This is a genomic window from Bradyrhizobium sp. Leo114, from assembly GCF_055229415.2.
Genome location: NZ_JBUYEN020000010.1, coordinates 1 through 51965 on the forward strand (window position 1 = coordinate 1; position 51965 = coordinate 51965).

67 protein-coding genes and 1 tRNA gene are annotated in these 51965 nt (G+C 63.1%); 27 read left to right on the forward strand and 41 right to left on the reverse strand.

Annotated features, from left to right (window positions below):
• Window positions 1-223 precede the first annotated feature (223 nt).
• The 3 genes from ACZIRK_RS13825 to ACZIRK_RS13835 all read right to left on the reverse strand — a co-directional run bounded on the left by ACZIRK_RS13825 (window position 224) and on the right by ACZIRK_RS13835 (window position 3194).
• Window positions 224-526, reverse strand: coding sequence for a histone (locus ACZIRK_RS13825; protein ID WP_165435455.1), 303 nt, complete (start codon window positions 524-526; stop codon window positions 224-226).
• A 172-nt stretch (window positions 527-698) separates the two neighbouring features.
• Window positions 699-2267 carry an adenylate/guanylate cyclase domain-containing protein gene (locus ACZIRK_RS13830; protein ID WP_463327462.1) on the reverse strand — a complete coding sequence of 523 codons (1569 nt, stop codon included), beginning with the start codon at window positions 2265-2267 and terminating at the stop codon, window positions 699-701.
• Between the two features lie 267 nt (window positions 2268-2534).
• A complete protein-coding gene (locus tag ACZIRK_RS13835) occupies window positions 2535-3194 on the reverse strand; it encodes a peroxiredoxin (RefSeq protein WP_130228757.1) in 660 nt (219 codons plus the stop codon).
• 390 nt (window positions 3195-3584) lie between these two features.
• On the opposite strand from ACZIRK_RS13835, the gene ACZIRK_RS13840 reads away from it, so the two are divergent.
• Window positions 3585-4157, forward strand: coding sequence for a hypothetical protein (locus ACZIRK_RS13840; RefSeq protein ID WP_130228756.1), 573 nt, complete (start codon window positions 3585-3587; stop codon window positions 4155-4157).
• Between the two features lie 35 nt (window positions 4158-4192).
• Here the strand turns inward: ACZIRK_RS13840 and ACZIRK_RS13845 are convergent, their stop codons facing one another.
• The 4 genes from ACZIRK_RS13845 to ACZIRK_RS13860 form a co-directional block, all read right to left on the reverse strand.
• Window positions 4193-6031, reverse strand: a complete 1839-nt coding sequence (locus ACZIRK_RS13845) for an alkaline phosphatase family protein (RefSeq protein WP_130228755.1) — start codon at window positions 6029-6031, stop codon at window positions 4193-4195.
• A 62-nt stretch (window positions 6032-6093) separates the two neighbouring features.
• On the reverse strand, window positions 6094-9330 hold the full coding sequence (locus ACZIRK_RS13850) for an efflux RND transporter permease subunit (RefSeq protein WP_463327463.1): 3237 nt from the start codon (window positions 9328-9330) through the stop codon (window positions 6094-6096).
• Complete coding sequence (locus ACZIRK_RS13855; RefSeq protein ID WP_130228753.1) at window positions 9323-10540, reverse strand: efflux RND transporter periplasmic adaptor subunit; 1218 nt, start codon at window positions 10538-10540, stop codon at window positions 9323-9325. Before ACZIRK_RS13855 ends, ACZIRK_RS13850 begins: the two co-directional genes overlap by 8 nt.
• Before the next feature lie 113 nt (window positions 10541-10653).
• Complete coding sequence (locus ACZIRK_RS13860; protein ID WP_130228752.1) at window positions 10654-11019, reverse strand: hypothetical protein; 366 nt, start codon at window positions 11017-11019, stop codon at window positions 10654-10656.
• A 249-nt stretch (window positions 11020-11268) separates the two neighbouring features.
• On the opposite strand from ACZIRK_RS13860, the gene ACZIRK_RS13865 reads away from it, so the two are divergent.
• Window positions 11269-12075 (forward strand): ABC transporter substrate-binding protein, encoded by an 807-nt coding sequence (locus tag ACZIRK_RS13865; RefSeq protein ID WP_463327464.1) that lies wholly within the window; start codon window positions 11269-11271, stop codon window positions 12073-12075.
• Here the strand turns inward: ACZIRK_RS13865 and ACZIRK_RS13870 are convergent.
• Window positions 12049-12747, reverse strand: coding sequence for an ABC transporter permease (locus tag ACZIRK_RS13870; RefSeq protein ID WP_028164016.1), 699 nt, complete (start codon window positions 12745-12747; stop codon window positions 12049-12051). The two genes, ACZIRK_RS13865 and ACZIRK_RS13870, sit on opposite strands and share 27 nt — an antisense overlap.
• Before the next feature lie 242 nt (window positions 12748-12989).
• On the opposite strand from ACZIRK_RS13870, the gene ACZIRK_RS13875 reads away from it, so the two are divergent.
• The gene (locus tag ACZIRK_RS13875; RefSeq protein ID WP_463327465.1) at window positions 12990-15704 is read left to right on the forward strand and encodes a bifunctional diguanylate cyclase/phosphodiesterase; all 2715 of its coding nucleotides are present in this window, start codon (window positions 12990-12992) and stop codon (window positions 15702-15704) included.
• Window positions 15705-15715: 11 nt separating this feature from the next.
• On the opposite strand, the gene ACZIRK_RS13880 is transcribed toward ACZIRK_RS13875, so the two are convergent.
• Window positions 15716-16282, reverse strand: coding sequence for a phosphatase PAP2 family protein (locus ACZIRK_RS13880; RefSeq protein WP_130228749.1), 567 nt, complete (start codon window positions 16280-16282; stop codon window positions 15716-15718).
• A gap of 125 nt (window positions 16283-16407) precedes the next feature.
• Here ACZIRK_RS13880 and ACZIRK_RS13885 point away from each other — a divergent pair, with 125 nt between their 5' ends.
• Window positions 16408-16947 (forward strand): DUF4142 domain-containing protein, encoded by a 540-nt coding sequence (locus tag ACZIRK_RS13885; RefSeq protein WP_130228748.1) that lies wholly within the window; start codon window positions 16408-16410, stop codon window positions 16945-16947.
• Between the two features lie 10 nt (window positions 16948-16957).
• Here ACZIRK_RS13885 and ACZIRK_RS13890 read toward each other — a convergent pair whose 3' ends face one another.
• Window positions 16958-17863 (reverse strand): DUF6328 family protein, encoded by a 906-nt coding sequence (locus tag ACZIRK_RS13890; RefSeq protein WP_130228747.1) that lies wholly within the window; start codon window positions 17861-17863, stop codon window positions 16958-16960.
• A 97-nt stretch (window positions 17864-17960) separates the two neighbouring features.
• Between ACZIRK_RS13890 and ACZIRK_RS13895 the strand changes: the two genes are divergently transcribed.
• From ACZIRK_RS13895 to ACZIRK_RS13905, 3 genes are all read left to right on the forward strand, one after another.
• Window positions 17961-19037, forward strand: coding sequence for a flavodoxin family protein (locus tag ACZIRK_RS13895; RefSeq protein ID WP_130228746.1), 1077 nt, complete (start codon window positions 17961-17963; stop codon window positions 19035-19037).
• Window positions 19038-19146: 109 nt separating this feature from the next.
• Entirely contained in the window at window positions 19147-19707 is a 561-nt protein-coding gene (locus ACZIRK_RS13900) for a type 1 glutamine amidotransferase domain-containing protein (RefSeq protein ID WP_028164012.1), read from the forward strand.
• A 16-nt stretch (window positions 19708-19723) separates the two neighbouring features.
• Window positions 19724-20170 (forward strand): PPC domain-containing DNA-binding protein, encoded by a 447-nt coding sequence (locus ACZIRK_RS13905; protein WP_028164011.1) that lies wholly within the window; start codon window positions 19724-19726, stop codon window positions 20168-20170.
• Between the two features lie 24 nt (window positions 20171-20194).
• Here the strand turns inward: ACZIRK_RS13905 and ACZIRK_RS13910 are convergent, their stop codons facing one another.
• The 3 genes from ACZIRK_RS13910 to ACZIRK_RS13920 form a co-directional block, all read right to left on the reverse strand.
• Window positions 20195-20665, reverse strand: a complete 471-nt coding sequence (locus ACZIRK_RS13910; RefSeq protein ID WP_130228745.1) for a DUF6496 domain-containing protein — start codon at window positions 20663-20665, stop codon at window positions 20195-20197.
• An 89-nt stretch (window positions 20666-20754) separates the two neighbouring features.
• Entirely contained in the window at window positions 20755-23205 is a 2451-nt protein-coding gene (locus ACZIRK_RS13915; protein WP_245474963.1) for a PAS domain-containing hybrid sensor histidine kinase/response regulator, read from the reverse strand.
• A 70-nt stretch (window positions 23206-23275) separates the two neighbouring features.
• Window positions 23276-24037 (reverse strand): thermonuclease family protein, encoded by a 762-nt coding sequence (locus ACZIRK_RS13920; protein ID WP_028164008.1) that lies wholly within the window; start codon window positions 24035-24037, stop codon window positions 23276-23278.
• Window positions 24038-24335: 298 nt separating this feature from the next.
• Here ACZIRK_RS13920 and ACZIRK_RS13925 point away from each other — a divergent pair, with 298 nt between their 5' ends.
• The 4 genes from ACZIRK_RS13925 (at window position 24336) to ACZIRK_RS13940 (ending at window position 27940) form a co-directional block, all read left to right on the forward strand.
• On the forward strand, window positions 24336-24545 hold the full coding sequence (locus ACZIRK_RS13925) for a hypothetical protein (RefSeq protein WP_028164007.1): 210 nt from the start codon (window positions 24336-24338) through the stop codon (window positions 24543-24545).
• A gap of 146 nt (window positions 24546-24691) precedes the next feature.
• A complete protein-coding gene (locus ACZIRK_RS13930) occupies window positions 24692-26707 on the forward strand; it encodes an acetyl-CoA carboxylase biotin carboxylase subunit (RefSeq protein ID WP_463327466.1) in 2016 nt (671 codons plus the stop codon).
• A gap of 70 nt (window positions 26708-26777) precedes the next feature.
• Window positions 26778-27644 carry an isocitrate lyase/PEP mutase family protein gene (locus tag ACZIRK_RS13935; protein WP_130226942.1) on the forward strand — a complete coding sequence of 289 codons (867 nt, stop codon included), beginning with the start codon at window positions 26778-26780 and terminating at the stop codon, window positions 27642-27644.
• Window positions 27641-27940, forward strand: coding sequence for an acylphosphatase (locus tag ACZIRK_RS13940; protein ID WP_130226943.1), 300 nt, complete (start codon window positions 27641-27643; stop codon window positions 27938-27940). The genes ACZIRK_RS13935 and ACZIRK_RS13940 overlap by 4 nt, the downstream gene beginning before the upstream one ends.
• A gap of 6 nt (window positions 27941-27946) precedes the next feature.
• Here ACZIRK_RS13940 and lipB read toward each other — a convergent pair whose 3' ends face one another.
• Complete coding sequence (lipB, locus tag ACZIRK_RS13945; protein ID WP_130226944.1) at window positions 27947-28699, reverse strand: lipoyl(octanoyl) transferase LipB; 753 nt, start codon at window positions 28697-28699, stop codon at window positions 27947-27949.
• 60 nt (window positions 28700-28759) lie between these two features.
• Between lipB and ACZIRK_RS13950 the strand changes: the two genes are divergently transcribed.
• Together ACZIRK_RS13950 and ACZIRK_RS13955 are read left to right on the forward strand one after the other, a co-directional pair.
• Window positions 28760-29002, forward strand: a complete 243-nt coding sequence (locus ACZIRK_RS13950; RefSeq protein WP_028164002.1) for a FliM/FliN family flagellar motor switch protein — start codon at window positions 28760-28762, stop codon at window positions 29000-29002.
• A 100-nt stretch (window positions 29003-29102) separates the two neighbouring features.
• A tRNA-Leu gene (locus ACZIRK_RS13955) sits at window positions 29103-29187 on the forward strand.
• Window positions 29188-29208: 21 nt separating this feature from the next.
• Here ACZIRK_RS13955 and ACZIRK_RS13960 read toward each other — a convergent pair.
• The 20 genes from ACZIRK_RS13960 to ACZIRK_RS14055 all read right to left on the reverse strand — a co-directional run bounded on the left by ACZIRK_RS13960 (window position 29209) and on the right by ACZIRK_RS14055 (window position 39459).
• The gene (locus tag ACZIRK_RS13960) at window positions 29209-30720 is read right to left on the reverse strand and encodes a hypothetical protein (protein WP_463327467.1); all 1512 of its coding nucleotides are present in this window, start codon (window positions 30718-30720) and stop codon (window positions 29209-29211) included.
• Between the two features lie 51 nt (window positions 30721-30771).
• Complete coding sequence (locus ACZIRK_RS13965; protein WP_463327468.1) at window positions 30772-31011, reverse strand: hypothetical protein; 240 nt, start codon at window positions 31009-31011, stop codon at window positions 30772-30774.
• A 24-nt stretch (window positions 31012-31035) separates the two neighbouring features.
• Window positions 31036-31518, reverse strand: coding sequence for a single-stranded DNA-binding protein (gene ssb, locus ACZIRK_RS13970; protein ID WP_463327469.1), 483 nt, complete (start codon window positions 31516-31518; stop codon window positions 31036-31038).
• A gap of 5 nt (window positions 31519-31523) precedes the next feature.
• Window positions 31524-32009, reverse strand: coding sequence for a hypothetical protein (locus tag ACZIRK_RS13975; protein ID WP_463327470.1), 486 nt, complete (start codon window positions 32007-32009; stop codon window positions 31524-31526).
• Window positions 32006-32209: a hypothetical protein gene (locus ACZIRK_RS13980; protein WP_463327471.1), complete on the reverse strand. Its 204-nt coding sequence runs from the start codon at window positions 32207-32209 to the stop codon at window positions 32006-32008. The genes ACZIRK_RS13975 and ACZIRK_RS13980 overlap by 4 nt, the downstream gene beginning before the upstream one ends.
• The gene (locus ACZIRK_RS13985; RefSeq protein WP_463327472.1) at window positions 32206-32454 is read right to left on the reverse strand and encodes a hypothetical protein; all 249 of its coding nucleotides are present in this window, start codon (window positions 32452-32454) and stop codon (window positions 32206-32208) included. The genes ACZIRK_RS13980 and ACZIRK_RS13985 overlap by 4 nt, the downstream gene beginning before the upstream one ends.
• A complete protein-coding gene (locus tag ACZIRK_RS13990; protein ID WP_463327473.1) occupies window positions 32451-32954 on the reverse strand; it encodes a metallophosphoesterase family protein in 504 nt (167 codons plus the stop codon). Before ACZIRK_RS13990 ends, ACZIRK_RS13985 begins: the two co-directional genes overlap by 4 nt.
• A complete protein-coding gene (locus ACZIRK_RS13995; protein WP_463327474.1) occupies window positions 32951-33073 on the reverse strand; it encodes a hypothetical protein in 123 nt (40 codons plus the stop codon). The genes ACZIRK_RS13990 and ACZIRK_RS13995 overlap by 4 nt, the downstream gene beginning before the upstream one ends.
• Window positions 33070-33534: a J domain-containing protein gene (locus tag ACZIRK_RS14000; RefSeq protein ID WP_463327475.1), complete on the reverse strand. Its 465-nt coding sequence runs from the start codon at window positions 33532-33534 to the stop codon at window positions 33070-33072. The genes ACZIRK_RS13995 and ACZIRK_RS14000 overlap by 4 nt, the downstream gene beginning before the upstream one ends.
• Window positions 33527-33949: a helix-turn-helix domain-containing protein gene (locus ACZIRK_RS14005; protein ID WP_463327476.1), complete on the reverse strand. Its 423-nt coding sequence runs from the start codon at window positions 33947-33949 to the stop codon at window positions 33527-33529. The genes ACZIRK_RS14000 and ACZIRK_RS14005 overlap by 8 nt, the downstream gene beginning before the upstream one ends.
• A complete protein-coding gene (locus ACZIRK_RS14010) occupies window positions 33949-34137 on the reverse strand; it encodes a hypothetical protein (RefSeq protein WP_463327477.1) in 189 nt (62 codons plus the stop codon). The genes ACZIRK_RS14005 and ACZIRK_RS14010 overlap by 1 nt, the downstream gene beginning before the upstream one ends.
• Window positions 34137-34274, reverse strand: coding sequence for a hypothetical protein (locus ACZIRK_RS14015; RefSeq protein WP_463327478.1), 138 nt, complete (start codon window positions 34272-34274; stop codon window positions 34137-34139). Before ACZIRK_RS14015 ends, ACZIRK_RS14010 begins: the two co-directional genes overlap by 1 nt.
• Before the next feature lie 319 nt (window positions 34275-34593).
• On the reverse strand, window positions 34594-34776 hold the full coding sequence (locus tag ACZIRK_RS14020; RefSeq protein ID WP_463327479.1) for a hypothetical protein: 183 nt from the start codon (window positions 34774-34776) through the stop codon (window positions 34594-34596).
• Between the two features lie 4 nt (window positions 34777-34780).
• Window positions 34781-35881, reverse strand: a complete 1101-nt coding sequence (locus tag ACZIRK_RS14025) for an ATP-dependent DNA helicase (protein WP_463327480.1) — start codon at window positions 35879-35881, stop codon at window positions 34781-34783.
• A complete protein-coding gene (locus tag ACZIRK_RS14030; RefSeq protein ID WP_463327481.1) occupies window positions 35878-36099 on the reverse strand; it encodes a hypothetical protein in 222 nt (73 codons plus the stop codon). The genes ACZIRK_RS14025 and ACZIRK_RS14030 overlap by 4 nt, the downstream gene beginning before the upstream one ends.
• A 1-nt stretch (window position 36100) precedes the next feature.
• A complete protein-coding gene (locus tag ACZIRK_RS14035) occupies window positions 36101-37021 on the reverse strand; it encodes a recombinase RecT (RefSeq protein ID WP_463327482.1) in 921 nt (306 codons plus the stop codon).
• On the reverse strand, window positions 37021-37770 hold the full coding sequence (locus ACZIRK_RS14040) for an exonuclease domain-containing protein (protein ID WP_463327483.1): 750 nt from the start codon (window positions 37768-37770) through the stop codon (window positions 37021-37023). Before ACZIRK_RS14040 ends, ACZIRK_RS14035 begins: the two co-directional genes overlap by 1 nt.
• Window positions 37770-37964 (reverse strand): hypothetical protein, encoded by a 195-nt coding sequence (locus tag ACZIRK_RS14045; protein WP_463327484.1) that lies wholly within the window; start codon window positions 37962-37964, stop codon window positions 37770-37772. The genes ACZIRK_RS14040 and ACZIRK_RS14045 overlap by 1 nt, the downstream gene beginning before the upstream one ends.
• The gene (locus ACZIRK_RS14050) at window positions 37961-38305 is read right to left on the reverse strand and encodes a hypothetical protein (protein WP_463327485.1); all 345 of its coding nucleotides are present in this window, start codon (window positions 38303-38305) and stop codon (window positions 37961-37963) included. Before ACZIRK_RS14050 ends, ACZIRK_RS14045 begins: the two co-directional genes overlap by 4 nt.
• On the reverse strand, window positions 38302-39459 hold the full coding sequence (locus ACZIRK_RS14055; protein WP_463327486.1) for a PD-(D/E)XK nuclease-like domain-containing protein: 1158 nt from the start codon (window positions 39457-39459) through the stop codon (window positions 38302-38304). The genes ACZIRK_RS14050 and ACZIRK_RS14055 overlap by 4 nt, the downstream gene beginning before the upstream one ends.
• Window positions 39460-39629: 170 nt before the next feature.
• On the opposite strand from ACZIRK_RS14055, the gene ACZIRK_RS14060 reads away from it, so the two are divergent.
• Window positions 39630-40292: a hypothetical protein gene (locus ACZIRK_RS14060; protein ID WP_463327487.1), complete on the forward strand. Its 663-nt coding sequence runs from the start codon at window positions 39630-39632 to the stop codon at window positions 40290-40292.
• A gap of 28 nt (window positions 40293-40320) precedes the next feature.
• Here the strand turns inward: ACZIRK_RS14060 and ACZIRK_RS14065 are convergent, their stop codons facing one another.
• Complete coding sequence (locus ACZIRK_RS14065; RefSeq protein ID WP_130226963.1) at window positions 40321-40977, reverse strand: LexA family transcriptional regulator; 657 nt, start codon at window positions 40975-40977, stop codon at window positions 40321-40323.
• Between the two features lie 129 nt (window positions 40978-41106).
• Here ACZIRK_RS14065 and ACZIRK_RS14070 point away from each other — a divergent pair, with 129 nt between their 5' ends.
• The 13 genes from ACZIRK_RS14070 (at window position 41107) to ACZIRK_RS14130 (ending at window position 48727) form a co-directional block, all read left to right on the forward strand.
• Entirely contained in the window at window positions 41107-41430 is a 324-nt protein-coding gene (locus tag ACZIRK_RS14070) for a hypothetical protein (RefSeq protein WP_130226964.1), read from the forward strand.
• An 80-nt stretch (window positions 41431-41510) separates the two neighbouring features.
• Window positions 41511-41954: a hypothetical protein gene (locus tag ACZIRK_RS14075; RefSeq protein ID WP_463327488.1), complete on the forward strand. Its 444-nt coding sequence runs from the start codon at window positions 41511-41513 to the stop codon at window positions 41952-41954.
• A 40-nt stretch (window positions 41955-41994) separates the two neighbouring features.
• The gene (locus ACZIRK_RS14080; RefSeq protein WP_463327489.1) at window positions 41995-42387 is read left to right on the forward strand and encodes a hypothetical protein; all 393 of its coding nucleotides are present in this window, start codon (window positions 41995-41997) and stop codon (window positions 42385-42387) included.
• Window positions 42387-42929 (forward strand): hypothetical protein, encoded by a 543-nt coding sequence (locus ACZIRK_RS14085; protein ID WP_463327490.1) that lies wholly within the window; start codon window positions 42387-42389, stop codon window positions 42927-42929. The genes ACZIRK_RS14080 and ACZIRK_RS14085 overlap by 1 nt, the downstream gene beginning before the upstream one ends.
• Window positions 42926-43255 (forward strand): hypothetical protein, encoded by a 330-nt coding sequence (locus tag ACZIRK_RS14090; protein ID WP_130226968.1) that lies wholly within the window; start codon window positions 42926-42928, stop codon window positions 43253-43255. Before ACZIRK_RS14085 ends, ACZIRK_RS14090 begins: the two co-directional genes overlap by 4 nt.
• The gene (locus ACZIRK_RS14095; protein ID WP_463327491.1) at window positions 43255-43929 is read left to right on the forward strand and encodes a DNA methyltransferase family protein; all 675 of its coding nucleotides are present in this window, start codon (window positions 43255-43257) and stop codon (window positions 43927-43929) included. The genes ACZIRK_RS14090 and ACZIRK_RS14095 overlap by 1 nt, the downstream gene beginning before the upstream one ends.
• A gap of 2 nt (window positions 43930-43931) precedes the next feature.
• Complete coding sequence (locus ACZIRK_RS14100) at window positions 43932-44372, forward strand: hypothetical protein (protein ID WP_130226970.1); 441 nt, start codon at window positions 43932-43934, stop codon at window positions 44370-44372.
• 1 nt (window position 44373) lies between these two features.
• Window positions 44374-44604 carry a hypothetical protein gene (locus tag ACZIRK_RS14105; RefSeq protein ID WP_130226971.1) on the forward strand — a complete coding sequence of 77 codons (231 nt, stop codon included), beginning with the start codon at window positions 44374-44376 and terminating at the stop codon, window positions 44602-44604.
• Window positions 44601-45713 carry a DUF7146 domain-containing protein gene (locus ACZIRK_RS14110; RefSeq protein ID WP_463327492.1) on the forward strand — a complete coding sequence of 371 codons (1113 nt, stop codon included), beginning with the start codon at window positions 44601-44603 and terminating at the stop codon, window positions 45711-45713. The genes ACZIRK_RS14105 and ACZIRK_RS14110 overlap by 4 nt, the downstream gene beginning before the upstream one ends.
• Window positions 45710-46039 (forward strand): TSCPD domain-containing protein, encoded by a 330-nt coding sequence (locus tag ACZIRK_RS14115; RefSeq protein ID WP_130226973.1) that lies wholly within the window; start codon window positions 45710-45712, stop codon window positions 46037-46039. The genes ACZIRK_RS14110 and ACZIRK_RS14115 overlap by 4 nt, the downstream gene beginning before the upstream one ends.
• Complete coding sequence (locus ACZIRK_RS14120; protein WP_463327493.1) at window positions 46023-47159, forward strand: AAA family ATPase; 1137 nt, start codon at window positions 46023-46025, stop codon at window positions 47157-47159. Before ACZIRK_RS14115 ends, ACZIRK_RS14120 begins: the two co-directional genes overlap by 17 nt.
• 1 nt (window position 47160) lies before the next feature.
• Complete coding sequence (locus ACZIRK_RS14125) at window positions 47161-47811, forward strand: hypothetical protein (RefSeq protein WP_474418029.1); 651 nt, start codon at window positions 47161-47163, stop codon at window positions 47809-47811.
• 112 nt (window positions 47812-47923) lie between these two features.
• Window positions 47924-48727 carry a CPBP family intramembrane glutamic endopeptidase gene (locus ACZIRK_RS14130; protein WP_463327495.1) on the forward strand — a complete coding sequence of 268 codons (804 nt, stop codon included), beginning with the start codon at window positions 47924-47926 and terminating at the stop codon, window positions 48725-48727.
• Between the two features lie 118 nt (window positions 48728-48845).
• Here ACZIRK_RS14130 and ACZIRK_RS14135 read toward each other — a convergent pair whose 3' ends face one another.
• The 6 genes from ACZIRK_RS14135 to ACZIRK_RS14160 all read right to left on the reverse strand — a co-directional run bounded on the left by ACZIRK_RS14135 (window position 48846) and on the right by ACZIRK_RS14160 (window position 51912).
• Window positions 48846-50003, reverse strand: a complete 1158-nt coding sequence (locus tag ACZIRK_RS14135; protein ID WP_463327496.1) for a DUF932 domain-containing protein — start codon at window positions 50001-50003, stop codon at window positions 48846-48848.
• A 282-nt stretch (window positions 50004-50285) separates the two neighbouring features.
• The gene (locus tag ACZIRK_RS14140; protein ID WP_130226979.1) at window positions 50286-50729 is read right to left on the reverse strand and encodes a hypothetical protein; all 444 of its coding nucleotides are present in this window, start codon (window positions 50727-50729) and stop codon (window positions 50286-50288) included.
• Between the two features lie 93 nt (window positions 50730-50822).
• Window positions 50823-51062, reverse strand: coding sequence for a hypothetical protein (locus ACZIRK_RS14145; RefSeq protein WP_463327497.1), 240 nt, complete (start codon window positions 51060-51062; stop codon window positions 50823-50825).
• An 89-nt stretch (window positions 51063-51151) separates the two neighbouring features.
• Entirely contained in the window at window positions 51152-51367 is a 216-nt protein-coding gene (locus tag ACZIRK_RS14150; protein WP_463327498.1) for a hypothetical protein, read from the reverse strand.
• 80 nt (window positions 51368-51447) lie between these two features.
• Window positions 51448-51654, reverse strand: a complete 207-nt coding sequence (locus ACZIRK_RS14155) for a hypothetical protein (protein WP_463327499.1) — start codon at window positions 51652-51654, stop codon at window positions 51448-51450.
• A 27-nt stretch (window positions 51655-51681) separates the two neighbouring features.
• Window positions 51682-51912 carry a DUF5983 family protein gene (locus ACZIRK_RS14160; RefSeq protein ID WP_463327500.1) on the reverse strand — a complete coding sequence of 77 codons (231 nt, stop codon included), beginning with the start codon at window positions 51910-51912 and terminating at the stop codon, window positions 51682-51684.
• Window positions 51913-51965 lie beyond the last annotated feature (53 nt).

The following is a 51965-nucleotide window of genomic DNA, read 5'->3' on the forward strand; positions in this document are numbered from 1 at the left end:
CCCGCTTGCTTGTTGCGCCCGGCCCCCCCGGCGGCCACCACCCCCCGGTTTCCCCGGCCCCCCTATATTGACCTGGGGGCCACCGACACCCAACACACCGTGATAGAGCCCCACCCAAACCCCAACGCCCAACACAACGGATTAACATATTTCCACCACCACCGCCCCGCGGGCCCGACCGGGGGGACGCCGGGACGACGAGGGGCGAGGGCCGCGGATTTGCTCAGCGCTTCGACTTCTTGGCCTTCTTTTTCTTGGAGGTTTTCTTGGTGGCTTTCTTGGTGGCTTTCTTGGACGTTTTCTTCGGCGCCTTTTTGGCTTTCTTTGCCGACTTCTTGGCGGCCTTCTTGCCGGCCTTCCCGGTCTTCGTCGGTCTCTTCTTCCTGGCCGCCGCTACCTTCTTCGCCACTTTCTTGGCGGTCCTTCGCACCTTCTTCGCGGCTGTCGTGGCGGCTTCGATGGTGGCCGTTGCGGCGGCGCCGAGCGTGTTGGTGACCTCTTCGATTACGGGCTTGTCGTCGTCCATGTCATCCCCCAACAGTTGAACGAGAGCGCAACGATAGCCGGATTCTTGAAAGCGTCAAATCGATGCCGTCATTTGCGCACTGCGCACTGCGCACTTCGGCGTAGTCGGCAAGCGCGATCGCTCTCAGGGACTGATGCCAGGGACCGGCGCTTCGATTGTCGTCCTGTTTTCGCTACTGCGCGGGCGTGGCGCGCCTGCGGTCGAGCGCTGCGAGTGCATCGCTCAGGATCGCCTTGATCCGGTCGATGCCCTGCGGATCGAGCACGGATGGATCAAGGTAGAAATCCAGCCCGGCCGTCCGCTCGACGATGACGTCGCCTTTCGCGGCGTCGTCCAGCACGTTGTCGATGGAATAGGGGATCACCTCGCGGCTGATGCCCTTCATGGTGATCGCGGGCAGCGGGTGGGCCTGGATGATGTCCCTCACCAACGCAAAGGTCTCATAGCTGACCACGATGCCTCCGGGCTCGGCGATCGATTGCAGCCGCGCCGCCAGATTGGCTTCGGCGCCGATGATCGTATAGTCCATCCGGTCCACGCTGCCGAAATTGCCGACATTGCAGTAGCCGGAATTGATGCCCATGCGCGACTTGAAGGGCTGTTCGATGCCGGCGGCGCGCCACTTGGCGTTCAGCTCGAGCAGGCGGCGCTGCATCTTCCAGGCCATCTGGACGCAGGCCTCGGCGTCCGCCCGATCGCCCCTGGTTTCGGGGTCGCCAAAGAAGATCAGCATGGCGTCGCCGATGAACTTGTCGATCGTCCCGCGATGCTGGTGGGCGATCTCGGACATCTCGGTGAAATACTCGTTGAGCAGTTGGGTGATCTGCTCCGGCTGCAGCCGCTCGGTGGTGGCGGTGAAGTTCTGGATGTCCGAGAAGAAGATCGTCAGTTTCTTCCGTTCGGTGTGGATGGTGACGTCCTTCTGGCCGCTGAAGATGCTCTTGTAGATCTGCGGCGGGATGTAGCGGGATATTTTCAGCGACAGCGTCGCGAGGAAATCGTTGTTGGATTCGAGCTCGCGGTTCATGGCCCGGATCTGCCGGGCCTGGCGGCGCTGCATCATCAGGAAGGAGAGGCCGCTGATGCTGGCGAGCGCCAGGTAGGCGAGCAGATATTTGAAGGAGAACAGGTTCGCCGCGATCGGCTGCGTGATCGCGACCTCCTGGATGCCTCGGACATCGCCCACCTTCCAGTCGGTCTTGGGGCTTTCGGGATGCGAGTTGTGGCAACTGACGCAGGCCGGCCCCATGATGACCGGGGCGACGAGCCGGACGCGGTCGCTGAACAGCGATGTCGTCGTGTCGACGATCTTCTGGTCCGGGTTGGTGCGCAGGCTCTGCAGCGAAGCTCTCTCGAACTCATCGAGCTGGTGCGGTGCCCGGTTCTTGAATGGGAAGTCCGAGACGAAGCGGTAGGTGATGTTCTGCTGCTGCTCGCTGATGACTTTCCCGAGTTCGAGCGACAGCGTCGCCGGGATCGGGATCGCGCCCGGGATGGTCTCGTAGTTGTGGACCACCTGGGTCTGGCCGGGATGGGACAATATCCGCCCGACGACGTTCGAGGCGTAATAGGAGCGGACGCTAGAGACGAGCGAATTGAGATCATTGGCCTGCCGCCGGAGCGCGACTTCCGCCAGATTGGTCAGATCGAGCCACACTGCGACCGGAAGGGCAGCGAGCAGCAGTGCAATCAGGAAACCTGTCAGTGCCGCAGAGCGTATCTGTCTGGGATTGCCGTCCATCGCGATGATCCGATTCCCGCCCGTTCGCAGGCTAAACTTCCATCGCAACCATCGCCTGTAAAGCGCGGCGACGAAGCAGCTTTCTTCAAATTGATGCGTAACTGGAGCAACTTGCCGCGGCGGATGAGGGGCGGGGTGCCGGCAGTTGGTGGCGGCCCTGGCTTAGGGGGAGAGGGCAGTCCGGAGGGACAAAATGCAGTTCGGAACGGCTCCATCATGCCCGGCACAAGGCCGGGCATGATGGTCGGATATCGATGGCGCGAGGCGTTACTTCGGCTGCTCGACGATGCGGATATAGGGCTTCGGCGCCTTCCAGCCCTTCGGATAGATCGTCTTGGCTTCGTCGTCGCTGACGGAGCCGGCGATGATGACGTCCTCGCCCTGCTTCCAGTCGGCCGGCGTCGCGACGCGATGCTTGGCGGTGAGCTGCAAGGAGTCGATGACGCGCAGGATCTCCTGGAAGTTCCGGCCGGTGGTCATCGGATAGACCAGCACCAGCTTGATCTTCTTGTCCGGGCCGATGATGAAGACGTTGCGGACGGTCTGATTGTCCGCCGGCGTCCGGACGAGGGGATCGCCCGAGGTGGAGGCGGGCAGCATCTCGTAGAGCTTGGAGACGTTGAAGTCGGTGTCGGCGATCATCGGGTAGTTCGGCGCGGCACCCTGGGTCTCCTTGATGTCTTCGGACCATTTGGCATGGCGGTCGACCGGGTCAACGGAAAGGCCCATCAGCTTGACGCCGCGCTTGTCGAATTCCGGTTTCAGCCTGGCGAGCGCGCCGAGCTCGGTGGTGCAGACCGGGGTGAAGTCCTTGGGATGCGAGAACAAAAGCGCCCAGCTATTGCCGATCCAGTCATGGAATTTAATTTTGCCCTCGGTGGTTTCGGCTTCGAAATCGGGAGCGGTCGCGCCAATGGGAAGTGTCATGGTGTTGCCTCATGCTATTGAAGTGGCTAAAGAATTTTCTGTGCCGGTGTGCGCGCGAGTATAGGCGCTGCAAGGGCTTAAGTGAACCACTGTAGCTAAAAGGTGAAATCATTCTCTTTTGTGACGGAACTTCGAGCAACTTCTTTTGATCGGCCCGCCTGCGGCGAAAAAACCCATAATGCCCGCAAGAGCACGGATTGCCGTGGAATTGCCTTTTATGGTCCCCATCTGCGGGGTCCGATCTGCTAATGGGCTCGAACCGTGACAGCGGTCACAGCGACCAATTGGCAACTATGTACAAATGTCGAAACCCCGGTTTCGAATCGGTAACCACTCGTTTACGCCGGCATGGAAATGCTGGACTGAAATAAGGAACTGAGAAGTCTCGCTATGTCTGCCCCTAGTATCGAGGCGACCGATGTGGTCGCCCTGCAACCGTCCTGCCGTAAGACCGCCGCGCATGCGCTGACCATTGTACGCGATGGCGTGATCACCGGCGAAGGCCCCACCACCAAGGGCCGTATCCATTTTTCCCGAGCGCTCGATGCCGATGACGCCGCCTGGTGCGCGCGCATCCTCACCGCCTCCGCCGTCGCCCACCAGCCGGTGAGCCGGGAGGAGGTCGCGGCGCTGTTCGAGATCAACGAAGCCGCGGCCGACCGCAGCGATGATGGTCGTTTCGACGACCTCTTGGCCAAGGCGGTCGCCCATCACGCCGCTTCGATGTCCGGCCTGCCGGTGCCGCCGCGCACGGTCGCGCTGTCGCCGGACACCGACATCGAGAGCTGGGCGCCCACGCACGCCGGCAATATCGACATCAAGGTGCTGGAGTGGATCGCGAGCCAGATGCGTGGCAAGCGCCGCACCAGCCACGCGCTCGCCGCGATGGTCGCCACGCTGGTCGGCGCCGCGGCGCTGCCGCTGGTGCAGCTCCCGAATGTGCTCGATATTGGGTTGATGTAAATCGCCCGACAGCGAGAAGAGGATCAACGGCGGGGCTATTTCCCCGCCGTTTTCTGTTTGCCGCTCTCGACCTCGAGGCCCAGCGTCCGCCCCGGAAAACCGGCGACGTCGAAATAGCGGGTCGACAGCACGCGCTGGAACTTGATGACGGTGCGCAGCCCGTTGGTGTCCGGCTTCGAGGTGACGGTGCCGTCGGCCATCTTCGGGACGATGCCGTTCGGGATCGCTTCCGACATCACCCGGCCCAGCAGCCCGCCATTGGCGCTGGCGTGGAGGTCCAGGAGCTTGGCGATGGTCATGCCGACGTCGGCGTTGCTGACGGGAAGGGGATCGACATAGCCGGATTTGAAGTCGGGTCCGATCGCTGCCATGAAGTTCAGCGTGTCGCCCCGGCTGAAGCTGCCGTGCATGCCCTGGCCCTGGCGCAGGACCGTGTCGGCGACCTGGACCGAGCAATTGGTCGGCTCTTCGCAGCCCGACGACCAGGAACGAAAATTGACTACGATCGACGGCGTCGGCGTCGCCGCCTTGCCACGAAGGTTGAGCTGGGAGATCGGCAACGTGCCGGGGAAGCGCCCGAGCCGGTCATCGACGAACAGGCCGCTGACATAGTCCTGCTCCAGCAGCGCCTTGATGACGCGCCCAGTGAGCTTCTTGTCCCGGTTCGGCAGATAGATCAGGTCCGACCCCCCATTGGTGGCCACGACGACGTCGGGCTTGGCGGGGTCCTGGCCGAGCACGCCGTTGCCGGCCTTGGGATGGGCGTTGTCTGCGACGCGGGCGTTCTTGTCGTTAGGATCGAACAGCGGCAGGTCCAGCGCCTTGGCCAGATCGATCGCCAGGAAGCCCATCGGCAGGAAATTCTCCGGTGTGTCGTCGTAGGAGATTTTGGCCGCGGGGCTGGTCTTGCTCTCCTTCGAGATCGTTGAGAAGCCATGGTCGGCGGAGACGATGATGTTGGTCGAGGCGGCGAGCCCGAGCTCGTCGAGCGCCTTGCGCAACCGCGCGAGGTTGTCGTCGGCGTTCCTGATCGCGGCCATCGAGGTCGGCCCGTTGATCCCGGGCGTGATCGTGTTGAGGCTGTCGCCGGTGTTGTGCTGGCTGCCATCCGGGTCGCGCGACCAGAACACCAGGACAAACGGCTTGTTGCGCGCCTTGAACATCGGCAGCACGACCTTGGTGGCGACGTCCGCGAAATAGGCCTGCTGGGCGACATTGGCGACCGTGGTGCCGGGTGTCTTGGCGTCGCCGGCCTTGCCATTGTCGCCGCGGCTTGGCGTCGTCAGGGGCAGGTTGGCCTTAGTGAGCGCATCCTTCACCTCCTCGGATACGGGAACGCCATTCTTGCCGCCGGTGGAATCGTCGAAGATGATGGTGTGCTTGCCGCGATCGGTGTGGTCGAACAGCAGCGTCGGGCCGACCTTGCCGATGGCGGCGGTGCTGAAACCCTTCTCGCGCGCCATCTTCAGGATGGTCTCTTCGTTCAGATAGTCGCCGTTGAAGTGATCGTCGATGTCGGCCAGCACCGCGTCATTCTCGATGAAGGGCACAACGGTGTCGCCTGCGGGGGCCGAAGAATAGCCAGTGTAGATGGTGTTGCTGAAGGTACCGGTGTCGCCGAGATAGTGGCCGGTCGACATCGCCGAGCTGTTGGCCATGGTGAAGGTCGGAAACAGCGAATGCGAGTTCTTGAAGTTGACGCCCTTGTCGCGGATACCCGCCATCGCCGGCGCCGTCTGCGGAGTGACGATGCGCGAGCGCAGGCCATCGGGGATGAACAGGATCACGTTACCTGGCGTGCTGTTCTGGGCCGATGCGGCCCCGGCCGCAAGCGTGATCAAGCCTGCCGATAGCAATGTTATTGTGCGGCGCATCTTCATTTCCCCCTGTCAGAAGCGACGATCCTGCGATCGATCGTCGCACCCGTTTAGTTTTGCTATATGACAGAATTGTTACAGGTGGGCTCCTGTGCGTGCTCTGCGACAGGTTTGTCAACGCGCCGTCCGAACCGTGCGTAGAGCGCCGGGAGGACGGCCAGCGTCAGCAGTGTTGCGCTCATCAGGCCGCCGATGACGACGGTCGCCAGCGGCTTTTGTACCTCCGCGCCCGTGCCGGTGGCGAAGGCCATCGGCACGAAGCCGAGCGCCGCCACGAGTGCGGTCATCACGACCGGGCGAAGCCGGGTGAGGGCGCCATTCTCGATGGCCTGCCGCAGCGGCATGCCGTCCTCATGGAGCTTGCGGACCAGGCTCAGCATCACAAGGCCGTTCAGCACGGCGACGCCGGACAGCGCGATGAAGCCGACCGCCGCTGAGATCGAGAACGGCATGCCGCGAAGCCAGAGCGCGGCGATGCCGCCGGTGAGTGCGAGCGGCACGGCGCTGAACACCACCAGCGCATCGCGCGCCGATCCCGTGGCCGCCAGCAGCAAGAGGAAGATCAATGCAAAGCACGCCGGCACGACGATGCCGAGCCTCTGCCGGGCCGCGGCCAGATTCTCGAACTGTCCGCCCCAGCTCGTCCAGTAGCCCGGCGGCAGCTTGACCTGCTGGCCGACCTTGGCCTGGGCTTCCGCGACCACCGAGCCGAGGTCACGGCCGCGCACGTTGGCGGTGATGACGATGCGGCGCTTGCCGTTCTCGCGGCTGATCTGGTTCGGCCCCTCGGTGAAGGAGAAGCGCGCCAATCGATTGAGTGGCAGGCTCTGGACCGGGGCGTTGGGCGTTGCCTTCGGCAGCGCCACGGGAAGGTTGCCGAGCGCCTCGAGGTCGGATCGCAACGCTTCCGGCAGCCTTACGACGATGTCGAAGCGGCGGTCGCCCTCGAACACGACGCCTGCGTCCTGGCCGCCCACCGCGGCGCCGATCACATCCTGCACCGCCGCCGCGCTCAGACCGCGACGGGCGATCGCGGCGCGGTCGACCTTGATATCGAGGACAGGAAGGCCGCCGGCCTGCTCCACCTTCACGTCCGTCGCTCCATGCACCGAGCGCAGGACCGAGGCCACTTCGTTGGCCGCTTTCAGCATCGGCTCGAACTCGTCGCCGAACACCTTGACGGCGATGTCGCCGCGAACGCCGGCCAGAAGCTCGTTGAAGCGCATCTGGATAGGCTGGGTGAATTCATAGACGTTTCCGGGCACGCGATTGACGGAGCTTGCGATCTGCTCGACCAGTTCCTCCTTCGTCATCGACGGATCCGGCCATTGATCGCGCGGCTTGAGCATGATGAAGGTGTCGGACGCGTTCGGCGGCATCGGGTCGCTCGCGACCTCGGCCGTTCCGGTCTTGGAGAAGACGAAGGCGACCTGCGGCAAACGGCTGACGGCGTTCTCGACCGCAAGCTGCATCGCCTGCGATTGCGACAGCGCGGTGCTGGGAATCCGCAGCGCATGCATGGCGATGTTCTTCTCGTCCAGCGACGGGATGAACTCCTGCCCGAGGCGCGCGAAGCCAGCGAGTGCGACCGCAAACAGCACTGCAGCCGTTGCGATGACGGGCAGCGGGGCGGCAATCGCATAGCGCAACAGCGCCCGGTACAGGTGCTTCAAGGCGCTGACGAGCCTGCCTTCATGCTCCTGTACGCGTCCCGTGACGGCAATGGCAATCGCTGCGGGAACGAGCGTCAGCGACAGAACGAATGCCGATGCCAATGCCAGGATCACGGTCACGGCCATCGGCGTGAACATCTTGCCTTCGATGCCGGTGAAGGTGAGGAGCGGCACGTAAACCAGGAGGATGATGGCCTGCCCGTAGAGGCTCGGGCGGATCATCTCGACCGCGGAGGCGCGCACGGTGGCCAGCCGCTCGTCGCGGGAGAGGGGACGCCCAAGGTCGCGCTGCCGCTCCGCCAGATGGCGCAGGCCGTTCTCGGTGATGATGACGGCGCCATCGACGATCAGGCCGAAATCGAGTGCGCCCAAGCTCATCAGATTGGCGCTGATGCGGCCCTGCCACATGCCGATGGCAGTCATCAGCATCGCCACGGGGATCACCAGCGCGGTGATCAGCGCTGCGCGAAAATTGCCCAGTAGGACAAACAGCACAGCAACGACCAGCAGTGCGCCCTCGCTCAGGTTGGTCGCAACCGTTCTGACGGTGGCATCGACCAGCTGGGTGCGGTCGAGCACGGTCTTGACCTCGACACCCGGCGGCAGTGTCGGCGCGATCTCGCGCAGTCGCGCATCGACCGCCGACGACACGGTGCGGCTGTTGGCGCCGATCAGCATCAGCGCCGTGCCGACCACCACCTCGTGGCCGTTCTCGCTGGCACTGCCGGTCCGGCTTTCGCCGCCGATCGTGACGGTGGCGATATCGCGGATCCGCACCGGAATGCCGCCGCGCGTAGTGACGACGATGGTGCCGAGTTCCTCCATGTTCTCGATGCGACCGCCGGAGCGCACGACGAATCCCTCGCCGTTCTTTTCGATATAGCGCGCGCCGCGGCTGACATTGTTGGCCTCGATCGCGTTCGCAACATCGGCAAAGGTCAAGCCGAGCGCGATCAGCTTCGCCGCATCCGGGTGGACCTGGTACTGCTTGAGATAGCCGCCGATCGTATCGACGCCGGCAACGCCGGGCACGGTCTTGATCTGCGGCCGGATGATCCAGTCCTGCACCGTGCGCAAATAGGCGTTCTTCTCGATGTCGCCTTTGAGCCGCGCCCCGTCGCTGGTGACAAAGCTTCCGTCCCGTTGCAGGCCCGGCGCGCCGTCGGCTTCGACCGGTTTGTCGGCGAAGCGGACGGTCCACATGTAGATCTCGCCGAGCCCGGTCGAGATCGGACCGATCCGCGGCTCGATGCCTTGCGGCAGGCGTGCGCGAACCTCGGTGAGGCGTTCGGTGACCTGCTGACGCGCGAAGTAGATATCGGTCGATTCGCTGAAGACCGCGGTCACCTGCGAAAAGCCGTTGCGCGACAGCGAGCGGGTGCTCTCGAGGCCGGGCGCGCCGGCGAGCGCCGTCTCGACGGGAAAGGTGACCTGCTTCTCGATCTCGAGCGGCGACAGCGCGTGGGCCGCGGTGTTGATCTGCACCTGCTTGTTGGTGATGTCGGGCACCGCGTCGATCGATACCCTCGTCAACGCAAAGCCGCCGAGCGCCATGACGACGGCGCAGAGCGCAACGACCACCCAGCGGCGGTGAACGGAGAAGCCGATGATCGCCTCAATCATGGCCATGCTCCGCTTCGGCCTTTTCCAGTTCAGCTTTGAGCGTGAACGTGTTGGCGACGGCGATCGTCTCTCCCGGAGCAAGGCCGCTCACGATCTCGACGTCGTCATCATCCTCGCGACCGGTACGCACCTGTCGCGCCTCAAACCCTTCGGCGTCGCGCACGAATATCGTGGCGTTGCCCTTGACGGTCTGAAGCGCTTTCTTCGAGACGATGACCTTGGAGGGCTCGCCGCCGAGTGGCACTTCCGCCGTGACGAAAGTGCCGGGCCTCCATCGGTGATCCCGGTTCGGCAGAGTCGCGATGACGCGGGCGTTGCGGGTCTCGCGATCGAGCAGGGGGCTGACAAAGATCACCCGCGCCACCGCTTCGTCGTCGCTACCGATGGCGCGGATCGTGACCAGACCGCCCTCGCGCACGGCGGCGATGTCTTCCGGGGAGACCGCGAGATCGACCCAGATATCATCGAGATTGACGATGACGAACAGTTCGCTTTCCTGGCCCTCGCGGCCGATCAGCCCGCCGAGGTCGACGCGCCGCTCGGAGACGCGGCCTGAGATCGGCGCACGCAAATATTGCTCGCGCAGGCTTTCCGGCGGCTGGTTCGGGAGATCGGCGATCTCCTGTTCGGACAGACCCAGCGCGAACAGCTTTTGCCTGGCGCCGTCGAGTTTGATCCGTGCGTCATTGGCCGTGAGCTGGGTCCGCAGGAATTCGTTTTCCGACATGGCCCGGCTTTCGGCCAAGCTCTTTTGTCTGTTGTAGAGCGTCTGCTGCAGATCGTTGGTCAGCCGCGCGGCGAGGTATTCGCTCTTGGCGTCCGCCACCTCACGGCTTTCGATGACGGCGACGATCTCACCTTTTTCGACGCTGTCGCCGAGGCGCTTGCGCAGTTCGGCGACCGTTGCCAGCACGCGTACGGAGACGCGGCCGACGTGGTCGGCGTCGGGAATAAGCGAGCCTGGCGCCAGGAAATGGCGTCTGAGCGTACCGCCCGCAACCGGTGCCAGCCTGATGCCGGCATCGCTGATCTGCTCCTCGCTCAGCACGATGCGCTCGGTGCCGTGATCCTCGCTTTCGGCTTTTGCTGTCCCGGTCGTCGCCGCTTCCGGTTGCGCTGGCGTTCCCGACAGCGGCCAATGCGACCAAACCGTGATGCCCAGGCCGCTGCCGATGATGATGCCGGCAACGAAAAGAAGAATCCGTCTCATATATGCCTTCCCGCCGCGCGCGGGTCCGAGCCCGGCGCTGCTGCCATAGCCATGCGTGCAAGTTGGGCGCGCTGCCGGGAGGCAGCGCGGCCGGATCGGTCATGCCGATCGGATCAGGCGCGGGGTGGCTTGAAGGGAGAGATCGGTTCGGCCGCTTCGGGGGCACGTATGGCAAGGAAGCGATAGGCGTGCGCGGTATACTCGATCGTGATCGACGTCTCCTGTGTCGCCACGGTCGATACGTGGGTCAAGCAATGATCGCCATGGGGGAATGCTGGATGGACGGGAGCCTTGTCGGTGGCATCACCGGCGAGTTGCGCGATCGACAGTGCCGGCACTGTATCGTCGCTGTCGAAGCCGAGACCGTGAAAGAAGGACAGCACGAGCGCTAGCGAGATCAGTCCCGCAAGCAGGCTGCGCCACCGGCGCGACGAGGCCCTGCGGGTCGAAGAATCCGGTGCGGCGAAGCGAGAGTCCATGCCATTAGTTAGCGCCGCCCCGGTACCGATTCAAGTCAGCAGAGTGCTGAATGCTATAACGTTATGCTTTCGCCGGCGGCCGCTTGTTCCTTGTGACCCCGAACATGACGGCGCGACGACGGAGTCGCGCAGTTAGGGGCATTGTAAAAGCCGAGCCTCCGATCGCTGCGGCGGATCGCCTCGCTTATGGTCGGGCAGGCTGAGATGAAGTAGAACTTCGTAGACAGCCGGCTTGGCGGAGGTGGGGAAATGCTCGCACGAATCGTGGTCGCAACTCTTCTCATGATCTCCAGCGCGTTCGCGCAGGAGCGCTCAATCACGGTGGCATCGACGACATCGACCGAGCAATCCGGGCTGTTCGGTTTCCTCTTGCCGCGCTTTACGGCGGCAACCGGGATCGGTGTCAAGGTCGTCGCGGTCGGCACCGGCCAGGCGCTCGACATCGGACGGCGAGGCGATGCCGACGTGGTGTTCGTGCATGATCGCCCGGCGGAGGAGAAGTTCCTGGCCGAAGGATTTGGCGTCAAGCGCCAGGACGTGATGTACAACGATTTCGTGGTGATCGGGCCAAAGACCGATCCGGCGCATATTGCCGGCGGTAAGGACGTCACGGAAGCGCTGAAAAAGATCGCCGCCGCGAAGGCGACCTTCGTCTCGCGTGGCGACCGCTCCGGCACGCACCAGGCCGAATTGCGGCTATGGAAGGAGGCGGGCATCGACATCGCGACGGCGAAGGGATCCTGGTATCGCGAGATCGGGCAGGGCATGGGGCCCGCACTCAACATGGCCGCATCCGACAATGCCTATGTGCTCTCCGATCGCGGCACTTGGCTGTCGTTCAAGAAGCGCGGCGATCTCGCGATCCTGACCGAGGGCGACCGGCGCCTGTTCAACCAATATGGCGTGATGCTGGTCAATCCGGCCAAGCACCCGACCGTGAAAGCCAAGGATGGCCAGGCCTTCGTCGACTGGCTGATCTCCGCCGAGGGACAGAAGGTGATCGCCGACTACAAGGTCGGGGGCGAGCAGCTATTTTTCCCCAACGCGTCCGACTAGCAGGAACGCGACCGTGCTGACGGTCACGCTGAGGCCGAGCAGGATCAGGCCGAGCCCGAGCGCGAGTGGCAACTCGCCCTTGCTGGTTTCCAGCGCGATCGCAGTCGTCATGGTCCGGGTGTAGCTGCGGATATTGCCTCCGACGATGATGATGGCGCCGACTTCGGCGATGGCGCGGCCGAACGCGGCGAGGAACGCGGTCAACAGCGAGGCGCGGCCAAGCGACGACAACAGCGCCATGCTGCGCAGACGCGACATGCCATCGGTGCGCATGAGGTCGGCATATTCCGCCCACAATAGCGAGACCGGACGGTGCACGAGTGCGACCACGATCGGCGTGGCGAGGATCGTCTGCGCGACAATCATGGCGCTCGGCGTGAAGAGCAGTCCGGCAAAGCCGAGCGGACCGGAACGCGACAGCAGGAGGTAAAGCGCCAGTCCGACCACCACGGGCGGCAGGCCGAGCATGGCGTTCACCAGCACGATCGTGGCCTGCCTGCCCTGAAACCGGCTAATCGCGAGCAGGACGCCGAGGGGGGCGCCGATCAGCAGCGCCAGCAGGCTCGCCGTCAGGCTGACGCGCAACGATAGCAGGACGATGCCGATCAGCTCAGCGTCAAGACTGGCGATCAGCGAGAGCGCCGTTGCCACCGATTGCGTGAAATCATTCATCCTGCTGCGCGCTTGGCCGCCCCGGTGAGATCGCCCGAATGAAGATTGCCGGCTGCCACCATCCAGCAAACACCTAAATCTCTCATAAACTGCGTAACGTCCAATACCGCACAAGCGATGTTGCGCGGTCGAAATCTGGTAACACTCAGAAACAAAGTTCCATGTTAACCGGCTGATAACTCATTTTCCTAACGCCCTCTTGGGTTGTGTCTCCTACAACAAGCGCTTGTAGGGGCAGGGAAATGTCAGACAGCTCGGCCAAGAGCGATATCTTGCAGAGCCGGTGGTGGCCGAAATGGGCCGCCGCGGCGCCAGCGCGATTGAGCGCAATTCAGTGGCTCGTGCTGTGCGCGGCTGCGCTCGTGGCCGCGATCGGGCTCGGCACAGGGTACCTGGCGCTGCAATTCCGGGAGCGCGCGCTCGATCTTGCCGAACGCGAACTCTCCAACACGGCGCTGCTGCTGTCCCGCCATTTCGATCAGCAGCTCTCCGATCTCCAGCACGTGCACGATGATGTCGTCGCCAACATGCGGGCGGACGGGGTCGATACGGCCGATCAGTTCGAAAAGGTGATGTCACTGCTGAGTGCGCACGAAATGCTGCGCACCAGGCTTGCGGCGCTGCCGCATGTTGGTGGTCTCAATCTGTTCAATGCCGAGGGATGGCTGATTAATTCCTCCGAGATGTGGCCGGTGCCCGACCTCAATGTCAGGGATCGGCGATATTTCAGGGAGTTCACCTCCGGCAAGCCGACGCCGGATGTCATCGTCGAGCCCGCCGTGAGCCGCGTCACGGGCAAGTGGACGACGCTGTTCGCCCGCAAGATTGTCGACGGTAATGGCGCCATCATCGGCTTTTCCAGCCGGGGCGTCGAGCCCAGCCAGTTCGAGGATTTCGTCGCCTCTCTGGCGCTGAGTGGCGACACAATCATCTCAATGATCCATCGCGACGGCACGGTGATCGCCCGCTACCCCAAGGATGACGGGGCGGTCGGCAAGAGCGTAGCCGGTCTCCGGCCATTCCAGAAGGCGCTGACGCTTGACGGGAATATCTCGGGGCGCTTCAGCAACGAAGATGCCGAAGACAAGATCGGGGCAGTTCGACCGCTCACTCATTTTCCGATCCTGATCGTTGCCACGACCAAGACCTCGACCGCGCTCGCCAACTGGCGGGCGCAGACGAAACTGCAGTTCAGCGCTGCGATCCTGGCGATCGTCGTCGTCATCGTCACGATCTTCCCGATCGTGAGACAACTGCAGCGACAGCATGAGGCCGCGCGCCAGAAGCTATCGGAGAAGAGCCTTCATCTCGACACCGCCATCAACAACATGACCCAGGGGCTGTTGCTGTTCGATGCGTCGGGCCGGCTCGTGGTCTGCAATCAGCGCTATCTCGATATGCTCGGCGTATCGCCTGACGTCGCCAAGCCCGGATGCTACCTGCGCGATCTCGTGCTGCACCGTCAGGCGATCGGATCCTTTATCGGCGATGTCGACGAATATTGCGCGCACTTCATCGGACCCAACAGCAGCGAGATCGGCGAACGCCATTTCTCGACGCAGGACGGGCGAATTATCCGAATGATCTTCAAACATTCACCGGACGGGGGTTGGGCCACGACATTCGAGGACGTGACCGAGCGGCGCCGTGTCGAGGCGAAGATCGAACATCTCGCCCATTACGATCCGCTGACCAATTTGCCGAACCGGACGCTGTTCCAGCGCCACGCCGAAGGCTTGCTGCTCGAAACAGCCGATGTGCAGTTCGCGATCCTCTATATCGATATCGACGAGTTCAAGCGCATCAACGATTCGCTCGGCCATCTGATCGGTGATGAGTTCCTCAGAGGTGTCGCCGAACTGTTGCGGCAGTCGATCGGACCGGAGGATTTCATCGCGCGTCTCGGCGGGGACGAGTTCGCTATCGTTCAACGCGGCATCACGGCCGATGGCGATGTCAGCGCGCTGGTTGAACGGATCTATCAGGCGCTGCGGACGCCATTCGATTGCCACGGCCATCACTTGTCCGGCGACGCCAGCATTGGCATCGCGGTCGCGCCGCGGGATGGTACCGATCTGCTCGGCTTGCTGAAACGCGCGGACCTTGCGATGTACGCAGCCAAGGCTGCCGGTCGCCGCACCCACCGTTTCTTCGAGCCGGAAATGGAGAAGGAGGCCAAGCTTCGCCGCGAGCTCGAAGCCGATCTGCGCACTGCGCTGGTCGAGGGCGGGTTTGAAATCCATTACCAGCCGCTCGTCGACCTGCGCAGCGACGAGGTGACCGGCTGCGAGGCGCTGGTGCGCTGGCGGCATCCGGTGCGCGGCATGGTATCGCCGGCCGAATTCATTCCGGTCGCGGAGGAGACGGGCCTGATCGAGGAGATCGGGCAGTGGGTGCTGCGGACCGCCTGCACTGAGGCTGCCACCTGGCCCGCCCATGTGCGGGTGGCGGTCAACGTATCGCCAATTCAGTTCAAGTCGGATGCGTTGTCGTTGAAGGTCGCAGCGGCATTGGCCGAGAGCGGGCTCGATCCGCGCCGCCTCGAGCTCGAAATCACCGAGGCCGTGCTGATCGCGGACGATGATGCCGCGCTGATCGCACTCAACCAGCTCCGCGCGCTCGGCGTCCACATCGCGCTGGATGATTTCGGAACCGGCTATTCCTCGCTGCAATATCTGCAGCGTTTCCCGTTCGACAAGATCAAGATCGACCGCAGCTTCGTCAAGGAAGTCACCCGCAACAGCTCGTCGGCGTCGATCATTCGCGCGGTGGTGAGCATCGCGGCCGACCGCGATATGATCACGACGGCGGAGGGCGTCGAAACCGAGCAGCAGCGTGACACCGTGCACATGCTGGGATGTACCCAGATGCAGGGCTATCTGTTCAGTGCGGCGCGCACTGCACAGGATATCCGCAGGATGCTGGCGGCCGAAGCCGAGGTGGAAGACGCTGCCTGATCGGCGATATTTCAGGGTTTGCGCCGATCCATGCCGTAGCCTGTGATGGGACGCAACAGCCGTTCGGTCAGCGCGCCGATCGCAAGGCCGGCAACGACATCGCTCAGCCAATGCGCAAGCAGGACGACGCGTGTCAGCACCAGGCCTCCACCGATCGCCCATACCACGTTGCGCTTTGCCGGCGGAAGCACGGTTGCGGCTGAGGCGATCGCACCGACGTGAATCGCATGGCCGGACGGAAAGGCGTCCTCGGGCTTGCCGGAGAACGGCACGCCATGAAGGTGACCTCGGGCTGTCCGTCGATCGGGGCGCTCCTGGTCGAATACCGTTTTCAGCACGTGGGGCAGGATAGTCGCGACGATCGTGGTCAGGAGGATGTGGTTGCTGTTGCGGCGCTGCTTCGCGTCCTTGTCGCGAGAATAAAGCCACCAGCCCAACGCAAGCGCGCTGAGCACGTGCTCATCCGCGCCCCAGGTCAGGACCTCGGCGACCCGCTCGGCTGTCGGCGTTGTGTATTCCGATACGGTGTCGGCGATTGCCTTATCAGCACGGGTTGGCTGCACCCGGAAAAGCGCCATCGGATTCTCCCTTCGAGAGTACAAACCTTTGACGGCCGTGATGGTTTCGCGGGCGCACCCGCGCATAGGAACGAAAATTTCGGCCACGAGTTTGCCGCTCACGATCCCGAGGAGAGGCAAGCACCATGAAAAGATCGATCGTGGTGACGGCGGTTGCCGTCGCTCTTATTTCCACCTCGGCAGCCGCGCAATCGGTCGGCGAGAAGACCGGCGTCAATTCGGTACTGGGCGTCGCTCCCTCGACGGCCGATTTCGTCAAGGAAGCGGCGACCAGCGATATGCTGGAGATCGAGGCAGGCAAGATCGCCGAGCAGAAGGGCAATGCGGAAGAGAAGAAATTCGCGTCCCAGATGATCGCCGATCACACCAAGACCAGCAGCGAGCTGAAGGGGCTGGTCACGAGCGGCGAGGGCGTGCCGATTCCATCGGGCTTGGATTCATCCTCGCAAAGCAAGCTCGACAAGCTGCGCGACACCAAACCGGAGAACTTTGCAAGCCAATATAACCCGATGCAGGTGAGCGCGCACAAGGATGCGGTGTCGCTGTTCGAACGCTACGCCAAGAGCGGCGACAATCCGAAGCTGAAGGATTGGGCCGGCAAGACGCTGCCGACGCTGCGGCACCATCTCGAGATGGCGGAGGCGCTGGACAAGAATCGCAAGTGACGCCGCGGCGTCACGCCTTGCGCTGGTGGCGCGTCCATCGCACGATCAGCGGCAGAGCGTACCAGAATCCGATCAGGACGAGAAAACTCGCCGCCGCGTAAGTGGCGGCGAGTTCGCTATTGGTGAATTTGCGGAGCACGACGTAGCTCTCTGCGGCTATGCCCGCGGCCAGAAACAGCGGCGCCGCTGTCACCAGCGCGGAGGCTGTGCGCAGAAATCTCGGAGAATCTGCGCCGCCATAGGAGAGCCGGTGCAGGGCGGCTGGCGTCATCAGGAGGATGACGTTCACGGCGACGAGGCCGAGCGCGACGGCATGCACGATCTTTGCCGTCTGCGGCATCTCATCAAATCCAGCGGTAAGCATGGCGATGAATTGAAAGCCGAACAGGGCCTGTGCGCCGGGGATGATGACCCGCGCTTCGGTCAGCAGTTGCTCGACTTTTGTCGCGAGCGGGGTTGTTCCTCCTGAATCGGGCATTGGTGTTCTCTCCCGGTGAAACAGCTCCAATCCGAACCACGCAAAGCTTGATGCGAGTATCAGCGCGAGTCCGCTGGTGGTACCGGCGAACCAGCCGAAATGTCGTTCGATCACGACATAGGCGGCAACGCCAAGGCTCAAGGAGAAGGGAACCAGGCCGGCGGTCGCGTACAAAGACGTCGCGTGGACGAGGCGCTTCGACGATGAACCTCCCTCGACCATCCGGTGTTCCATCGAGGGGATGATCAGGAGCCCCAGCGAAAGCGTCAGCAGCGCAAGCCCAACGGCGCAGAGCATTTTCGACGCGGAGGAGAGCGATGGAAAGCCGGTCTGGAAGAAGGCCTGGAATTGAAATCCGAGCAGGACCTGGATGCCGAGGACAAGCAGACGAGTTTCGTCAAGCGCCGTCTTGACCATGCGGTCCAGCTTCTCGGACATCCTGGCCGCACTCCTTTCTCGCCGCGCCGGAACCGTCGCCGATGTCGTGTTGTTAACGCGACATGTCATCTAACGTTCATCTACGGCGGGGTGCGACATGACGGCGCCGGACGTCCGCAAGGGGATGCCATCAGTCAAATTGCGGCGCGAGGAGTTTGCGCAACGCTACCGCAGCCGCTTCGTCGATCCGGCCTTCAGGCCGCTGCAGCGCGAGATCGATGCCATCATCGACGTGGCGTGGGATGCCTACAGTCATTCGCGCAAGTCGCCGCTGACGCGTAAAGCGGGGCCGGGCTTCGCCGATCCGGAATACGAACTGGCGGTGGATTGGCTCGCGGCGCGCGAGGCGATCCTGGCGGCGCAGCGGCGCCACGACGATGCGGCGGAGAGACCGCGCATCCTGATCATCAACGGCTCCTCACGCAGCGAGCATACCTGCCCCGGTGAAATGTCCAAGAGCTGGCGATTGGTCAAGCTCGCCGAGCCTGTGTTCGTCGAGATGGGGCTTGCCGTCGACATCCTCGATCTCTCGCGACTGGCGTCCGAGTTCGGCAAGCAAATCCATCCCTGCAAGTCCTGCGTCTCGACATCGCCTGCGCTGTGTCACTGGCCCTGCAGTTGCTATCCGAATTACGCGCTCGGCCAGACCGACGACTGGATGAACGATATCTATCCGCTATGGGTGGCGGCGCACGGCATCCTCATCGTATCGCCGGTGAATTGGTATCACGCGCCGACGGGGCTGAAAGCCATGATCGACCGGATGGTTTGTGCCGATGGCTGCAATCCCGACCCGACCTCCACCCACGGCAAACACGCGGATGAAGCCAAGGCGCTCGAGTTGAAGGGCTGGCCTTATCCGCGGCATCTCGCCGGCCGCAACTTTGGTCTCGTCGTGCACGGAGATTCCGTTGGCGCGGAAACGATGCGACGTTCGCTATCGGATTGGCTGACGGATATGGGGCTGATCCCGGTCGGCCGAACGGGTGAGCTCGACGGCTATATCGGCTACATGGAGCCTTACGCGACCTCACATCAGGCACTCGATGAGGACAAAGCGTTCCAGGAACAGACCTTGAATGTCGCGCGAGCGCTCGGCAACGCGGTGAAGCTTGCGCGTGAGGGCAAGTTGCAGGATCCGGCAGCGGGGCTCGTGCAGCCGAATCCGAAATAGCGTCAGCCTCGGTTCCGGGCGAAGCGGGGATCAATTCGCCGTTGCGCAGGAACGATGTTCGGCATTGCCGATTGGTCGGCATCTCCCATCCACTGCGACGGAGTTTCCCATGGACTTGAAAGGCAAGAAGATCGCAATCCTCGCAACCCACGGCTTCGAGCAGTCGGAACTGGAAGTGCCGCGCGACCGGCTCAAGAAGGCCGGCGCAACCGTCGACGTGATTTCGCTGGCCGCGGGCGAGATCAAGGGCTGGGACATCAAGGATTGGGGCCGGCCGGTGAAGGTCGACAAGACGCTCGACCAGGTCTCCGCGTCCGACTACGACGCGATCGTGCTGCCGGGCGGACAGATCAATCCGGACCTGCTGCGGGCCGAGCCGAAGGCGCTGAAATTCATCAAGGAGATATTCGACGCCAAGAAGGTCGTCGCGGCGGTCTGCCACGCGCCCTGGCTTCTGATCGAAACCGGCATCGCCAAGGGGCGGCGGATGACCTCGTATAAGTCGATCAAGACCGATGTGATGAATGCCGGCGCCAAGTGGGAAGACTCCCAGGTGGTGACCGACCAGGGCGTGATCACGTCCCGCAATCCCGGCGATCTCGAAGCCTTCAGTGCCAAGATCATCGAGGAGGTGAAGGAAGGCCGCCACACCCAGCGCAGCGCAGCCTGATGAAGCGAGCCAGCCGATGCAAAGCAAATTGATCTCCGACGAGCCGGGCGCGCAGGTCCATGTCGTCATCCTCGACACCGGCGAGGAAGCATTCGCGGCGCTGACAAAGTTCGCCAACGAGGCCAGGATCTCGGCGGCGACGCTGACCGCGATCGGCGCGTTCGAGAAGGCGACCGTCGGCTGGTTCGATTTCGGCTCGAAATCCTACCGGAAGATCGAGGTCAACGAGCAATGCGAGGTGCTGAGCGCGATCGGCGACGTCGCGATCGGCGATGACGGCAAGGCCAGTCTGCACGTTCACATCGTGCTCGGGCTGTCGGATGGCTCCACGCGCGGCGGCCACCTGCTCGCGGGCGTGGTGCGGCCGACGCTCGAGGTTGTGCTGACGGAAGCGCCGGCGAAGCTTCGGCGGAAGAAGAGGGCGGACCTCGGCATCGCCCTCATCGATATCGCGGCCCAATAGTGCCAATAGCAAAAGGAGACGCGCTTAGCGCACGCCGAGCGCGTTCTCCAACTGCCGCTTCGTCATTTTCGAGCGGCCTTCGATTCCGCGTTGCTGCGCCCTCGCGTAAAGCTCTCGCCGCGTATGTCCGTCGCGCTTGCGGGCGCGCGAGCGTGCCGCCTTGCGTCCGCGGGCGGTGAGCTTGCGGGCATTGCGGCCGCCCATCGCGCGGCTGCTTTCCCGCTTGCCGGAAGCCCCGACATGCGACTTGCCCTCGCGCTCCTGCTGGGCGGTACGGCCCTGCGCTTCCTTTTGTTCGGTGCGGCGCAGGTCACGACGGTTGCTGCGCTCGCTCTGGTATTTGGAGGCGCCCGCTTCCTGCAGCGCAATGGCGATCGCCTGCCGACGATTCTTGACCTTGCCGGCGCGGCCGCCACGGCCGCTCTTCAGTTCGCCATGCTTGAATTCGTGCATCACCCTGCCGGTGACGCGTCGTTGACGCGATGAGGGTGCCATCGTCTTAATCCTCCGTTTATCGGCAAGAACCGCCGACGGCGGATGTCGTTCCAACGGAGGGCAGAGGTTAAGGCCGCAGACGTTAAGGCTCAGACGGTCGAACTGATCGACCCCCGATCGACGATCGCTTTCCGTAAGATGCGCGACAGCGACTCGACCGAATAGGGTTTCTGGATCAGCTCGAATCCGCGATGCGCATTTTCGGCGAGCACGTTGCTGTATCCGCTGGTCAGGACGACCGGCAGCCCGGGATAGCGGTCGCGGATCACGCTGGCGAGCTCCACGCCGTTCATGCCGGGCATGATGACGTCGGAGAATACGAGGTCGGCGGAAAACTCGTCTTCGGACAACAGGGCAAGCGCTGCATTGGCATTCGCCACGCGTTTGACCGAGTATCCGAGATCTTCGAGCAGCTCGGTGGAGAACTGCCCGACCTCGTCATTGTCCTCCACGACCAGGACGCGGTAGCCGCGGCCCGTGGTTGCCGGCTCGCTGGCGATGGCTGCAGCGGACGCCGCATCGGCCGGTCGTGCTGCCTGCGGCAGATAGATCGTGAAGGCCGCGCCTCGTCCGAGCGTACTGACGACATCGATGTCGCCGTCGGACTGCTTGGCAAAGCCAAATGCCTGGCTCAGGCCAAGCCCGGTTCCCTTGCCGACTTCCTTGGTGGTGAAGAACGGTTCGAAGATCGATTGCAGATGATCGGGCGCGATGCCGCTGCCGCTATCGGCCATGGTGATCGCGACAAAGTCGCCGCGGCGCGCCGGCTGGGCACGCAGGGCAGGGATGCCCCGCACCTTCCGCACCGCAATGGAGAGGCGGCCTTCGCCGTCCATGGCGTCGCGGCCGTTCACCGCGAGATTGATCAGTGCGGTCTCGAATTGGGCGATGTCGGCGATCGCAAAGCAATCGGGGTCGTCGATCTCGACGTCGATCTGGATGCGCGCACCGACCAGCGGCCGGATAAGCTGGGTCACGCCCTCGACCTGCGCGCCGACATTGAAGACCTGCGGCTTCAGCGGCTGGCGGCGGGCGAACGCCAATAGCTGCGCGGTCAGCTTGGAGGCGCGCTCCACCGTCTCGGAGATCGCGTCGATGTAGCGATGACGGCGCTCTTCGGGCAGGTCGCGGCGGCGCATGAAGTCGGTCGCGGAGCGGATGATGGTCAGCAGATTGTTGAAGTCGTGGGCCACGCCGCCGGTGAGCTGGCCGACGGCTTCCATCTTCTGCGATTGCCGTAGCACCTCTTCGCCCTGGCGGCGTTCGGTGATGTCGACGGCTTCGGCCACGGCGCCAATCACAGTGCCGTGCTGGTCGCGAAGCGGCCGCATCGCGAAATCGAAATAGCGCTCGCCGACCGGAAGCCGCAGCATCATCTCGGTCTTGACGTCGTCGCCCTTCATGACCGCCATGAAGGCGTTGCGAACCAGCTTGGGCAAGTCGTCGGTCGCGACGAACCAGGGCGTTTCCCAGAACGGCTTGCCGATGGCATCACGGGCCTCGGCGCGGATGCCGGCCAGTGCCGTCCGGTTGGCATGGAGCACGTCGCCGTGCTGATTGAGCAGCACCTGATACTGGTGGCTGGTCTCGAAGATCGCGCGCATTTGCGCTTCGCTGGCTTCGAGCTGCGCGGTGCGCTCGGAGATACGCAGTTCGAGCGTTTCGTTCAGCCGGCGCAGTTCGATCTCGGCCTGCTTGGCCGCGGTGATGTCGTGGGCGACCCCGATGAAGCCGATGTGGTTGCCGGTCGGATCCCAGCGCGGTTGTGACTCCGACCTGAGCCAGCGCCATTCGCCGTCGGCGCGCAGATAGCGCGCCTCCAGCACGAAAGGCTTGAGCGAAGCTTCGCCCGCGATCGATTCCTGCACGATGCGCGACATATCGTCAGGGTGCAGCCGCTTGCGCCAGTCGAACTTGATGGCTTCTTCGAAGGGAAGGCCGAGGAAATCGATATAGGCCCGGTTGGCGAAGGAGCGGGTGCGGTCGAGTTTGGTCACCCAGATCGGAACCGGCGCGCTGTCGGCGATGAGGCGGAAGCGCTCCTCGCTTTCGCGCAGCTTTTCCTGGGCGAGCATGCGTTCGGTGATGTCGATGTGGGCGCCGACCAGACGGAGTGCGCGGCCGTCGCGGTCGCGCTCGATTTCCCCGATGACGGCGATCCACCTGACCTCACCGTCGCTCGGACGGAGGATCCGGTATTCCGCCATATAGTCTCCGCTCGTCCCGGCCAGGGCATCGAAGAAATGCCCGATCGCGCGGTCACGATCGTCGGGGTGGATGCGGTCGACCCAATCCTCGTGGGTTTCGTTCACCGCATCCGACCCCAGTCCATGGATGATCAGGTATTCCGGCGAGCGGCGGTTGCGGAAGCCCTCGCGGAAATCGACCTCGACACCGCCGACGCGGCCGATACGCTGGATCCGGGCAAGCTCCGCCTCGCGCTCCTGCAATTCGCGATGCGCGCGGTCACGTTCGCGGGCAATTTCTTCCAGATGCTGGCGCAGCCGTTCAGCGGCGACCGTCTCGGGAAGGACGTTCATAGGGTCTGGCGGCATCGGGGCGGGCGACCTCTTTCCGTAGTCTCACACAACGAAAGAGGGCTTGCCAGCATCATTTGGCCTTGGTGCCGGGCCTGCAGTTATAGGCCCTGCGGAACCCCGCCGCCTGTGCGTCATCTTCAGAGCAGAACCAGCGGTCTGGCCTGGTTAATCCAGGGTAACTGCGGCACGCCTGCAAGTGGTAGATGCCGATATCGCCGGTGACGCGGGCGCGCACGGCGAACTTACCCTTGATGTTGCAGCTTGCCGGCATGGGAAGATCTTCAGGGAAGAGCACGTCGCGGATCGCGCGATCGCGGTCGGCGGGACATGATGCGCCCAGCAGCGCGCCGTCCTGCTTGCCGCGGCGGAACTCCTGCGGGGCAACAAAGCAGCCTTTCCACATGCCCTGGCGGTCTTCCCTGGCGCGCGCCTCGTCAGGCTTGAAGCGGCCGGTGGCGGAAGCCTCGACGTTCAGGGCAAAGCCCCGCTGGACCATCACCTCGCTAAGGCTGGTCGGGTCGCCTTCGATCTTGCACACGCCGAGATGTCGTTTCTTGTAGGCCGGGTCGGGACCGAGATCGTCGCAGCGGACCTGACGATCGCCGATTAGCTTCGCCAACTGGTCGCGGGCCTCGATGCCGCAGGTCCAGCTCTCGGCATGCTCGTCGATGCACAATTGGTCGATCGGAGGCACGTCGATGCCATCGAGCCGATAGGTCACGTTGCCGAGCTGCAGCGTGCTGCCGTCCCTGACGGTAGCGTTGGCGGCGAAGCCTTGGCTCGCCGGAAGGGCTATCAGGATCAGCCCTGCGATCAATGTGCGTAATGGCATGGTCTGCATCGATGGGGTGGCGTGCGGGGGCAAAGGTTCTAGATCATGAGCCGATTGGACGGAATCGGATCATGATCTCATCTTTCTTCTTTGAGCATGATCTCCGCGCAAACGCTTCGCGTTTGTCGCGAGGGAAAACCGGTTTCCACCGGATCATGCTCTAGCACGAAGCTCCCGCGAAGCTATTCCGCGTTGGGAAAAAGCCGCCGGAACTGGTCGACAGTGACCGATCCATGGTTGACTTGTTGAGAACAAAAAGAGAACATAAGTGCTCGCCCCGCATCCCGGAAACCGCCAGATGTCCTCTCTTCCCAGTGCCAGCAGCGAGGATATCGACGGCTTAGAAGCTGCCGTGGATGAGGCGATCGCGGCCTGCGGCGGGGATATGCGGGCCACCGTCCGCGCGCTGATCGTGGCCAATGACTATCTGGAAAACGAGGTCAGCGAGCTGATGAAGGCCGTCTCTCGCGCCCATGTGCGTGGTAGATTTAATACCTATTCGGGTTGATGGCTTCGGGCGCCGGGTGCAAGCCGGCCGCCTCCATATAGACCGTTGCCTCTCCTGAGTTTTCCTGTACCACGTTAATTGAGACGCCCACCGCCCGTACCACATTGCGGGCGAAGATCCTGCCCAAACGCTCAAGCAAGAAGCACATGTTCAAACGAATCCTGATCGCCAATCGCGGCGAGATCGCCTGCCGGATCATCAAGACTGCGCGCCGTATGGGGATTGAGACAGTCGCGGTCTACTCCGAGGCTGACCGCGATGCGCTGCATGTCGAGATGGCCGATGAGGCTGTGCTGATCGGCCCGCCGGCGGCGGCGGAGAGCTATCTGGTGATCGAGAAGATCGTCGAGGCCTGCCGCAAGACCGGCGCCGAGGCCGTCCATCCCGGCTACGGCTTCCTGTCCGAACGCGAGGCGTTTCCGCGCGCGCTGAAGGAGGCCGGCATCGTCTTTATCGGCCCCAATCCTGGTGCCATCGCCGCGATGGGCGACAAGATCGAGTCCAAGAAGGCGGCCGCGAAGGCAAAGGTCTCCACCGTGCCCGGCCATCTCGGCGTCATCGAGGACGGCAAGCATGCGGTGAGGATCGCCGACGAGATCGGCTATCCCGTGATGATCAAGGCTTCCGCCGGCGGCGGCGGCAAGGGCATGCGCATCGCGCATTCGAAGGCCGAGGTCGAGGAGGGCTTCAATCTCGCCAAGGCCGAAGCGAAATCCTCTTTCGGTGACGACCGCGTCTTCGTCGAAAAATTCATCGTCGATCCCCGCCACATCGAGATCCAGGTGCTCGGCGACAAGCACGGCAATGTGATCTATCTCGGCGAACGCGAGTGCTCGATCCAGCGCCGCAACCAGAAGGTCATCGAGGAGGCGCCGTCCCCGCTGCTCGACGAGACCACGCGCCGCAAGATGGGCGAGCAGGCGGTCGCGCTGGCGAAGGCGGTGAGCTACGACTCGGCCGGCACGGTCGAGTTCGTCGCCGGCCAGGACAAGAGCTTCTACTTCCTTGAGATGAACACGCGCCTGCAGGTCGAGCATCCCGTCACCGAGCTCGTCACCGGCATTGATCTGGTCGAGCAGATGATCCGTGTCGCCGCCGGCGAACAGCTCAGCCTTACGCAGAAGGACGTGACGCTGACGGGATGGGCGGTGGAATCGCGCGTCTATGCCGAAGACCCGTTCCGCAACTTCCTGCCGTCGATTGGGCGCCTGGTGAAATATCGTCCGCCGGCCGAGAAGAGCCAGGATGGCGTCACCGTCCGCAATGACACCGGCGTGCAGGAAGGCGGCGAGATCTCGATCCATTACGATCCGATGATCGCCAAGCTGATCACGCACGCGCCGTCGCGGGCGGCGGCGATCGAGGCGCAGTCGACCGCGCTGGACGCGTTCTATGTCGATGGCATCCGCCACAACATTCCGTTCCTGTCGGCGCTGATGAACCATCCGCGCTGGCGCGAGGGAAAGCTCTCCACCGGCTTCATCGCGGAGGAATATCCGAAGGGATTTGCGGCGCGGCCGCCGGAGGGCGAGATCGCGCGACGGCTGGCGGCGGTGGCCGCGGCGATCGACCACGTGCTCGGCGAGCGCAAGAGGCAGATCTCGGGCCAGATGAATGGCCGACTGGTGCAGCGGGAGCGGCGCCGCGCGGTGTGGCTCGAGCGTGATGAGATCGCGCTCGACGTCGCGCGCGAGGCCGACGGCATCGCGGTCCGCTTCATCGGCAGCGATGGGCTGCCGGGCAATCCGCACAATCTGGTCTCGAGCTGGGTGCCGGGCGAGCCGGTGTGGCAGGGCACGATCGATGGCCAGTTCGTGGCGATGCAGGTGCGCCCGATCAACAACGGCTTCCGCCTCGCGCATCAGGGCTTTGAGGTTCCGATCTATGTCTTCACCGAAGCCGAAGCAACGTCGGCGCGTCTGATGCCGGTGGTGTCGGCCGCCGATACCGGCAAGAAGCTGTTGTGCCCTATGCCGGGACTCGTGGTGTCGATCGCAGTCAGCGAGGGGCAGGAGGTCAAGGCCGGCGAGACGCTTGCGGTCGTCGAGGCCATGAAGATGCAGAACGTGCTGCGCGCCGAACGCGACGGTACGGTGAAGAAGGTCCACGCCGCTCCCGGCGCAACGCTGGCGGTCGACGCGCTGATCCTCGAATTCGCCTAGAGCATGATCCGGAACGTGGATACCGGTTCCGCGAAAGGGTCGTGCCCAAGCTGACATAGAGAGAGCTCCCATGACCTTCCGTGCGCGACGCGAAGCACTGCGTTCGATCCTTGCGGGCACCGGCTGCGTTCGGCCAGGTTCGGTCTACGATGCGACGTCGATCCGGATTGCCGAGGATCTCGGCTTCGAGGTCGGCATGTTCGGCGGCTCCGTCGCCTCACTCGCGGTGCTCGGCGATCCCGACATCGCACTGATCACGTTGACCGAGCTTGCCGAGCAGATGCGGCGGATGTCACGGGCCTCTGCTCTCCCTGTGCTTGTCGATGCCGACCACGGCTATGGCAATGCACTGAACGTCCGCCGCACGGTGCAGGAGCTTGAGGCCGCCGGCGCCGCCGGCCTCACCATCGAGGACACCTTGCTGCCGCAGGCGTTTGGCGAGGCCAAGACGCAACTGATTCCGCTCGATGAAGGCATCGGCAAGATGAAGGCGGCGCTCGACGGCCGCGGCGATCCATCGCTCGTCATCATTGGCCGCACCGGCGCGGTGTCGATCACCGGCCTTGACGATGCAATCGCGCGAGCTAAGGCCTATGAGGCCACCGGTGTCGATGCGTTGTTCTTCACCGGCATCAAGGTCAAGGCGGAGCTGGAAGAGATCTCCGCGGCAACGACACTGCCGATCGTGCTCGGCGGTGCGCCGGAGGAGATGGCTGCGCCGGATTATCTCGCGGGCCTGCGCGTGCGGATTGCGCTGCAAGGCCATGCGCCGTTCGCAGCGGCGACGCAGGCGGTCTATGAGACGCTGAAGGCGCTGCGCGAGGGCGCGTCGCCGAAAAGCCTGAAAGGGCTGCCATCCCCGGAACTGACCGGCCGTGCGATGCGCGAGGCTGAGACGAAAGCGCGCGGCAGCGAATTTCTCGGACTGAAGAAGTGAGCGACACGATCCGTCATGTCATGATCCGCGGTCGCGTCCAGGGCGTCGGCTACCGCGCCTGGGTCGAACACCAGGCGCACCTGCGGCGGCTCGATGGCTGGGTGCGCAACCGCCGGGACGGCAGCGTCGAAGCGGTGTTCGCCGGGCCCGAGGCGGTCGTGTCGGGAATGATCGCCGAGTGCCGGCGCGGGCCGACCGCAGCACGCGTCGATGCCGTGCAAGACGAGGCCGGCCGCCCCGATCTGCTCAACCTGCGCGAGGCAGGGGAGGCTTTCTCGGTGCTGGCGACGGTGTAGGTGCGATCATGTGAGGTCGTGCGCGGCCCCGTGCTGAATCGTCTCCAGCAGTCGCGCTTGAGTTTCGCCGAACACCTCGGCAAAGGCCTGCCGGAGCGCGACGTCGACATCGGTGAGCGTCACCGGCAGGCCGAGATCGACCAGTGACGTGACGCCGTAGCGTGGGTCGACCACGCCGCAGGGCACGATCGCGGAGAAGTGCGCCAGATTCGGCTCGACGTTGATCGCGATGCCGTGAAACGAGACCCAGCGCTTCAGCCGGACCCCGATCGCTGCGATCTTGTCCTCGAATCCTGATCCCTTGTCCGGCCGCTTGACCCAAACGCCGACGCGGTCCTCGCGGCGCTCGCCGCGGACATTGAAGGCGGCAAGGGTGCGGATGATCCATTGCTCCAGCGAGGCGACATAGGCGCGCACATCCGGCCGGCGCCGCTTCAGGTCCAGCATCACATAGGCCACTCGCTGGCCCGGGCCGTGATAAGTGATCTGACCGCCGCGCCCGGTCTGGAATATCGGGAAGCGCGCCTCCAGGAGGTCGCCGGCCTTGCCGCTGGTGCCGGAGGTGTAGAGCGGGGGATGCTCCAGGAACCAGACCAGTTCGGGCGCTTTCCCGGCGGCGATATCGGCGACGCGTGATTCCATCGCGGCGACAGCGTCAGGGTAGGGCACCGGGGCATCCGAAATCCGCCATTCCACGGCTTCGCCGCCGTCTGGGTGCGCGAAAATCGTCAAATCAAGGTCTTGGCGGACATTAACCATTGGCTAACCATCACGTGGTCAGGTGGAACCACAATCTAATCCCGGTTTGGCGGTTCAAAAGTGCCTACCCTCGATAAAGTCAGTGTCGATCTCATGGTGGTGCTCGGCACCACTACCATGCCCATCCACCAGGTCATGCGGCTTTCCCGCGGTGCCATCATAGAACTGGATGCCACCGAGGCCGACGAGGTGAAGATCCTCGCCAACAACCTGCCGATCGCCAGCGGCGTGGTGCTGGTCGACCGCAACCGGATCGCGGTCGAGGTCAAGCAAATGCTGCCGAAATCCCCGGATGTTAGGTAGTTGATAGGCCACTTATCGGCTTGTCCCCCACCTTCCGATTTGTTACATCCCGCGCCGTCGATCCGGCGGCGCGCCCTTTAGGTTCCCTCCGGCATCCCAAGCGCTCGTGGCGGAATTGGTAGACGCGCTGCCTTGAGGTGGCAGTGAGTAAAATCGTGGGGGTTCGAGTCCCTCCGAGCGCACCACCCCCACGATTCGCATTGAAATCATTCAGCTTTTTTCGGAAAGTTACTCCGATTTGAGGGAATGATTACTACTTTGTTCTCCATTCCTGTTCCCAGTCCGTTCGTGAGTGACAGCAGGTCCGACCCTGTGGATTGGTCATAGGCCACGATCCGCTCCATCCCCGTCATGCCGAGCTTTTCCCGCCTTGCCTTGGCGATGTAGTGCGCCGGCATCTTCGGGTCGGTCCAACCGAACATCGCCATCATCTGGGCCTCGGTGCATTCGGCATAGGCCGCGACCTCGGCCCGCGCTTTCCGCACCCCATGACAGTTCTTCTTGGGCTGGTTGACGCCGGCCAGGATCGCGTAGGTCTTGAACTTCTTGGCCCACGACTTCTTGCCGATCGGCAGCGTCTTGCCCTTCACGGTCTTGCCGGTGAAGGTCTCCTCGCCGAGGATGCCGGCGGCGCGTGCGGCGCGCAGGCTGGCGGCGAAATCCGGATGCACCGGCACCGTGACGGTGGTGCGGCCCTGGCTCTTCTCGGTCGCGATCTGCACCACCGTCTGCCGCACCATGGGCTGCAGGTGCTTCGGCCCGAACTGCGCCGCGTCGCCGACGCGCAGGAAGGTGTAGTGCAGGATGTCGAACATCAGCCGCGCCATGGTACCGAGCGGCCACCTCTGGCGGAATTTGGCCATGTCTTCGTCGGTCCACGGCACCCAGCCGCCGCTCTCGCGGGAGGCGCGCGACTTGCCGGATTTGAGCCCGACGGTCGGGTCGTCCTCCTCCTTCAGGTGACCAGCGTCGATCATCCAGCGGATAATCGCGCGCAGGGCTGAGAGCAGGTTGCCGGCCTGGGTCGGCGTGCGCAACTTCATCTCGGTGCGGACCACATCCCTGGTCAGCAGCGAAAACGGCTTTTCGCCGTTCTCCTCCAGCAGGCTTTCGATCAGGCCGGTGCGCTGCGTGCGCGTCGACTCCGAGAAGCCGCGCAGGCCCAGCTGCTCGCAGCCGAGCCAGTGATCGGACGCCTTGTAGAGTACCCAGTACCAGCGCAGCGTGCCCTCGACGGGCGGCGTCGTGATGATCTTGCGAGGAGCGGCGCGCTGCTTCTGCGCCCGCACATAGTCGGTCTCGTTGCCATAGAGCGAGATTTGTTCGACGATCGCTTTCTCGACATCGCGGTTGAAGGCCTCGCTGCCGTATTCGCCCCTGATGCGGATCTTCGGCAGCTTGTCGCGCAGCTGCACGTAGTAACGCAGCTGTCCGCGGTGAGAGACATCGGCGTGAAGATAGCGCCGTTCCGGCTGGCCATCGTGACGCTCGAATTCCAGACGTCGCATTTGTACAGTTCCTCCGAGTGCTTTGACTGCCGCCTCGAAAGCCGCATCGAACTCGGGTGTACCGTACTGTTCGGCAATGCCGATCCTGCGGCCCTTGCGACTGAGCCTGACGTACCAGCGCAGCTTTCGCTGCGGCGCGGAGCGGTCGAAGTACAGGTGCATCCGCGCATCATCGGCGCGGCGGGGGCAGTCGGGGTTGGGATCGCGCATCGGGGATTTTCCCTGCCAATGCGCAAGTGGTGGCTGAAATTTCCCCCGCTATCAATGGTCGCCGGCGCGGCGCAAAGCCTTGCTCGGGGCGGAAAAAGTCCATTCAACGCCGTGAGAATCGGGATTATTTCCCTCCGCTTCCTCACCGAGGGGGAGGGCTTCCGCGCGCTCGAAAAACACGTGGACGCTGCCATCAGCGCGCACCTCGGCGTAGGCCGCGCCGGCGTGTTTGGCGGCGCGCAGCACGCGCTCGATATCGGTGGAGTTGATGGCAGACGGCCGGCGCGGCATCTTCGACTCGCTCGATACGGGCGGTCACCGGAACTCCGGAGAAAACGGGATTTCATCGTCCATGTCGTTGCGGGCCGACGGCTTGCCACGGCTTCCGTTGCCATAGTCATTGCGCGAGCGCGTGGTGCCGTAGTCGCTCTCGTCGAGTGTCGGCCTCCCGCCGCCTTCGCTCTTGTCGAGCAGCGTGATCTCGCCACGGTAAGCCGACAGCACGACCTCGGTGTTGTAGTGCGTCACCCCGTCCTTTTCGTATTTTCTGGTCGCCATAGACCCTTCGACGTAGAGCTTGGAGCCTTTCTTGACGTACTGCTCCACAACCTTGGCAAGGTTCTCGTTGAACACGACGATGTTGTGCCATTCGGTTTTCTCTTTGCGCTCGCCGGTGTCCTTGTCCCTCCAGCGCTCGCTGGTGGCGATGGAGAAGCGCGCGATCTTGCGGCCGTCGCCAGAGGTGTGCATCACCGGGTCTTTGCCGACGTTGCCGAGGAGAATGACTTTGTTCACCATGACGGTTAGTCCTTTCGAATGACGGTGTCGCGATCGATGACGATGGGGCGCTGGCGACTTTCCTGCGTGACGCGATTGACCCATTCAGTCAGATCAGGCTTCGGTTGCGGCCACTGCCAGAACACCTCGCCATCGATCGCCAGCTGCGGGCGCTCAAGCAGGCCCGCTTGCATCATGCCCTCGGCCTCGGCGGCGCTGCCGATCCAGACCGGCGCGGCCTCGTAAACAAGGTCGCAGGTCTTGCCAGCCTCATCATTGGCATAGAGCGCGGCCGGTCCGGCATAGAGCCGGCTGTTGAGCGCGAAATAGCCCAGCGTGTCGATTGGTGCGAACAGGCTGTCCTCGTCGACCACGATATTGAGACCAAGCCAGACCGTGCCGTGATCGGTTCTGCCAGGATTGAGACCGGCAACGCGCTGAGCGACGCGAAGATCGATGACATCGACGAGCTTGGTGGCGCGCGCCTTCGGATCAATGATCTCGAACTTCATGGCTTTGCGTCCTTGATTTCGATCTTGCCGTCCAGGAGCTTGGCGGCCTGCTCCACGATGGACTTGCGCTGGTCTGCGGTGATCTCGGTCGAGATGCCGATCATCGCCAGTTGGCCGAACGCCCGGCCCGTGGGGTCGACCAGCAGCACGGCATTGCCGACGATCGAGGAGTAGGGACCGGCTTGAGCTTTGAGCTTCATGACTGCTCCTCTTTGTGCGGCTCGACGTAGAGCATGACGGGCGGCTGGCCGCCGACGACGCGCAGGATCACCGGACTGCCCTCGTTGAGGGCCTTCAGCTCGTCCGGCGTCGGCTCCCATGCGCTCTCCCAGAGATTGCCGGTCTGCCGGCAAGCGAGATGGACGCACGGGCCGTCCTTGTCGGGGTCCCAGCCCTCGGGGGCACCGAGATAGTGAGTCGAGCCCTTGATGCGCTGGGGGATCATTGGCTCACCACGCGCTGCGCCATCGAGATGGCGTCGGAGAGCTTGATCGGCTCGAAGTTGTGGCAATCCACGCCGACATCGAGCCGGCCGGTGACCTTGCGCGAGCGGCCGTGGCTGTGGCCGTGCAGCATCACCGCGCCGCGGGTCATGCCGTTCCAATCTTCGATCGGGTAGTGGAACAGGACCACGCGCTGGTTGTTCTCGCCGGTCTTGAATTCCTTGTATTTGGTTGTGCTCTGCCACGTCAGGCCTTTGGCGCCTTTATTGTCGTGGTTGCCGATGACGAGGTGCTTGTTGCCCGGCAGCTGATGGAAGATGGACGCGCCGTCACCGAAGGCGAAGTCGCCGAGGTGGATGACGTCATCATCAGGCTTGATCAGCCGGGTCCAGCGCTGGATCATCTGAATGTTCATCGCGGTGATCGACTCGAACGGCCGGTTGCAGAGCGTGATGATGTTTTGGTGGTCGAAATGGCTGTCAGCGGTAACCCAGGTCGTCATTCGGTGATCTCCTGAAGGGCGCTCAGTCGCGCCTTGTTGAGGTCGGCCATGGCTTCGGCCGATCCGCCGGCGTCGGGATGACGCCGCTTTGCCAGCTGCTTGAAGATTGTCTCGATCATTTCGCGGTTGACATCGGAGGTCGGCTCGAGCCCAGCACTTCGCGCCAGTGCTTACCCTTGGGCGAGGGCAGGGCCTTGAAGCCCTGGAAGGTGGCGCGCACGAGCGCCAGTGTGCCGTGGCGCAGCTCGGTGCGCCTGGCTTCAAGGATGTGATGGGCGGCTTGCAGGTTTGCTTCCACGGTCTGGTAGCGATCGACCGGGATTGCGATCGAGGTATCCTCCCAGACGAACCAGCAGCAGATGCCGGGGTCGGCAGGACGCTGCGCGCCGAGCGTCACGTTGGAGGACAGCACCACGTGCTCGATCTTCTTGCCGCTCTCTTTGGCGAACAGGCGCAGCGAGGTCTCGACGTTCTCCAGCGCCTTGGCCAGCGTGGTCGAGAACCGGCTCTTTTCGCGGTTCTTGGTCCGCGGAAAGCCCTCCGGCCACTGCAGGGGAAAGGCTTGTGCTCGCTTATCCATGGCCCTGGCGTTCCTTGAATCTGTGAAAATCGTTGCCGGCGTAGGGGATCGGGTAGCGCCGCCGGCGAGGCCGCTCGGCCTTAGCCTTGGGCTGCCGTTTCGGCAGCGGGGGTCCGAAATAGCAGTGCTTGCAGCCGCGATGGTGCAGGTGCTTGATCCTGGGCCGGTGCCATTTCAAATGCGGCGGGCGCTTGTGCTGCAATCGGCCGAGATAGAACAGGATGGTCGTGTGGTCGTGGCCAAGGATCGCGGCGATCTGGTTTGACGAATACTTGCAGCTGGCCTTGATGCGACGTGTGACTTCAATACGCGCTTGCACCACGCGCGGGCTGCGGCATGGCGCGGTGATACGCTCCACCGGCACCGCAAACTCGCTCGCAACCGTCTCGATGATCGCACGGACCGTCGAATTCATCACGCCGGCTCCGCCGTGGCGTCGACGACCTGCGCGTCCTCGACCTGCGTGGTGCAGTAGTGACAGAGCGTGACCGGGCCACCCATCTTGTCCATGGCGGCCTCGACCGCCTGCTCGGGCGTGTCGGCGGTGAACTTGCCGAGATATTTGGTGCCGATGACTTGGCCGTAGACGTGATACTCGCCCATCAGGACAACCTCTTCCCATAGTGAAATTCGAGCACCGCGCGCCGTGCGGCCGCGTGATCCCCGGACAGTCGCCACAGGGCCGTGGCGAGCGCGAACGGGTTGATGTTCAAGCGCTCCCAGAACACGATCTCGTTCATGGCGTGCTGCCCTCGCTTGGGGTCGCGATGGCAGTCGGAGCAGAGTGGGTTGGACCATTGATCGTCCGGCTTCTCGCCCATGCCTGTGTGCTTGCCGTAGGCCGGGTTGGATGCGCGAAGATGGGCGGCCTCGCCCGCCGGCTCCCTCAAGCATGAGGCGCAAGGAAGCCGGCGAACGAACGCCAAGTGCCGCTCCGACCGAACGCGCGGTCGACGCTGATTAGCCTCACCCAAGAGGCGAGGGCGTCTCTTGGGTTGTCGGGAGGATTTCAGCAGTGATCCCGGAGGCGCCGGGGGAGCGACACGAGCCATGTTAATTTTAGCCAGCGAATTTGAGGGCGATGGCGCCGAGGATGGAGGCGAAGATCCACGTCAGGGCGAACACCGGGAAAAACTGCGGGGTTTCCTTCGGCACGCGAAGGCAGCGCTTCAAGGCGCCGCAGCCGATCGCGAACATGAACAGCGCGACACAGGCAATCGGGGAGGCAACCACGTACCACATCACATCACATCACCACTGTTACGCGCTCAGCGGCGCGGGTCAGCCCGGTGTAGAGGTGACGGCGCGCGTCCTCGCGAAACACCGAACTCTGGTCGAACAGCATCACGCTGCCCCACTGTGAGCCCTGCGATTTGTGGACGGTCAGCGCGTAGCCATAGTCGAACTCGTCCGATTCCCGGCGCACCTCGCGCGCCAGCTCGCCCTCGCGACCCTGGAAGAAGTAGGGATGCACCTGCGCCAGGACGTCGCTCTTGGTGACACCGGCGTCCTCGGGAAGCAGCACCATCTCGATGACGTTGCTGCGCATCTTTAAGACATCACCGACGCTCCAGATGCCGCCGTTGAGCAGGCCCTTCTCGCGGTTGTTGCGCAGGCAGACCAGCCGGTCGCCCGGCAGCGGCAGGCCTGAGTCCTTGCCCTTGATGGCGCGGATGCGCTCGTTGTACATGCGCCGCGTCTTGTTCATGCCGACCAGCACCTGATCGTGCGCGATCACGTCGTCGGCGTTGATGTCCTCGCGGCAGACGATGCGGCTGTCGCCGAATGAGCCATAGTCGAGGCGTTCGCCGCCGCGGACCTTCATCGACAGGTGGATGATCGGGTTCTCCCGGGCCTGCCGGTGCACCTCGGTCAGCATCATGTCGGGCTTCTGGTTGGTGAAGAAACCGGCGCCCTTGACCGGTGGCAGCTGCGCCGGGTCGCCGAGCACCAAGACCTTGGTACCGAAGCTGAGCAGATCGCGGCCAAGCTCCTCGTCGACCATCGAGCACTCGTCGATGATCACCAGCTTGGCGTCCTTGACCGGGCTGTCCTTGTCGAGAACGAAGCGCGGCTGGCCGCCGACCTCGTCCTGCAGCTTGTAGATCATGCTGTGGATGGTCGAGGCCCCGACGCAGCCCTTGGAGCGCAGCACCAGCGCCGCCTTGCCGGTGAAGGCGCCGAACCTGACGCGGCCCTTGACCTGCTCGCGGAACTCGCGGGCCAAGGTGGTCTTGCCGGTTCCGGCGAAGCCGAACAGCCTGAACACCTGATTGGCTTTCTTGTCCTTGATCCAGCTGGAGACGGCCTTGAGCGCCGCCTCCTGCTGCGGAGACCAGCTTGTCATTGACGGATCGGCCTGATTTTTTGCGCGGCGATGTTGAGAGCCGAGACGATCTGGCTGGCCCATTCGCGATCGACGACGGAGGCGATGGTCTGCCGATTGACGTAATCCATATCGATGGCGAACCGCTTTTCGTCGGTGTCGCCCGGGACGATCAGGTAGAAATTCTCGGTGGGCTCGCCCTGAACCGAGCCGGAGACGACGATGGCCTTGACCTGCATGTCAGCCCTCCCGGAATGAGCGGGAGAACTTCAGCGCTTCCTCGACCGGGATTTGACCGCGCACGCGCTTGAGGTGGACGGCGTAGAGGTCGCGGATGTCATTGCGGTCCTCGTCCTTGAGCAGGTCGATCTCGCCCTGGAAGGTCAGCTGAATTGCCTTGCACTCATCCTCGTTGCTGCAGCCCTCCAGCTTGTAGGCGAGGCGGGCACCTAGCGGCGCGGCCGGCGACGGCTCGTCGTCGTCCGAGATCGGATCGTCGTCGAGCACGTCGCCCTGACGGTGATCGATCGCGGCGATCCTGTCGGCGTCGGTGATGCCGCCGTACTGGATTTCCTCGGGCGTGTAGGCGCCGGTCAGCACCTCCGGAATCCACAGCCGGCCCCATGCGCGCACCGTGAAGTAATGAAACTGGGTGCGTGGGTCCGAGTGCCAGAGCGGCGAGTTCTTGACCTTGATGTCCTTGAACTTCGGCGAGGTGTAGACCCGGCGGATGCCGGCCTTGTTCTCCGGGTTCTTGCTCTTCACCATCGCCACGACGGTGCAGACCAGATCGGGGCCTTCACCGTCATAGGTGACCTCGATGTCCGAGAGCACGTGCGGCGTCATGTTGATGACGGCGTTGATGATCTTGCCGGAGTAGGCGACGATGCCGTTGTTGACGATGTAGGCCTCGGCGGCGAGATCGAACGGCAGGAAGCCCCAGTGCGCGGCCTTCTGGATCACCGAGTAGCAGGCACCGACGTTGCGGCGGAAGGCGGGCGAGACCGCGTTGCCGCTCTCGGCCATCACCTTGGCGAGTTGCAGCGCCTCGGTGGCGTTGCGCGGCATCAAGGCAATGTTGCTCGGGTTGACGATGGCAAGTTCCTTGTTCTCGCCCTCGATCGTGCGCTCCGCGACTGCGGTGCTTTGCTTGCGAGCCATCAGACAGTTCCTTTCGTGCGCTCGTGATAGTGGGCCTTCGCGGTGAACTTGGTGTCCTCGTCCATCTCGTCGGCCTTGAAGATGATCCATTCGAGATAATCGAGCGGGACCGCAGTCCACTCTTTGCCCTTGTGCTTGCCGAACCGGATTGGGCCGTGCAGCAGCACCGGCTCCGCGCTCCATTTGACGAAGAAGTCCATGACGCGCTCGATCGGGTGACCGCGGTCGAGCGCGACCTGCACCTGCTTTAAGAAGATGTGCGCCGTCACCCACGTGTCGGGGCCGGCGCGATGCGGCGGCATCGCCCATTCCGTGAATGAGGCGCCCATGATGCCGTCGAGGTCGAGCATGTAGCGCAGCGTCTGGTTCTTGTGGTTGGGCGCGTCGGGCCACAGCCGGCAGGCGACCTTGCGGGTGCAGATCCAGCGAATGCCCTCGGGGTCGAAGAACCTGCGCTCGAACTCCGCATGATGCGCCACGAACACGTCGGGGGTGTTGATGTTGTCGCGGACGAGGTGCCGCTGCCAGTCGAACTCGAAATAGCCGCGCAGTCTGATCTCCTCGTCGGTGATGTGATGGACGCCGCGGGCGATCGGCGAGATCGGCATGCCGGGATCGACGAAGCCGGCAACCGGGGGCGAGACATGGCCGTCACGGCTGAAGTCGATGTCCGTGTAGGCAAATTCCAGCACGGCATCGTTCTTCTCGTCGCCGGTCGCCGTCTCGAAGTCGATCACGCGAGCGAGCATCAGATCAGTTCCTTGTCGATCGCCATCCGCTCGGGCAGGGTGATGTTGGCCTTGCCGAACTCGTCGCCGGAGTTGAACTCGACCACGGCGGCGTCGCGGTCGCCGTCCGTTGAGACCAGCAGCGCTTTCAGCGATCCGTCGCCGTTGCGGGTGACGTGGTGGACCATCACGTCGATGTCGGTCAGCCGGCTCATGACGTGTAGCCCCGCGCCTGATCGATGCCCGAAACCATCGCTTCGCGAAGCTCGAACTCCGTCATCTTGTGGTCCTTGGTCATCGTCACCGACAGCGCTTCAGTGAGGCCGGCGACTGCCTGGGCGATGTTGTGCAGGGCGTGCTCTTTGCAGCACCTCGAACCGCAGGCGACCGACACAGCGGTGAGCCGCACCGCTGCCCCGCAAATGATCGACCGGATGTCGTCCTCGTTCAGTCCCTGTGCGGCGGCAATCCGGCCGAGAAGGAATTCCATGGCGTGATTGGCGACCCGCGCAGCGGCGTCGGTGTTCTCATAGTAGCGATCGTCCTGGGCGCTCATGCGGTGCCAATTCCCATCCAAGAGGGCAGATCTTCTGAGGTGAGATTGTGCGCTTCGGAGACATCGACCCAGATGTCCGTGCCGAACACGTCGAGGTGCTGGCGATAGCGCTCCAGCGCGAGGCGAATTTCGCGCTCGGCACTCTCGTGGTAGTCGGCCTCGGGGAAGTAATCGATGCGCTTGGCGATCGGCGCGTTTTCGGCGTGATAGAAAATCCAGACGTAGCGAAACTCGCGGGCATCGTGCAGGCGCTTGAGCCACGACTTCGACACCTGACCGAACACCTTGCCTTCGTCGATCAGGCGAGGGATTTGCCGGCGGCCCTCGATGTAGTGCGCGGCCTGAATGTCATAGCGGTGCCCTGCGATGGCCAGAAAGATCGCGATGTCCATCGGCTTGTCGCGCCAGTTGCGGAATGACTTCAGGTCGACCACCGCCTTGAAGCGCAGATAGTCGAAGCGCGCCTTGAGGCGAACGCCCTTGTGCGTCCAGAACACCGAAACCTCGGGATAGCCGTTGGTGAAGGCGTTGGCGCATGAGGGGTTCTTGGTGATCATCATCGAGGACAGCGACACTGAGTCGTAGACCTCTGGCTTGAGCACGAGGCGGCCCTCGGCCAAGACCTCGGCCTTGGCCACGATCTCGTCCCAGACCGGTGCATCGGGATCGGCCGCCAGCACGCGCTTGACCAGCGCGTCCTTGTTGCCGGTGGTGGCGCAGCCGCGCAGCTGGAGCCACTTCTTCATGTGCTCCATCGTCACCATCAGGTTGGGGAAGTCGGCCTTCGCCGGCCCGCGGTGGTAGCGCTCCTCGAACGCCTTGCGGCCCTCGCAGATCAGGACGTGGAAGGCAGTGCCCCACGTCGAGTAGTCGGTCTCGCTGCGCTCGCGCAGCGGGTTCATCCACGATTCCCACCAGTATTGGCCTGGATGGATCAACAGGTTGCGGATGTCGGTCGAGCCGAGGGCGGCGTCGTTGTGGTACTCGTCGGCGTCCATGCCAAAATACACCCCGTCCGGGTGCTCGCGGATGATCTCCGGGGCTTCCTGCTCAGGGGCGAGTGGAGCGGTTTCGATGGTGGAGACGGCGTCCTCGGACATGGCTAATTTCCTCCCGACGCGCGGAAGATAGGAGGAAATTTCCGCCAGCGTCAAGCAGAAAAGTGGAAAAAGGGATGGAAAATCCCCTTGACGAAATCCACCCACAGGACGAGGACGTCGAAAAAGAAACCCCCCGAAGCGGTTCCAGGCTTCGAGGGGATTATGATCCGGGTGAGCGGTTCGGGTTTGCCAGCCAGCTGCGCCCACGCCGTAAGGAGTGATCGATGTTGTATAGGCCCAACGGGAAGAGCGCAAGATGTTGTGATGGTCCTGCGGTGATCCTGGACTGTTCCGGCCCTGACAGCCACAACGTCAGCCGGGAATGGGCGCATCTGGTGATGGGCGCCTTCGGGACCCACGCGCGTGTGCTCAAGCTGGTCATCGCCCTGAAAGACCTGATCGCCCGCTACGGCTACGCCAATGCCGGAAACGAATACCTGGCTGACTATTGCCACCTCGACGCGAGGGCGGTGGAACGCGGGCTCGCGGACATGGAGCGAGCCGGGTTCATCGTTCGAAAGCGCCAGAGGCGGCAGCGGAACATCTATCCATCGCTGCCACCGGACACCGGCTGCGATAGCCGGGTATCCTTCCTCGAAGATGACGAGTTACCCGGCTGCGACAGCCGGTCAGTATCCGGTCGCCACAGCCGGGTAATACCCGGTCACGGTGACCGGTCTAATCCGGCTATGGCAGCCGGGTATACCCGGTCACCACAGCCGGTCATAAGGGATTCTAAGGGGCCGGCGGCTTCGCCGCCCGGCCCTATTGAAGGAGAAGAGGAAGGAGACGAAACGCCAGAGTGGATGAAGGAACCTTCAATTCCGAAAACGAGGCATCACGCCTGCGACTATATGGACTTCGACCAGTGGCCGTTTGGGGACTGAGACGCGCGCCATGGGCGCGCTCCAAGGATCATTTTTCGATCAAATAGACCGGATGAATGCTGATGATCTCGGATCGCTTGAAGGTGGTTTTCTTCGGCGGGTTCAGTTGCTGAACTACAGCGCCTGATTCGGTGAGGGAAACGTATTCTCGGATGTAGCCGGTGACGATGTCCTGCCTATTTTGGATCTTGAGCACAACGTCGTCCCCACGACGGGGCGACCGGGACGGATCGACGTAGACAACGTTGGAAGGGTGAAGCCTCGGCTCCATGACGTCTCCCGAGACCATCACGGCATAGGGGTCAACCACCGTGGTAAGCTTTGGCGGACAAGGGACATTGGCGATCTCGGTGAACGAAAAGCTGCCGTCGATGTCAGGTACCGCCTGTCCGTAGAGCGGAATCATCTTGGTAAAATTCCGGACCTGCAGATCGGAGGCGTGCGGCATTGCCCGCGGCACGGCGAAGGAGGTGCCCGAGCGACCATTCAGCCATTCCAGGCTAACCTCGAGAATTTCAGCGGCCTGTGCCAGCGCGTCGTTGCCGACGCTGCGCTTCTTGCCTTTGAGAAAATCGCGGAAGTAGGTACGATCGCGGCCGATCTGGACCGCCAATTCGGTGGGGTTGGTCTGCTTTTTCTCGATCGCCTCCTTAAGACGCTCTTTCAGCAAATCATTAGTGATCATTTCAGATTGAGCCTCAGCCGGTTGCGAGTTGGTTGGGGGTATTTTACCCCATGGTTCCCCGTCAAACGAGGCGGAAATATCCGCCTTTCCGCTTGACTAGGGGGATGGAAATGTGCATCGATCCGCCTCATGGCGAACAAGCGAAATCCCCAAACAATCGGCCAGCCGAAGCTGGACCCAGCTACGTCTCCTCGCGTCGAGAAGCCGGGCGACCAGTTACGGCTGCAGGTAATTGCCGAGATCGAGCGCGTGGCCAATCTCGTTGGCCAGTCGCCGGGCACCATTTGCGCCAAGGCGATGAACGACAAATCCATCCACAAGACGCTCGTGAACCGCGAGCGATCGATGTCAATGGAGAGCGTTGACCGGCTGTTTGCTGCGTTGCGTAACATTGAAACCCAACACCTTCAGAAGCTCAACGACCAACTCGGTCGTACCGAGGCCGCAGTCTAATCCCGGACGTGCGGCCTTTGTCGCGTTTGGCGGCAAATAACCTATAGACGGGAAAGTACATGAGTGTCCGCAAACCCCTGTTGCATATCGATGTCGAAGAGGCTCAGGCGATCGCCGACAAGCTGTTGAGGATGGAAAGCACTGGTCCCAACCAGACTCAGAAAACGATGCGTCGCATCGAGGAGCGCGGCGGGCCGTCCTACAGCTTCCTTTGGAATCTGCGCTACCGGCCCAGGAAGGAAATTCTCCGTAAGCCGTGGCTGGTGATGGTCGAGTTCTATCGGGCGGCGTGCATCAGCCAGCTGAAGAAGCTCGAGGCGGAGATCAAATACACGGAGGAATTGCTTGCTCTGGCTGAGGATCACACTGCACCGGCTCGCGCTCTGGTTCAGGAGGCGAGGACGACGCTCAACATCGACGAGGTAAATCATGGCGCGAAAGAAAAACAGTCAACCATCATCCGATCAGCAGCCAGCCGCTACACCGGACCTGAGCGAAGGCAGGTTCTTCGAACTTCTCCGTGAGGTCGAAAGCGCCGAGCGGCAGAAGGATCAGGCCGTCGCCTTGGTGCGCACCGCGCGCAAGCGTACCAAGGAAGAGGGCGGGATTGACCTGAAAGCTTTCGATTTCGTGCGCAAGCATCTGTCGGGCTACACCGAAGCCGAGCTTATCGGTTTCGGCAATTCGATCATCCTGTACGCGAAGTACCTGCGGGTGCCGGTGTTCCAGAACCTGCAGCTGTTTCCGATCAAAGAACCCTCCGAGGATGACAAGCTGGGACAGGCCGCGGCGCGCGGTCAGGTCGCCGCCCGGCGCGGCGATTCCGCCGAGCAGAATCCGTGGACGCTCGACAACCCGCTCGGCCAGGAATGGGCACGCGCGCATGCCGAGACTCAGGCACAGATGCTGCAGGAGGGCATCAAGCCGCTACCAGAGGACCGCGGGACCGCGCATTGATGTTCAAGGCGCTCGACCCCTCTCGCTTCACTGGATGGGCCGTGTGGGAAGCCACCGGACCGCGGTCGGGCGTGTTCAACCTCAACGCTGACAGCGAGCCCGCGATCTACTCGCGGGCCGAGACGCTGATCGGCGATTTCGTCCAGCCGGGCGACATCGTCGGCGTCGAGGCGCCGCTGCTGCCGGCGGGCATGTCGATCCAGTCGCGTCAGATCCTGCTCGGGGTCAGGGCAATAATCTTTGCGACCATCTTCAAGCGGCAGGCGCGGGTGATCGAGATCGAGCCGGCGCGCTGGCGTTCCAAGATATTGGGGTTGACGCAGGCGCCCAAGCATATCGGGCAGGGCCTATCGAAATCCAAAAAGACCGCAGTTCGCCGGGCGTGGCTCAAGCGGCGCGCGATCGACGAGGTTGCAGCGCGGGGGTGGGGCAAGACCACCGACGATCAGGCGGATGCGCTCTGCATTCTTGATTACCTGCGCATGCGGCTCGATCCGGCCTACGTTTCGAGCGACCACAAGCTTCCAGGATTTGCAGCATGAGCATCGGCACCGCGGCCGAGCGGCAGATGTTGCACGAGATGGGCACCAAGCTTTCGGTCCTGAAACCCTCCAGCATCATTGGCGCGGCGAAGAACGACCTTGCGCTGCGCGATCGCAAGCGCAATGCCGAGTTCATCGATGACGAATTGCAGCGTGAGCACTACGCCTTCCATCGCAGGCATGTCGCCAAGGCCGCTTCCGTGGCCGAACTGCTGCAAAAGGCGATCGATGAGCGGGCGATCGGGCTTTCAAGTGGCAAGTTCAATACCCGCATGATCTACGAGAACACCCCGCTCTTGCGCGCGGCACTGGCGGAGATCGCCTGATGGTCCAGCGCGGCGCCAATCACCTCCGTCAAGATCGTGAATTCTACCGGACCCCGCCCAAGCCAACCTACACCGTGATGAACATGGTTCAGTTCGGTCCAAGGCTGTGCGATCCCTGCTGCGGCGATGGCGCGATGCTCAGGGTGTTCTGCGAGCGCGGCCACGAGGCGTTCGGCGCGGACATTCATCCCGTCGGCGTGCCGCAGGCCAAGACCTGCGATTTTCTCGCCGATCCGTTCCCATGGGGCATCACCTGCGACATCATCACCAATCCGCCCTACGGGCAGCGCGGTGCGCTCGCCGTGAAGTTCATCGAGCGGGCGCTTCAACTGACGAAGCCATGGCGTGGCAAGGTGGCGATGCTGCTGCCGGTCGACTTCGACAGCGCAGTGACGCGCTCGCATCTGTTTGGCGATCATCCTGCCTATGCGCTCAAGGTTACGTTGCTCTATCGCATCAAGTGGTTCGATGGGCCGGCGATCTGCAAGAAGTGCAACGGCACCGGCAAGATCATCGGTGCGACCGGCATCGAGGGCATCGATGCCGTGCAGGAGTGCCCGCGCTGCGACGGTCTGGGTGAGAAGGATATGTCGCCGGCCGAGAACCATGCGTGGTTCGTCTGGGATTGGAAGTCGCCGGGCATGCGTCCCGTCATCAAGTACGCCGGAGCCTGAAGATGCGGCATTACCGCAAGATCAAGGCCGCCGCAGGCGACAATGATACCGAAGTCCGCCGGATGCTGGCCGAGATCGGCATCCGTCTGTTGCCGTACCCGAAGGAACGGCTCGCGCCCAACGAGACGTTTTCAATAACCACGATCAAGCGGGTTCATGCGCTGTACGGTACGAGGCTGGTGACCGTCGGGCTGCAGAGCCTTGTCGCGACCGGCAAGGCGGGCGAGCTTCGCGGCGACAACATCAAAGCGACCTGCGAGATCGTTCGCGCCTTCCCCCGATGGGTGACGGAGGACGATCGGAGCGGATTCGTGTCGGCGCTGTCCAAGATCGATTTTGACGAGATTCGCGAGCGCGCCCGCTTCCACAACTGCAAGCGATGGTTCGCGATCACCATGTTGCTGGTCGAGCGGCTGACCTTGATGTTGGGCAAGGGGGTCTGATGTGCGCCTTACCTGCTGCGTGCCGTACTGCAAGCGCACCACCGATCGACCGTTCGATGAATGGTTGTGCGGCAAGCACTGGCCGCTGGTCGACAAGAAGGCGCGTCGCGTCTACGGGCGCCGGGCCAGGGTCTGGCGTCGCTACCACCGGCACAGTGACGGCGAAGCCGCGTGCCGGCTGTGGCGGTGGATCAAGCGGCAGGCCATCGAACGTGCGGCGGGAATCTCATGACACGCGACCAATTCGACCGGATCGACATCGAGAACGCCAAGGCGCGCGAGCGATTGAGCGATGTGTTCGAGAAGCTTGGGATCAAGGTGAAGGGCAAGATGTGTCTGTGCCCGTTTCACATCGAAAAGACGCCCAGCTGCAAGGTCGATGATCGCAAGGGCCGTTATGAGTGCTTCGCCTGCGGCGAGTGGGGCGACCATTTCGATATCCTGCAGCACATGCGCGGGCTCTCGTTCGTCGAGGCGGTCGAGGAACTTGGCGGCGTCCGTCCAGCTACGCCAGAGGAGCGCAGGAAGATTGAGGAGCGTCAGGTCGAGATCGAGAAGGAGGATGCGGAGGAAGCCAAGCGCAAGGCGTCCAGGGTCCAGCAACTGGTGGCGGACGCGCAGGACTGGCGCGAGACCCTGGTCGAGCAGTATCTGGCGAACCGCGGTATCGTGCTTGGTGGCGGCTTCGGCCTTGACCTGAAATTTGCGCCCAGGCTCGGCTATTACGGGTTTGCCGATGCGCAGGCCGAGGAGATCAAGCTGCTCGGCGAGTATCCGGCGATGCTCGGCAAGATCCGCGACGAGCGCGGCGCCGTCATCGGGGTCCATCGTACCTATCTCGATCCTGCCGGCGTCAAGCTCGTCCCTCCCGGCGACGCCAAGCGCAACAAGGCCAAGAAAATCACCGGGGACATGCGCGGTGGCCTGATCTGGCTGACGCGCGCTTCGGTCCATCTGGGAATGGGGGAGGGGATCGAGACCACGTTCTCGTGGTATCTGCTCGGCGGCGGCGAGGCGATCGGCTGGGACGCGGAGGCAACCTCGCTGGCGGCCGGGGTGTCGGTGTCGAACATTTCGGGCCGCTGCACCGGGCGCATCCGTCATCCGCGCAATCCGGCCAAGACCATCCCGAACGGAATCCCAGACCTGAACCAGCCTGGAATCGTGCTGCCCAAGACGGTTCACAGCGTTGCCTTGCTGGGCGATGGCGACAGCGACGAATGGGCGACGCGCCAGTGCCTGGTCGCCGGCGGCAACCGCTTCAAGCATCAGGGAGTCGATGTGTTCGTTTCGATGGCCGATGCCGGCGTCGACTTCAACGACATGCTGGTGAGGCCATGAGAAAACCGTTGCCGAACCGCCGCGCCTCGGAGACCTTTTCATTCCGCTTCCAGAACCTGGACTACACGGTCACCATGGGTTTTTACGATGACCTCGTCACTATCGGCGAGCTGTTCATCAACGGCGCCAAATCCGGGGCGCAGGTCGAGGCGATTGCGCGCGACGGCGCGATCCTGGCGAGCCTTGCGATCCAGCACGGCGTTCCGCTTGAGACGATTTCACATGCCGTCACACGTGACGGCCGCGGCGAGCCACAGACCATCGTCGGCGCGATCATCGACGGCCTGATTTCCGAAAAGCAGCAGGACGATGAACGCACTGCCTAACGTCACCTCGTTCGCGGCCTTCGCCAAGGAAACCTCGGCGATGGTGAGCCCGCCGCCGTTTGGGGCGATGTGGTTTTCGCAAGCAGTCAAGGACCTGCCGCCGCAGAAGTGGCTGATCGACCGGATCATGCCGGAGGATGCGCTGGTGATCCTGCATGGGCCGCATGGGGTGGCCAAGACCTTTGTTTCGCTCGACATGGACATCAGGATCGCGATTGGCGAGGACTGGCGCGGCCATCGGGTCTCGAAGGGCGGGGTGGTTTACGTCGCGGCCGAGGGCCGGGCGGGACTGCGCAAGCGGCTGAAGGCCTGGAGCGATCACTATGGTGATCCCGGCAACATCCCGTTTGTGCTGATGACCGAGCGCGTCAATCTCCTGGACGAGGACGAGGTCAAGCACTTCATTGAGACCATCAAGCGCGTCAATGCGCGGATGGAGATGATGGGCACCCCGTTGCGCAAGATCACCTTCGACACGCTGGCGCGCTGCATGCCGCGCGGCAACGAGAACAGCCACGAGCACATGGGGGCGCTGGTCGACAACGTCGATCGGATCAGGCGCTCGGTCGGCTCGGTGACGGCGATGTTCTGTCACCATTCCGGCAAGGATCAGACGCGGGGGCCGCGCGGCCATACCGGCGTGCCTGCGGCGGCCGACACCATGATCGAACTGTCAAAGGATGGCAGCCGGCTGATCACCGCCAAGGTCTCCAAGCAGAAGGACGAGGAGGACTCGGCCAAGATCCATTTCCGTCTCAAGCGGCTGGTGATCGGAAAAAATCAGTGGGGCGAGGACGCGACCTCGTGCGTTGCGATCGAGGGCGAGAGCGACAGCTACACGCACCGGGACAAGCCGACGATCCGCGGCCCGGCGAAGATCGCCTACGATATTCTGACGCAGTGCGTCCTCGACTACGGCAAGGACGCTCCAACCACCAGCGTGCCGCGCGGCTGCAAGGCGGTGGGTTGGCGGCAATGGCGCGAGGCCTGCTTCCGGTTGGGCCTGACGATGACGGAGGACGAACATGCAAAAAACAAGGCCTTCATTAATGCAGCCCGGCACCTCAAAGAGAAGCAATGGATTGGCGTCTCCGACCCCTGGGTGTGGCAGGCTCGCTGAGGTGTGGACCGCCGAGCATGTCCTGATGCGGTTTCTGGAGGCGGCCGATACTGACCGCCGCTTGCCGCGGGTGCATGGCCCGAAGCCACCGCGCTCGGCGAAGCTCGAGATTTTGCACGACAGCGATTTCGATGCGAACTCGCAGGAGGGCACTCGCGACAAGACGGCATGGGCCGGCTTTAAGCTGCGCACCCCGCCGACGGGATGGGCGATCTCGCGACACGACGAATGCCTGAACTGGTCCTTGACGCTTGACCCGAAGCTGTCATCGGCGCTTTGGTTGTTCTGTTTCGCCCGTGTGGATGGGCGCGCGGCGCAAAAATACTGGAAGCGTGGCGGCATCTCGAATCGAACGGGATACCGGCGTTTGGAGCAGGGAATTCGGGCGCTTGTCGGCTATCTCACTAACAACGACGTTTTGTTAGTGCCGGCGGACCTTGACCGTTTGGCACAGATTGGGCTTACTCCACGCCATCCCGATGCAACGTCGCCCATTGCGTCCTCGCCGAGCTGGCGGGCTCCTGACGCTGTCTATGGCGATACGATCCCCGACGAGGTGGTGACCGCTGGTGGCATCCGGCTTGCCGCGATCCCGTATCCGACGCGGCGCTCAAAGCGCGTCAAACGGCGCAAAAAAAAGTCCCGACGGTGAGCCTGGGCCGCTCGTACTCTTAGCCAGCGTTCTTCCCCCAATCGTCCGGGACGACTGGATCACCCGCAATGGTTATTGTACGGTCAGGCGCGCAGAGCTGGGTCATGATCGCATGTCGCAAACCGAGGGTTCGCCCGTCAGCCTGAACGTCATTTCTCGCCACGGTTTCGAATGGCGTCATAGCATTGTAACTTTGATGCTGGTCCTGGCGCCTATGGCGCTGGCCGTCATTGTGATGAGCATCGGACTTGCCGCGTGGGCGACGTGGCTCGTCGTACACGGCGCGCCCGCTGAGCTGCCGGCTGGACCTAGCATTAGGCTTTATGGCCTGTTGTCATACGCGGTCGGCAGTTGGCTCGCTGTAGTATTGGTCTGGACGACCCACCAGGCTTCGCGCTCTGACGTGTTCAAATTTCGTAGACTGAGACTCCCCGCCTTCGCTGCGAGCCTCATTGGCTTCGGGATCGTCACGTTCGGCGTGCCCGTCGCGACACATTGGTTAACTAGCGTAACTGGCAATCGAAGTCAGGATGTCCGGATCGATTTTCATGATGCGAAGTCAGTCGCTATTGTCGTGTTTCTGTTCGTTGTGACAACGCCGGTGACCGAAGAAGTCCTCTACCGTGGCCTTTTGGTATCTTGGCTACGTCGTATTGGTTGGCGGGATTCCAGCATCTTGGCTTTTGGCACCGTGATCTTCGCTGCCAATCACATTATTCCACTCGGACTTGTTTGGGGTGGAGCAATGATCTTGCTGGGCTTGGTAACGTACGCGCTGCGCCTGCGTTACGAATCACTCTCTCCTGCTTGGCTCGCTCACACCCTTTTTAACGCGCAACTTACGCTGTCTTATCCGTTGATGACGTGGCTCGCAAGCCATCTAGTTGTTCGAATCGCTTCCCGCCTAGTGGCATAGCAGACCGAGGAGATCATCCAGTCGATTGCGCTACGCCATTGTTGTGGGTCCATCTTGCGGATGGCGGTCCACACTTCATGTGAGCCGCCACCCATCGCATCCTTGCGGAAAGCCGGTATTACGCCACCTTGTCGAGGATGCGCTTGGCCTCAAGCTCAAGCTCTAGTCGGTCGTCGGTGTTGGCCTCGTTGCGGGCAACGGCTGTGATGCCCTGAGCGAGATCCCAGACGGTGCGGGCCTTGCGGCCTTCCTCGCGCTCGACAGCCTCCATCACTGCTTCGGCCTTCTTGATCGAGAACCTGCGCTCTTTGAGGAAGGCTTTCATATCGTCATCGTCCGAGGCGAGCTTCGCCGCCTTGGCCTTCTCGACGCCATCCTTGAGCTTCTGCACCGAGCCGTCGGCAAACGAGCGAAGCGCGGGCAGGGCGGTCTGAAGGAAGCGGTCGGGCGCCATCTTGGTGTGGCGGATGACGAACTCCTCGAAACCCTCGACGCCCCACATGATGCGGTTGCAGCAGACGGCGCGAAGATAGAACGTGCAAATCTTGCACGCCCGCGCGCCGACCTCCGAGTTCTGGACGTAGAAGCCGCGAAACACGATGTCGTCGTGGCCGTTTTTGGTCTTGCCGATCACGATCGGGTTGAGGTCGTCGACCAGAAAGATGAACACGTCGCGGTCCGAGGCATAGAGCGTGGTGGAATCGATCGTCACACGTGCCCGCGGATCGTAGATGCCGGTGCGCCAGTCCAGCGTGCCGGGAATCTTCCAGCGCTGTTCGCCGGTGCCGTCACCGGCCACCTGCATCGCCGCTTGCACCACCTCCAAATCTGGGATGCGGCCGTAATCCGGGCCGGTCACTGCGCGCAATTCGTGCGGTGTGGCGTAGGTCTTGATGCCATCGACCTTGCGGTTGTAGCGCAGGCCCCAGTTCAGGTTGTCGGCGACCAGCTGCGCCGGCAGCGTCTTGAGATAGGCGCCGGGCGCGGCGGCGAGGTTGGCGATCTGGGCGAACGTCCAGTTCGACAGGGCGAGTTCGAGGTCGTCGTGCAGCACGACGCCGAGCGAGTGGCGGTCGGCCGGGTCCTCGTTGGCGATGATGCCGATGGCTTTCGGGGCCAGGCGTTCCTCCCTCGACGATTCAAAGCGGCCTTTGACCGATTTGAGCAGGTCCGAGAGGTTCAGGTATCGCTCGTCGGCGGGTCTCGCCATCCACTGGCGGGACAGGTCCATGCGGCTTTCGCCGGCGAACACGTTCGGCTTCCAAGGTGCATTCATAGCTTCGTCCTTCCTCTTTGCGCCATTGGCGCGGGTTTTGGGGCGGCAACCCCGTGTGGATGCTAGGCGGGATATTTCCGCCCGGCAAGATAACTTTTTTAGAATTTTAAGATACCCTGCAGGGTAGCAAGGGCTGGAACAGGTTCCGAAATAGCCTGATTTAATGGCCAATTGCCCGGCCTTGCGGGTTCAGGGAGTGGCCTTCCGCTGACTCTTGGCTACTCAGGGTCTGGGAGGAAATAACCACACAGGCGCCCGCCGTAGCGGGCGCCCAGGGTGGGCTTACAGGAAGTCGTGCAGGCAACCCACCGTCTCATACTCGGCCTCCTCGCCTTCATCGATGGCGGCTTGGAGGGCGGCCGAGGTGAAGACCTCGTCGCGCCAGATGTGCAGGGCGGCCGGGAAATGTGGGCCGGTGATCTGCATGTGGCGGTGACAGCCTTCTGGCGATTCGCAGACGCACAGCAGCAGCAGGGTCTTGGTTTGATCCTCCTGCTTAAGCTCCGCAATCCCCTCGCGCGTGACGCGATTGGTGCCGCGATTGCCGAGCCGGTCGCCGCGCCACTCGTAGGCCTCGCCAAGGAGGGCTTCGAGTTGACGACGGCCGAACCCGCTTTTCGCGCGCATCGTCCCGCCACGCACATCGATTACGCGCGCTCCCAGTCTGGATGCGATCAGTTGCAGCCGGGCCGGGGTGAGCGCGTGATAGCCAATCGTGTAGATCATTCGCTTTTCCTATCGACGGGAGACCCCGCCTTCGAAATGATCCCGTCGAGGGGCGGGGGCAAGCCGCCCCCGCACGATCGTCAGGGGCTTGGGTCAGGCCGTGAACCTGATCTTTCTCAATCGGTCGTCATCGTGGATGTAGAGCGTGGCGTGGCCGTCGTTCCAGCGGATGATGGCGTGGCCGTTTTCCTTGGCGAACCGGCTCGCTGCGGCCTGACCGTTGCGCAGGCCGATTTCCCGGCCTGTCCTGCGCCACTCGATGGCAGTACGGCAATAGATGTTGCTCTCCCTGACGTGGTTGAGCGTCACGCCGGCGAAGTTGAATGTTTGCATGTGTTGGTTCCTCTTTGAGTTGCCACCTGGCATGGGCGGGGTGCGAAGCGCACCGTGAATGGGCGGCCCGGCAAGACCGCCCATCTGCGTTACGCTCCGACGATCTTGAGGACGACGTAGGCCGCCTTTGCCTCGCCGCTGAACACCGAACCCTGAGCGGTGTCGATGGCCTCCATCAAGGTCTCGTCCGAGACTTCATCGCACAATGCGCGCGCTTCATCGGCGGAGCACTGTACGATCTGGGACTCGACTTCGCCGCCGTTGATGGCTCGCAGTTCCTTGTCGCTGATCACTCCAGCTTTCATTGGTCAATCCTTCCTCTTTGCTGGTGCAGAAGCGCACCGTGACGCCGCCCGGAGGCGACGCTGCGCTGCGTTTCAGATCGTCAATTCTTGACGCAGAAGTTGCCCGATGCGGTCCAGCCAGATGGGCAGGACCCGGATCGCGGCACCGCCGGCCCCGACTTTGAACTCGTCGGCGTGCAGCAGCCGCCGGAGGCGTGATAGCCGGTCGGGCAGTTCGAACTGGTGGTGGACCGAGGCACCGGCAGCGCCTCGGCGAGGATTATGAGGACGATGGCAAGGGTTGGCATGGTTCTTTCCTTTCTCGGTTGATAGCTTCACCAGTCGTACTGCGGCAGCGCCTCGATCGGCGGGACATCACGATCGAGAATGAGCCAGTCGCAATCATGCTGGTGGGCGAGGCGCATGCGGACGACGAGATCGTCAGGCCACAAGCCCGGTGCCTGGTCGGCGAGCCGGACCATCTCCAGGCCGCCGAGCAACGACTCGATCTCGCGGTCAGTGGGTCTGGTAGGAACCGGGTTCCGCTGGTAAATGTTGCTGGTCACCGTGAGTCTTCGTCCTTCCTCTTTGCGACCAAGGTCGCGGTGACAATGGCTGG

Excerpts from the sequence above, each read along its gene's own strand:
- ACZIRK_RS13910 (WP_130228745.1), bottom strand. The coding sequence starts at position 20,665 with ATGGCACCCTCATCGCGTCAACGACGCGTCACCGGCAGGGTGATGCAC.
- ACZIRK_RS13995 (WP_463327474.1), bottom strand. The coding sequence starts at position 33,073 with ATGATCGAGACAATCTTCAAGCAGCTGGCAAAGCGGCGTCATCCCGAC.
- ACZIRK_RS13990 (WP_463327473.1), bottom strand. The coding sequence starts at position 32,954 with ATGACGACCTGGGTTACCGCTGACAGCCATTTCGACCACCAAAACATC.
- ACZIRK_RS14025 (WP_463327480.1), bottom strand. The coding sequence starts at position 35,881 with ATGACAAGCTGGTCTCCGCAGCAGGAGGCGGCGCTCAAGGCCGTCTCC.
- ACZIRK_RS13840 (WP_130228756.1), top strand. The coding sequence starts at position 3,585 with ATGTCTGCCCCTAGTATCGAGGCGACCGATGTGGTCGCCCTGCAACCG.
- ACZIRK_RS14110 (WP_463327492.1), top strand. The coding sequence starts at position 44,601 with ATGACACGCGACCAATTCGACCGGATCGACATCGAGAACGCCAAGGCG.
- ACZIRK_RS13850 (WP_463327463.1), bottom strand. The coding sequence starts at position 9,330 with ATGATTGAGGCGATCATCGGCTTCTCCGTTCACCGCCGCTGGGTGGTC.
- ACZIRK_RS14045 (WP_463327484.1), bottom strand. The coding sequence starts at position 37,964 with ATGAGCCGGCTGACCGACATCGACGTGATGGTCCACCACGTCACCCGC.
- ACZIRK_RS13930 (WP_463327466.1), top strand. The coding sequence starts at position 24,692 with ATGTTCAAACGAATCCTGATCGCCAATCGCGGCGAGATCGCCTGCCGG.
- ACZIRK_RS13920 (WP_028164008.1), bottom strand. The coding sequence starts at position 24,037 with ATGCCATTACGCACATTGATCGCAGGGCTGATCCTGATAGCCCTTCCG.
- ACZIRK_RS14140 (WP_130226979.1), bottom strand. The coding sequence starts at position 50,729 with ATGATCTACACGATTGGCTATCACGCGCTCACCCCGGCCCGGCTGCAA.
- ACZIRK_RS13830 (WP_463327462.1), bottom strand. The coding sequence starts at position 2,267 with ATGGACGGCAATCCCAGACAGATACGCTCTGCGGCACTGACAGGTTTC.
- ACZIRK_RS14135 (WP_463327496.1), bottom strand. The coding sequence starts at position 50,003 with ATGAATGCACCTTGGAAGCCGAACGTGTTCGCCGGCGAAAGCCGCATG.
- ACZIRK_RS14000 (WP_463327475.1), bottom strand. The coding sequence starts at position 33,534 with ATGGATAAGCGAGCACAAGCCTTTCCCCTGCAGTGGCCGGAGGGCTTT.
- ACZIRK_RS13895 (WP_130228746.1), top strand. The coding sequence starts at position 17,961 with ATGACGGCGCCGGACGTCCGCAAGGGGATGCCATCAGTCAAATTGCGG.
- ACZIRK_RS14015 (WP_463327478.1), bottom strand. The coding sequence starts at position 34,274 with ATGAACGAGATCGTGTTCTGGGAGCGCTTGAACATCAACCCGTTCGCG.
- ACZIRK_RS14150 (WP_463327498.1), bottom strand. The coding sequence starts at position 51,367 with ATGAAAGCTGGAGTGATCAGCGACAAGGAACTGCGAGCCATCAACGGC.
- ssb (WP_463327469.1), bottom strand. The coding sequence starts at position 31,518 with ATGGTGAACAAAGTCATTCTCCTCGGCAACGTCGGCAAAGACCCGGTG.
- ACZIRK_RS14005 (WP_463327476.1), bottom strand. The coding sequence starts at position 33,949 with ATGAATTCGACGGTCCGTGCGATCATCGAGACGGTTGCGAGCGAGTTT.
- ACZIRK_RS13965 (WP_463327468.1), bottom strand. The coding sequence starts at position 31,011 with ATGCCGCGCCGGCCGTCTGCCATCAACTCCACCGATATCGAGCGCGTG.
- ACZIRK_RS13875 (WP_463327465.1), top strand. The coding sequence starts at position 12,990 with ATGTCAGACAGCTCGGCCAAGAGCGATATCTTGCAGAGCCGGTGGTGG.
- ACZIRK_RS14090 (WP_130226968.1), top strand. The coding sequence starts at position 42,926 with ATGAGCATCGGCACCGCGGCCGAGCGGCAGATGTTGCACGAGATGGGC.
- ACZIRK_RS13905 (WP_028164011.1), top strand. The coding sequence starts at position 19,724 with ATGCAAAGCAAATTGATCTCCGACGAGCCGGGCGCGCAGGTCCATGTC.
- ACZIRK_RS13855 (WP_130228753.1), bottom strand. The coding sequence starts at position 10,540 with ATGAGACGGATTCTTCTTTTCGTTGCCGGCATCATCATCGGCAGCGGC.
- ACZIRK_RS13980 (WP_463327471.1), bottom strand. The coding sequence starts at position 32,209 with ATGAAGCTCAAAGCTCAAGCCGGTCCCTACTCCTCGATCGTCGGCAAT.
- ACZIRK_RS13885 (WP_130228748.1), top strand. The coding sequence starts at position 16,408 with ATGAAAAGATCGATCGTGGTGACGGCGGTTGCCGTCGCTCTTATTTCC.
- ACZIRK_RS14100 (WP_130226970.1), top strand. The coding sequence starts at position 43,932 with ATGCGGCATTACCGCAAGATCAAGGCCGCCGCAGGCGACAATGATACC.
- ACZIRK_RS14030 (WP_463327481.1), bottom strand. The coding sequence starts at position 36,099 with ATGCAGGTCAAGGCCATCGTCGTCTCCGGCTCGGTTCAGGGCGAGCCC.
- ACZIRK_RS14155 (WP_463327499.1), bottom strand. The coding sequence starts at position 51,654 with ATGCCAACCCTTGCCATCGTCCTCATAATCCTCGCCGAGGCGCTGCCG.
- ACZIRK_RS13925 (WP_028164007.1), top strand. The coding sequence starts at position 24,336 with ATGTCCTCTCTTCCCAGTGCCAGCAGCGAGGATATCGACGGCTTAGAA.
- ACZIRK_RS13975 (WP_463327470.1), bottom strand. The coding sequence starts at position 32,009 with ATGAAGTTCGAGATCATTGATCCGAAGGCGCGCGCCACCAAGCTCGTC.
- ACZIRK_RS13960 (WP_463327467.1), bottom strand. The coding sequence starts at position 30,720 with ATGCGCGATCCCAACCCCGACTGCCCCCGCCGCGCCGATGATGCGCGG.
- ACZIRK_RS13825 (WP_165435455.1), bottom strand. The coding sequence starts at position 526 with ATGGACGACGACAAGCCCGTAATCGAAGAGGTCACCAACACGCTCGGC.
- ACZIRK_RS13845 (WP_130228755.1), bottom strand. The coding sequence starts at position 6,031 with ATGCGCCGCACAATAACATTGCTATCGGCAGGCTTGATCACGCTTGCG.
- ACZIRK_RS14085 (WP_463327490.1), top strand. The coding sequence starts at position 42,387 with ATGTTCAAGGCGCTCGACCCCTCTCGCTTCACTGGATGGGCCGTGTGG.
- ACZIRK_RS14145 (WP_463327497.1), bottom strand. The coding sequence starts at position 51,062 with ATGCAAACATTCAACTTCGCCGGCGTGACGCTCAACCACGTCAGGGAG.
- ACZIRK_RS13890 (WP_130228747.1), bottom strand. The coding sequence starts at position 17,863 with ATGTCCGAGAAGCTGGACCGCATGGTCAAGACGGCGCTTGACGAAACT.
- ACZIRK_RS14095 (WP_463327491.1), top strand. The coding sequence starts at position 43,255 with ATGGTCCAGCGCGGCGCCAATCACCTCCGTCAAGATCGTGAATTCTAC.
- ACZIRK_RS14035 (WP_463327482.1), bottom strand. The coding sequence starts at position 37,021 with ATGGCTCGCAAGCAAAGCACCGCAGTCGCGGAGCGCACGATCGAGGGC.
- ACZIRK_RS14060 (WP_463327487.1), top strand. The coding sequence starts at position 39,630 with ATGTTGTATAGGCCCAACGGGAAGAGCGCAAGATGTTGTGATGGTCCT.
- ACZIRK_RS13865 (WP_463327464.1), top strand. The coding sequence starts at position 11,269 with ATGCTCGCACGAATCGTGGTCGCAACTCTTCTCATGATCTCCAGCGCG.
- ACZIRK_RS14065 (WP_130226963.1), bottom strand. The coding sequence starts at position 40,977 with ATGATCACTAATGATTTGCTGAAAGAGCGTCTTAAGGAGGCGATCGAG.
- ACZIRK_RS13860 (WP_130228752.1), bottom strand. The coding sequence starts at position 11,019 with ATGGACTCTCGCTTCGCCGCACCGGATTCTTCGACCCGCAGGGCCTCG.
- ACZIRK_RS13835 (WP_130228757.1), bottom strand. The coding sequence starts at position 3,194 with ATGACACTTCCCATTGGCGCGACCGCTCCCGATTTCGAAGCCGAAACC.
- ACZIRK_RS13935 (WP_130226942.1), top strand. The coding sequence starts at position 26,778 with ATGACCTTCCGTGCGCGACGCGAAGCACTGCGTTCGATCCTTGCGGGC.
- ACZIRK_RS14020 (WP_463327479.1), bottom strand. The coding sequence starts at position 34,776 with ATGTGGTACGTGGTTGCCTCCCCGATTGCCTGTGTCGCGCTGTTCATG.
- ACZIRK_RS14115 (WP_130226973.1), top strand. The coding sequence starts at position 45,710 with ATGAGAAAACCGTTGCCGAACCGCCGCGCCTCGGAGACCTTTTCATTC.
- ACZIRK_RS14130 (WP_463327495.1), top strand. The coding sequence starts at position 47,924 with ATGTCGCAAACCGAGGGTTCGCCCGTCAGCCTGAACGTCATTTCTCGC.
- ACZIRK_RS14070 (WP_130226964.1), top strand. The coding sequence starts at position 41,107 with ATGGCGAACAAGCGAAATCCCCAAACAATCGGCCAGCCGAAGCTGGAC.
- ACZIRK_RS13870 (WP_028164016.1), bottom strand. The coding sequence starts at position 12,747 with ATGAATGATTTCACGCAATCGGTGGCAACGGCGCTCTCGCTGATCGCC.
- ACZIRK_RS13880 (WP_130228749.1), bottom strand. The coding sequence starts at position 16,282 with ATGGCGCTTTTCCGGGTGCAGCCAACCCGTGCTGATAAGGCAATCGCC.
- ACZIRK_RS14120 (WP_463327493.1), top strand. The coding sequence starts at position 46,023 with ATGAACGCACTGCCTAACGTCACCTCGTTCGCGGCCTTCGCCAAGGAA.
- ACZIRK_RS14040 (WP_463327483.1), bottom strand. The coding sequence starts at position 37,770 with ATGCTCGCTCGCGTGATCGACTTCGAGACGGCGACCGGCGACGAGAAG.
- ACZIRK_RS13900 (WP_028164012.1), top strand. The coding sequence starts at position 19,147 with ATGGACTTGAAAGGCAAGAAGATCGCAATCCTCGCAACCCACGGCTTC.
- lipB (WP_130226944.1), bottom strand. The coding sequence starts at position 28,699 with ATGGTTAATGTCCGCCAAGACCTTGATTTGACGATTTTCGCGCACCCA.
- ACZIRK_RS14010 (WP_463327477.1), bottom strand. The coding sequence starts at position 34,137 with ATGGGCGAGTATCACGTCTACGGCCAAGTCATCGGCACCAAATATCTC.
- ACZIRK_RS13985 (WP_463327472.1), bottom strand. The coding sequence starts at position 32,454 with ATGATCCCCCAGCGCATCAAGGGCTCGACTCACTATCTCGGTGCCCCC.
- ACZIRK_RS14050 (WP_463327485.1), bottom strand. The coding sequence starts at position 38,305 with ATGAGCGCCCAGGACGATCGCTACTATGAGAACACCGACGCCGCTGCG.
- ACZIRK_RS13915 (WP_245474963.1), bottom strand. The coding sequence starts at position 23,205 with ATGAACGTCCTTCCCGAGACGGTCGCCGCTGAACGGCTGCGCCAGCAT.